Source organism: Pseudomonas sp. Irchel s3b2 (assembly GCF_900187445.1).
GTDB lineage: Bacteria > Pseudomonadota > Gammaproteobacteria > Pseudomonadales > Pseudomonadaceae > Aquipseudomonas.
The window spans coordinates 56,522-114,145 of the sequence record NZ_FYEB01000017.1 but is presented as its reverse complement, the minus strand read 5'-3'; the positions used below and the strand labels follow the sequence as shown (position 1 = coordinate 114,145).

General features: G+C 59.3%; 49 protein-coding genes (1 of these 49 running past the window's edge). 15 read left to right on the top strand and 34 right to left on the bottom strand.

Going from position 1 to position 57,624, the window contains the following annotated elements:
• Window positions 1–175 precede the first annotated feature (175 nt).
• From rpsA to mtnA, 8 genes are all read right to left on the bottom strand, one after another.
• Window positions 176–1,867 carry a 30S ribosomal protein S1 gene (gene rpsA, locus CKW20_RS25595; RefSeq protein ID WP_030128738.1) on the bottom strand — a complete coding sequence of 564 codons (1,692 nt, stop codon included), beginning with the start codon at window positions 1,865–1,867 and terminating at the stop codon, window positions 176–178.
• 120 nt (window positions 1,868–1,987) lie between these two features.
• Complete coding sequence (gene cmk, locus CKW20_RS25590; RefSeq protein WP_095055367.1) at window positions 1,988–2,677, bottom strand: (d)CMP kinase; 690 nt, start codon at window positions 2,675–2,677, stop codon at window positions 1,988–1,990.
• Entirely contained in the window at window positions 2,674–4,881 is a 2,208-nt protein-coding gene (locus tag CKW20_RS25585) for a bifunctional prephenate dehydrogenase/3-phosphoshikimate 1-carboxyvinyltransferase (RefSeq protein WP_256585136.1), read from the bottom strand. The genes cmk and CKW20_RS25585 overlap by 4 nt, the downstream gene beginning before the upstream one ends.
• A 28-nt stretch (window positions 4,882–4,909) precedes the next feature.
• A complete protein-coding gene (hisC, locus tag CKW20_RS25580; protein ID WP_095055365.1) occupies window positions 4,910–6,022 on the bottom strand; it encodes a histidinol-phosphate transaminase in 1,113 nt (370 codons plus the stop codon).
• A 12-nt stretch (window positions 6,023–6,034) separates the two neighbouring features.
• Window positions 6,035–7,129: a prephenate dehydratase gene (pheA, locus tag CKW20_RS25575; protein WP_030128742.1), complete on the bottom strand. Its 1,095-nt coding sequence runs from the start codon at window positions 7,127–7,129 to the stop codon at window positions 6,035–6,037.
• Window positions 7,129–8,214, bottom strand: a complete 1,086-nt coding sequence (gene serC / locus CKW20_RS25570; RefSeq protein WP_095055364.1) for a 3-phosphoserine/phosphohydroxythreonine transaminase — start codon at window positions 8,212–8,214, stop codon at window positions 7,129–7,131. The genes pheA and serC overlap by 1 nt, the downstream gene beginning before the upstream one ends.
• A 227-nt stretch (window positions 8,215–8,441) precedes the next feature.
• Complete coding sequence (gene gyrA / locus CKW20_RS25565) at window positions 8,442–11,111, bottom strand: DNA gyrase subunit A (protein ID WP_095055363.1); 2,670 nt, start codon at window positions 11,109–11,111, stop codon at window positions 8,442–8,444.
• A 436-nt stretch (window positions 11,112–11,547) separates the two neighbouring features.
• Window positions 11,548–12,624, bottom strand: a complete 1,077-nt coding sequence (gene mtnA / locus CKW20_RS25560; RefSeq protein ID WP_095055362.1) for an S-methyl-5-thioribose-1-phosphate isomerase — start codon at window positions 12,622–12,624, stop codon at window positions 11,548–11,550.
• 107 nt (window positions 12,625–12,731) lie between these two features.
• Between mtnA and CKW20_RS25555 the strand changes: the two genes are divergently transcribed.
• The 5 genes from CKW20_RS25555 to CKW20_RS25535 all read left to right on the top strand — a co-directional run bounded on the left by CKW20_RS25555 (window position 12,732) and on the right by CKW20_RS25535 (window position 17,710).
• Window positions 12,732–14,066 carry a TRZ/ATZ family hydrolase gene (locus CKW20_RS25555; RefSeq protein ID WP_095055361.1) on the top strand — a complete coding sequence of 445 codons (1,335 nt, stop codon included), beginning with the start codon at window positions 12,732–12,734 and terminating at the stop codon, window positions 14,064–14,066.
• Between the two features lie 71 nt (window positions 14,067–14,137).
• Window positions 14,138–14,836: a bifunctional 2-polyprenyl-6-hydroxyphenol methylase/3-demethylubiquinol 3-O-methyltransferase UbiG gene (gene ubiG, locus CKW20_RS25550; RefSeq protein ID WP_046042598.1), complete on the top strand. Its 699-nt coding sequence runs from the start codon at window positions 14,138–14,140 to the stop codon at window positions 14,834–14,836.
• 4 nt (window positions 14,837–14,840) lie between these two features.
• Entirely contained in the window at window positions 14,841–15,512 is a 672-nt protein-coding gene (gene mupP / locus CKW20_RS25545) for an N-acetylmuramic acid 6-phosphate phosphatase MupP (RefSeq protein ID WP_095055360.1), read from the top strand.
• Window positions 15,513–15,668: 156 nt separating this feature from the next.
• Window positions 15,669–16,409 (top strand): YciK family oxidoreductase, encoded by a 741-nt coding sequence (locus CKW20_RS25540; RefSeq protein ID WP_030128748.1) that lies wholly within the window; start codon window positions 15,669–15,671, stop codon window positions 16,407–16,409.
• 374 nt (window positions 16,410–16,783) lie between these two features.
• Window positions 16,784–17,710 carry a GGDEF domain-containing protein gene (locus CKW20_RS25535; protein ID WP_095055359.1) on the top strand — a complete coding sequence of 309 codons (927 nt, stop codon included), beginning with the start codon at window positions 16,784–16,786 and terminating at the stop codon, window positions 17,708–17,710.
• Between the two features lie 137 nt (window positions 17,711–17,847).
• Here the strand turns inward: CKW20_RS25535 and CKW20_RS25530 are convergent, their stop codons facing one another.
• The 7 genes from CKW20_RS25530 to CKW20_RS25500 all read right to left on the bottom strand — a co-directional run bounded on the left by CKW20_RS25530 (window position 17,848) and on the right by CKW20_RS25500 (window position 25,755).
• The gene (locus CKW20_RS25530) at window positions 17,848–18,609 is read right to left on the bottom strand and encodes a TenA family transcriptional regulator (RefSeq protein WP_371857453.1); all 762 of its coding nucleotides are present in this window, start codon (window positions 18,607–18,609) and stop codon (window positions 17,848–17,850) included.
• A 76-nt stretch (window positions 18,610–18,685) separates the two neighbouring features.
• Window positions 18,686–21,145, bottom strand: coding sequence for an EAL domain-containing protein (locus CKW20_RS25525; protein WP_095055357.1), 2,460 nt, complete (start codon window positions 21,143–21,145; stop codon window positions 18,686–18,688).
• A 199-nt stretch (window positions 21,146–21,344) separates the two neighbouring features.
• The gene (locus CKW20_RS25520) at window positions 21,345–23,162 is read right to left on the bottom strand and encodes an ABC transporter ATP-binding protein (RefSeq protein ID WP_095055356.1); all 1,818 of its coding nucleotides are present in this window, start codon (window positions 23,160–23,162) and stop codon (window positions 21,345–21,347) included.
• Entirely contained in the window at window positions 23,155–23,757 is a 603-nt protein-coding gene (locus tag CKW20_RS25515) for a DsbA family protein (RefSeq protein ID WP_176466960.1), read from the bottom strand. The genes CKW20_RS25520 and CKW20_RS25515 overlap by 8 nt, the downstream gene beginning before the upstream one ends.
• Before the next feature lie 39 nt (window positions 23,758–23,796).
• On the bottom strand, window positions 23,797–24,738 hold the full coding sequence (locus CKW20_RS25510; RefSeq protein ID WP_095055354.1) for a rhodanese-related sulfurtransferase: 942 nt from the start codon (window positions 24,736–24,738) through the stop codon (window positions 23,797–23,799).
• 180 nt (window positions 24,739–24,918) lie between these two features.
• On the bottom strand, window positions 24,919–25,218 hold the full coding sequence (locus tag CKW20_RS25505) for a BolA family transcriptional regulator (RefSeq protein ID WP_095055353.1): 300 nt from the start codon (window positions 25,216–25,218) through the stop codon (window positions 24,919–24,921).
• Window positions 25,219–25,230: 12 nt separating this feature from the next.
• On the bottom strand, window positions 25,231–25,755 hold the full coding sequence (locus tag CKW20_RS25500) for a DUF2059 domain-containing protein (RefSeq protein WP_095055352.1): 525 nt from the start codon (window positions 25,753–25,755) through the stop codon (window positions 25,231–25,233).
• A 192-nt stretch (window positions 25,756–25,947) separates the two neighbouring features.
• Here CKW20_RS25500 and CKW20_RS25495 point away from each other — a divergent pair, with 192 nt between their 5' ends.
• Window positions 25,948–27,342: a class II fumarate hydratase gene (locus tag CKW20_RS25495; protein ID WP_095055351.1), complete on the top strand. Its 1,395-nt coding sequence runs from the start codon at window positions 25,948–25,950 to the stop codon at window positions 27,340–27,342.
• Between the two features lie 125 nt (window positions 27,343–27,467).
• Here CKW20_RS25495 and CKW20_RS25490 read toward each other — a convergent pair whose 3' ends face one another.
• The gene (locus CKW20_RS25490; protein ID WP_095055371.1) at window positions 27,468–28,427 is read right to left on the bottom strand and encodes a DMT family transporter; all 960 of its coding nucleotides are present in this window, start codon (window positions 28,425–28,427) and stop codon (window positions 27,468–27,470) included.
• A gap of 200 nt (window positions 28,428–28,627) precedes the next feature.
• Between CKW20_RS25490 and CKW20_RS25485 the strand changes: the two genes are divergently transcribed.
• Window positions 28,628–28,822: a DUF6316 family protein gene (locus tag CKW20_RS25485; protein WP_095055350.1), complete on the top strand. Its 195-nt coding sequence runs from the start codon at window positions 28,628–28,630 to the stop codon at window positions 28,820–28,822.
• 136 nt (window positions 28,823–28,958) lie between these two features.
• Here CKW20_RS25485 and CKW20_RS25480 read toward each other — a convergent pair whose 3' ends face one another.
• Together CKW20_RS25480 and pap are read right to left on the bottom strand one after the other, a co-directional pair.
• The gene (locus CKW20_RS25480) at window positions 28,959–30,143 is read right to left on the bottom strand and encodes a thiolase family protein (protein ID WP_095055349.1); all 1,185 of its coding nucleotides are present in this window, start codon (window positions 30,141–30,143) and stop codon (window positions 28,959–28,961) included.
• A gap of 105 nt (window positions 30,144–30,248) precedes the next feature.
• Window positions 30,249–31,772 (bottom strand): polyphosphate:AMP phosphotransferase, encoded by a 1,524-nt coding sequence (gene pap, locus CKW20_RS25475; RefSeq protein WP_095055348.1) that lies wholly within the window; start codon window positions 31,770–31,772, stop codon window positions 30,249–30,251.
• A 256-nt stretch (window positions 31,773–32,028) separates the two neighbouring features.
• Between pap and mnmC the strand changes: the two genes are divergently transcribed.
• The 5 genes from mnmC to CKW20_RS25450 all read left to right on the top strand — a co-directional run bounded on the left by mnmC (window position 32,029) and on the right by CKW20_RS25450 (window position 39,430).
• Window positions 32,029–34,011 carry a bifunctional tRNA (5-methylaminomethyl-2-thiouridine)(34)-methyltransferase MnmD/FAD-dependent 5-carboxymethylaminomethyl-2-thiouridine(34) oxidoreductase MnmC gene (gene mnmC, locus CKW20_RS25470; RefSeq protein WP_095055347.1) on the top strand — a complete coding sequence of 661 codons (1,983 nt, stop codon included), beginning with the start codon at window positions 32,029–32,031 and terminating at the stop codon, window positions 34,009–34,011.
• Between the two features lie 122 nt (window positions 34,012–34,133).
• Window positions 34,134–35,906, top strand: coding sequence for an N-acetylglutaminylglutamine amidotransferase (locus tag CKW20_RS25465; RefSeq protein ID WP_095055346.1), 1,773 nt, complete (start codon window positions 34,134–34,136; stop codon window positions 35,904–35,906).
• 3 nt (window positions 35,907–35,909) lie between these two features.
• Complete coding sequence (gene ngg / locus CKW20_RS25460) at window positions 35,910–37,655, top strand: N-acetylglutaminylglutamine synthetase (RefSeq protein ID WP_095055345.1); 1,746 nt, start codon at window positions 35,910–35,912, stop codon at window positions 37,653–37,655.
• Between the two features lie 139 nt (window positions 37,656–37,794).
• A complete protein-coding gene (locus CKW20_RS25455) occupies window positions 37,795–38,985 on the top strand; it encodes an osmoprotectant NAGGN system M42 family peptidase (protein ID WP_095055344.1) in 1,191 nt (396 codons plus the stop codon).
• A 217-nt stretch (window positions 38,986–39,202) separates the two neighbouring features.
• Window positions 39,203–39,430: a YheU family protein gene (locus tag CKW20_RS25450; protein ID WP_003199186.1), complete on the top strand. Its 228-nt coding sequence runs from the start codon at window positions 39,203–39,205 to the stop codon at window positions 39,428–39,430.
• A 5-nt stretch (window positions 39,431–39,435) separates the two neighbouring features.
• Here the strand turns inward: CKW20_RS25450 and csrA are convergent, their stop codons facing one another.
• The 3 genes from csrA to CKW20_RS25435 form a co-directional block, all read right to left on the bottom strand.
• Window positions 39,436–39,621: a carbon storage regulator CsrA gene (gene csrA / locus CKW20_RS25445; RefSeq protein WP_095055343.1), complete on the bottom strand. Its 186-nt coding sequence runs from the start codon at window positions 39,619–39,621 to the stop codon at window positions 39,436–39,438.
• Between the two features lie 153 nt (window positions 39,622–39,774).
• Window positions 39,775–40,107, bottom strand: a complete 333-nt coding sequence (locus CKW20_RS25440; protein ID WP_063341152.1) for a YnfA family protein — start codon at window positions 40,105–40,107, stop codon at window positions 39,775–39,777.
• A 64-nt stretch (window positions 40,108–40,171) separates the two neighbouring features.
• Entirely contained in the window at window positions 40,172–40,987 is an 816-nt protein-coding gene (locus CKW20_RS25435; RefSeq protein WP_095055342.1) for an SDR family oxidoreductase, read from the bottom strand.
• 299 nt (window positions 40,988–41,286) lie between these two features.
• Here CKW20_RS25435 and CKW20_RS25430 point away from each other — a divergent pair, with 299 nt between their 5' ends.
• On the top strand, window positions 41,287–41,439 hold the full coding sequence (locus CKW20_RS25430; RefSeq protein ID WP_008012020.1) for a DUF3309 family protein: 153 nt from the start codon (window positions 41,287–41,289) through the stop codon (window positions 41,437–41,439).
• Between the two features lie 60 nt (window positions 41,440–41,499).
• Here CKW20_RS25430 and CKW20_RS25425 read toward each other — a convergent pair whose 3' ends face one another.
• From CKW20_RS25425 to CKW20_RS25380, 10 genes are all read right to left on the bottom strand, one after another.
• Complete coding sequence (locus CKW20_RS25425; RefSeq protein ID WP_095055341.1) at window positions 41,500–43,593, bottom strand: LTA synthase family protein; 2,094 nt, start codon at window positions 43,591–43,593, stop codon at window positions 41,500–41,502.
• A 448-nt stretch (window positions 43,594–44,041) separates the two neighbouring features.
• Window positions 44,042–44,644 (bottom strand): START domain-containing protein, encoded by a 603-nt coding sequence (locus CKW20_RS25420; RefSeq protein WP_095055340.1) that lies wholly within the window; start codon window positions 44,642–44,644, stop codon window positions 44,042–44,044.
• 41 nt (window positions 44,645–44,685) lie between these two features.
• Window positions 44,686–44,940, bottom strand: a complete 255-nt coding sequence (locus tag CKW20_RS25415) for a YkgJ family cysteine cluster protein (protein WP_095055339.1) — start codon at window positions 44,938–44,940, stop codon at window positions 44,686–44,688.
• A gap of 157 nt (window positions 44,941–45,097) precedes the next feature.
• Window positions 45,098–45,565, bottom strand: a complete 468-nt coding sequence (locus CKW20_RS25410) for a translation initiation factor 2 (protein ID WP_095055338.1) — start codon at window positions 45,563–45,565, stop codon at window positions 45,098–45,100.
• Window positions 45,566–45,652: 87 nt separating this feature from the next.
• A complete protein-coding gene (locus tag CKW20_RS25405) occupies window positions 45,653–47,092 on the bottom strand; it encodes a PLP-dependent aminotransferase family protein (RefSeq protein ID WP_095055337.1) in 1,440 nt (479 codons plus the stop codon).
• A gap of 330 nt (window positions 47,093–47,422) precedes the next feature.
• Window positions 47,423–48,235, bottom strand: a complete 813-nt coding sequence (locus CKW20_RS25400) for an OmpA family protein (RefSeq protein WP_095055336.1) — start codon at window positions 48,233–48,235, stop codon at window positions 47,423–47,425.
• Entirely contained in the window at window positions 48,232–48,588 is a 357-nt protein-coding gene (locus CKW20_RS25395) for a DUF4398 domain-containing protein (RefSeq protein WP_008073146.1), read from the bottom strand. The genes CKW20_RS25400 and CKW20_RS25395 overlap by 4 nt, the downstream gene beginning before the upstream one ends.
• Window positions 48,589–48,597: 9 nt before the next feature.
• Window positions 48,598–49,434, bottom strand: a complete 837-nt coding sequence (locus CKW20_RS25390; protein WP_095055335.1) for an ABC transporter substrate-binding protein — start codon at window positions 49,432–49,434, stop codon at window positions 48,598–48,600.
• A gap of 85 nt (window positions 49,435–49,519) precedes the next feature.
• Window positions 49,520–50,449, bottom strand: a complete 930-nt coding sequence (locus CKW20_RS25385) for an electron transfer flavoprotein subunit alpha/FixB family protein (protein WP_095055334.1) — start codon at window positions 50,447–50,449, stop codon at window positions 49,520–49,522.
• A 2-nt stretch (window positions 50,450–50,451) separates the two neighbouring features.
• Window positions 50,452–51,201, bottom strand: a complete 750-nt coding sequence (locus CKW20_RS25380) for an electron transfer flavoprotein subunit beta/FixA family protein (RefSeq protein ID WP_007903904.1) — start codon at window positions 51,199–51,201, stop codon at window positions 50,452–50,454.
• A 546-nt stretch (window positions 51,202–51,747) separates the two neighbouring features.
• Here CKW20_RS25380 and CKW20_RS25375 point away from each other — a divergent pair.
• Window positions 51,748–53,412 carry an electron transfer flavoprotein-ubiquinone oxidoreductase gene (locus tag CKW20_RS25375; RefSeq protein ID WP_095055333.1) on the top strand — a complete coding sequence of 555 codons (1,665 nt, stop codon included), beginning with the start codon at window positions 51,748–51,750 and terminating at the stop codon, window positions 53,410–53,412.
• Between the two features lie 199 nt (window positions 53,413–53,611).
• On the opposite strand, the gene CKW20_RS25370 is transcribed toward CKW20_RS25375, so the two are convergent.
• Complete coding sequence (locus CKW20_RS25370; RefSeq protein ID WP_095055332.1) at window positions 53,612–54,502, bottom strand: AraC family transcriptional regulator; 891 nt, start codon at window positions 54,500–54,502, stop codon at window positions 53,612–53,614.
• Window positions 54,503–54,693: 191 nt separating this feature from the next.
• Here CKW20_RS25370 and CKW20_RS25365 point away from each other — a divergent pair, with 191 nt between their 5' ends.
• On the top strand, window positions 54,694–55,746 hold the full coding sequence (locus CKW20_RS25365) for an NAD(P)-dependent alcohol dehydrogenase (RefSeq protein WP_095055331.1): 1,053 nt from the start codon (window positions 54,694–54,696) through the stop codon (window positions 55,744–55,746).
• Here the strand turns inward: CKW20_RS25365 and CKW20_RS25360 are convergent, their stop codons facing one another.
• Window positions 55,747–56,550: an IclR family transcriptional regulator gene (locus tag CKW20_RS25360; RefSeq protein WP_095055330.1), complete on the bottom strand. Its 804-nt coding sequence runs from the start codon at window positions 56,548–56,550 to the stop codon at window positions 55,747–55,749.
• Between the two features lie 60 nt (window positions 56,551–56,610).
• Window positions 56,611–57,624, bottom strand: partial view of an MFS transporter gene (locus CKW20_RS25355; protein ID WP_095055329.1) — the 3' portion only. Its footprint extends 297 nt past the window's final position; 1,014 of the gene's 1,311 nt are visible here — the last part of the coding sequence; its start codon lies off the right edge, out of view; the stop codon is at window positions 56,611–56,613.

Sequence of the window (57,624 nt, the reverse complement as noted above, 5' to 3'; positions counted from 1 at the left end):
CACCCTTGCCTCTGGCTAACACTTCCCCTTGCCGGGTGTGTAGAGGACTTGCACCTCCAAGTCACCCGCTTGGCCACCACAGCCAAGCGGGTTGCGCTTGCGCGCAACGCGCCATGCCTGGCGCACCACAAAAAAGGGCGACCGAAGTCGCCCTTTTTCTATGGTCTGACAGAACTTAGTTCTGCTTTTCCATTTGTGCACGCAACAGGTCGCCCAGAGTGGTAGGACCAGCAGCGATGCTATCCGAAGGCTTGTCTTTCAAGCTCTGGATGGCTTCTTTCTCGTCTTCAACGTCTTTCGACTTGATCGAGAGCTGGATTACACGGCTCTTGCGGTCAACGCTGATGATCTTGGCTTCTACTTCTTCGCCTTCTTTCAGAACGTTGCGCGCGTCTTCAACGCGGTCACGGCTGATTTCGGAGGCTTTCAGAGTCGCTTCGATATCGTCGGCCAGAGTGATGATGGCGCCTTTAGCGTCAACTTCTTTCACGATGCCTTTAACGATGGCGCCTTTGTCGTTCTCTTGAACGTACTCGGAGAACGGATCGCTTTCCAGTTGCTTGATGCCCAGGGAGATGCGCTCGCGCTCTGGGTCAACCGACAGGATAACGGTGTCCAGCTCGTCGCCCTTCTTGAAGCGGCGAACGGCTTCTTCGCCCACTTCGTTCCAGGAGATGTCGGACAGGTGAACCAGGCCGTCGATGCCGCCGTCCAGACCAATGAAGATACCGAAATCGGTGATCGACTTGATGGTGCCGGAGATTTTATCGCCCTTGTTGAACTGGCCAGAGAAGTCTTCCCATGGGTTGGACTTGCACTGCTTGATGCCGAGGGAGATACGACGACGCTCTTCGTCGATGTCCAGAACCATGACTTCCACTTCGTCGCCGACTTGTACGACTTTCGAAGGGTGGATGTTCTTGTTGGTCCAGTCCATTTCGGAAACGTGTACCAGACCTTCAACGCCTTCTTCCAGCTCAGCGAAGCAGCCGTAGTCGGTCAGGTTGGTTACACGAGCGGTAACGCGAGTGCTTTCTGGGTAACGGGCTTTGATAGCAACCCATGGATCTTCGCCCAGTTGCTTCAGGCCCAGGGAAACACGATTGCGTTCGCGATCGTACTTCAGAACCTTGACATCGATCTCGTCGCCAACGTTGACGATTTCGGAAGGATGCTTGATACGCTTCCAAGCCATGTCGGTAATGTGCAGCAGGCCATCGACGCCACCCAGATCGACGAATGCGCCGTAATCGGTGAGGTTCTTGACGATACCTTTGACTTGTTGGCCTTCCTGCAGGGATTCCAGCAGAGCTTCACGCTCGGCGGAGTTCTCGGCTTCGAGGACGCTGCGACGGGAAACGACAACGTTGTTGCGCTTCTGGTCCAGCTTGATGACCTTGAATTCCAGCTCTTTGCCTTCCAGGTGCGTGGTGTCGCGCACTGGACGGACGTCAACCAGAGAACCTGGCAGGAACGCACGGATGCCGTTAACGTCGACAGTGAAGCCGCCTTTAACCTTACCGTTGATAACGCCCTTGACCACTTCTTCGGCTGCGAAGGCTGCTTCCAGAACAATCCAGCATTCAGCGCGCTTGGCTTTTTCACGGGACAGCTTGGTTTCACCAAAGCCGTCTTCAACCGAGTCCAGCGCAACGTGAACTTCGTCACCGACGTTGATGTTCAGTTCGCCAGCGTCGTTGTAGAACTGCTCAAGCGGGATGAGTGCTTCAGACTTCAGGCCAGCGTGAACGGTTACCCAGCGAGCCTGGTAATCGATATCAACGATAACACCGGTGATGATGGAGCCTGCCTGAAGGTTCAGGGTTTTTAGGCTTTCTTCAAAGAGTTCCGCAAAGCTTTCGCTCATTTTAATTCCTGTTGATGAGGGCGAAGAATACGCCCATCTCCACACCCCAGACGGTGTGGGTTAGTTTTATTTAAAAGAAGCCACCACAGGACTATGACTGGTCCCCTGCGGCCTTCTTGGTCACCCGGCGATATCGCGAATGGCGATCTCGCTCATGATGCGTTCCAGCACCTGATCGATGGATAATTCCGTGGAATCCAGCTGTATGGCGTCAGCCGCCGGTTTAAGCGGGGCTACCGCTCGCTGGGTGTCACGCTCATCGCGTGCACGTATCTCATCTAGCAGACTCGACAGACTAACACCATCGACTTTGCCCTTCAACTGCAAGTATCGACGGCGCGCACGCTCCTCGGCACTGGCAGTGAGGAAAATCTTCAACGGCGCGTCGGGAAATACCACCGTGCCCATGTCGCGACCATCGGCCACCAGACCCGGCGGTTCCTGAAAGGCCCGCTGGCGCTGGAGCAGCGCATCGCGCACGGCGGGCAACGCAGCGACTTGCGAGGCGCCCGAGCCGATACTTTCGGTCCGAATGACATCGCTGACTTCGTCACCTTCCAGAATAATGCGCTGCAGCTGACCTTCGGTCGCGGCGATGAATTGCACATCCAGATGAGCGGCGAGCTTTTTGAGCAGTTCCTCATTCGTCAGGTCGACGCCATGGTTATGCGCCGCGAACGCCAGCAATCGATAAAGCGCACCGGAATCCAGCAGGTTCCAGCCCAGACGCTTGGCCAGCATGCCGGCGACAGTCCCTTTGCCAGAGCCGCTTGGCCCATCAATGGTGATGACCGGTGCGATGTTGTTCACGACTGAGCCTCTTGTGCAACACGGATACCGACCTGCGCGCACAGCGCAAGGAAGTTCGGGAACGAGGTCGCGACGTTGGCGCAATCATGGATGCGGATCGGTGCAGTGGCGCGCAAAGAAGCCACGCTGAAGGCCATGGCAATCCGGTGATCGCCGTGACCGTGCACTTCGCCGCCGCCGATCTGGCCGCCATCGATAATGAGGCCGTCCGGGGTTGGCTCACACTTGACGCCCAGCGCCAGCAGACCGTCCGCCATGACCTGGATCCGATCCGACTCTTTCACGCGCAGCTCTTCGGCACCGCGCAGCACGGTGCGCCCTTCGGCACATGCAGCAGCCACGAACAGCACCGGGAACTCGTCGATCGCCAGTGGAACCAGCGCCTCAGGGATCTCGATACCTTTGAGTTTAGCCGCCCTTACGCGCAGATCCGCTACCGGCTCGCCGCCAACTTCACGCTGGTTTTCCAGGGTGATGTCAGCGCCCATCAGGCGCAGAATGTCGATCACGCCGGTACGGGTCGGGTTGATGCCGACGTGCTCAAGCACCAGCTCCGAACCTTCGGCAATCGACGCTGCCACCAGGAAGAACGCCGACGACGAGATATCGCCCGGCACTTCAATGTGGGTCGCGGTCAACTTGTGGCCGGATTCCACCGATGCGGTCGCGCCGTTGACGGTCACCGGGTAGCCGAAGCCGCGCAGCATGCGCTCGGTGTGGTCGCGAGTCGGTGCCGGCTCAGTGACAGTGGTCTTGCCTTCGGCATACAGACCCGCCAGCAACAGGCAGGATTTAACCTGCGCGCTGGCCATTGGCATGGTGTAAGTCAGGCCCTTGAGCTTGTTGCCGCCACGAATGGTCATCGGTGGACGACCTTCAGCAGCGGTCTCGATCACGGCGCCCATTTCGCGCAGCGGATTGGCCACGCGATTCATCGGACGCTTGGACAGCGAAGCATCGCCGGTCAGCGTGCTGTCGAAGTTCTGCGCAGCCAACAGGCCAGACAGCAGACGCATCGAAGTACCGGAGTTGCCCAGATAGATCGGGCCCGGCGCAGGCTTCAGGCCATGCAGGCCGACACCGTGGATGGTCACACGACCGTGGTGCGGACCCTCGATGACGACACCCATGTCGCGGAAAGCTTGCAGGGTCGCCAGGGCGTCTTCGCCCTCGAGGAAACCTTCCACTTCGGTGACGCCTTCGGCCAGGGAACCGAGCATGATCGAACGGTGGGAAATCGATTTGTCGCCCGGTACACGAATCCGCCCAGTCAGGCGGCCACCAGGTTGTGCCAGGAAAATCAGATCGTTGGAATTCATAGCGTCCACATAGGCCCGGCGGGCCAGGATTTTACTGAAATGCTCGCGGGCAACCCGGGCGCGCGTGAACACGCCCAACAATTGGTGCCCATCCCCTGCATCGACCGCGTCGCGCAAGGCGTCGAGATCGCTGCGAAATGTATCGAGTGTGCGCAGGACAGCTTCGCGGTTGGCGAGGAAGATGTCGTGCCACATGACCGGGTCGCTACCGGCGATTCTTGTGAAATCGCGGAAACCGCCCGCAGCGTAACGGAAGATCTCAAGATTTTCATTGCGTTTGGCCAACGAATCGACCAAACCGAACGCCAGCAAGTGCGGCAGATGGCTGGTCGCCGCCAACACTTCGTCGTGACGCTCGACCTGCATGTGCTCGACATCGGCGCCCAATTCGCGCCACAACCGGTCGACCACTGCAAGAGCCTCCGGATCAGTCTGATCCAGCGGCGTCAGAATCACTTTATGGCGACGGAACAGCTCGGCATTAGAGGCTTCCACCCCGCTCTGCTCGGAACCGGCAATCGGATGCCCCGGCACGAAACGCGCCGGCATGCCGCCAAACGCCTCGGTCGCCGCGCGCACCACATTGCCCTTGGCGCTGCCGACGTCGGTCAGAATCGCCTGCCCCAGGTCCATGCCCGCCAACAGCGCGAGCAATTTCTCCATGGCCAGGATCGGCACCGCCAACTGAATCACGTCAGCACCCTGGCAAGCCTTGGCCAGGTTTTCTTCACAGCGGTCCACCACGCCCAACTCAACCGCCAGCTTGCGCGACTGCGGGTCGAGATCGACCCCGACCACTTCGCGGCACAGACCACTTTCACGCAAGCCTTTGGCAAATGAACCGCCGATCAAGCCCAGGCCGACCACCACCAGGCGACCGATCATAGGTTGCGCAGATTGCAGTGCAGTGACATCAACCACGAGCCATAACCTTGGTCAGCGCCTCGAGGAAGCGGCTGTTTTCAGCCGGCAAACCGATGGTGATACGCAGGTGGTTCGGCATGCCGTAGTTGGCCACCGGACGCACGATCACACCCTCGCGCAGCAACCCCTCGAACACTGGAGCCGCAACGCGCCCCAGATCGACACAGATGAAGTTGCCTTTGGATGGGATCCAGCTCAACCCCAACTCACGGAAACCCGCTTGCAGCTGCTGCATGCCGGACTCGTTCAGACGACGGCTTTCGGCCAGGTATTCGACATCTTGCAGCGCTGCACAAGCGGCGGCCAGTGCGAGGCTGTTGACGTTGAACGGCTGACGCACACGATTCAGCACATCGGCGACGATGGCCGAGGACAAACCATAGCCGACCCGCAGCGACGCCAGACCATAGGCCTTGGAGAAGGTGCGCGAGACCAGCAGGTTCGGGTAGGCCGCCAGATAGTCCAGGCCATCGGGCAAGTCGCTGCCTTCGGCGTATTCGATGTAGGCCTCATCCAGCACCACCAGCACATGAGCCGGTACGTCCTGCAGGAAGTCATCCAGCGCTTGGGCGTCGAACCAGGTCCCGGTCGGGTTGTTCGGGTTGGCAATGAACACCACGCGGGTATCGGCATCGATCGCGGCCAGCATGGCCGACAGATCATGACCCCAGTCTTTGGCCGGGATCACTTTTGCCTGGGCACCAACGGCCTGGGTCACGATCGGATAGACCGCAAACGCATGCGCGCTGAACACCGCGTTCAGGCCCGGCGCCAGATAGGCACGCGCCACCAGCTCCAGAATGTCATTGGAGCCGTTACCCAGTGTCACCTGGTTCAGCTCGACGCGGCACTGATCGGCCAGCAGGGTCTTGAGCGCAAAACCGTTGCCGTCCGGATAGCGGGTCAGCTCGGCCAGCGCTTCGCGAATCGCTGCCAGCGCCTTCGGACTGGCGCCCAACGGGTTTTCGTTGCTCGCCAGCTTGACGATATTGGCCGGATCGAGATTCAGCTCACGGGCCAGTTCGTCCACGGGCTTGCCCGGAACGTAAGGCGAAAGTTGTTGCACGCCCGGCTGTGCCAGAGCGAGGAAGTTGCCACTCATTTGCTACCGCCCTTAGAGAACTGCTTTCGGGTAGGAACCCAGCACTTTGAGTGCCACTGCTTCCTGACTGATCTTTTCCAGCACACCCTTGATCAGCGGATCGCGATGGTGGCCGACGAAGTCGATGAAGAACACGTAGGTCCATTTACCGCTGCGCGACGGACGGGTCTCGATACGCGTCAGGTCGATGCCATTGTCGTGGAACGGCACCAGCAGTTCGTGGAGCGCACCGGGTTTGTTGCTCATGGAGACAATGATCGAGGTCTTGTCGTCGCCGGTCGGCGGTACTTCCTGGCTGCCGATCATCAGGAATCGCGTGGAGTTGTCCGGGCGATCCTCGATTTTCTCGGCCAGACGGGTCAACCCGTACAGGCCTGCCGCCATGTCGCCGGCAATCGCCGCCGAGTTCCACTCACCCTTGACCCGCTTGGCCGCTTCGGCGTTGCTCGAAACCGCCACGCGCTCGACATTAGGGTAATGGGCGTCCAGCCACTTGCGACACTGAGCCAGGGACTGGGCATGGGAATAGATGCGGCTGATGCTGTCGGTCTTGGTGTTTTCACCGACCAACAGATGATGGTGAATCCGCAGTTCGACTTCGCCGCAGATCACCATGTCGTGTTCGAGGAAGCTGTCGAGGGTGTGGTTGACCGCGCCCTCGGTGGAGTTTTCCACCGGGACCACGCCAAAGTTCACCGCACCGGCAGCCACTTCGCGGAACACTTCATCGATCGCCGCCATCGGCTTGCTGATCACTGCGTGACCGAAATGCTTCATGGCGGCGGCCTGGGTGAAAGTGCCTTCAGGGCCGAGGTAAGCCACTTTCAGCGGCTGCTCGAGGGCCAGGCACGAGGACATGATTTCGCGGAACAGCCGCGCCATCTCTTCGTTGCCCAGCGGCCCCTGGTTACGCTCCATCACACGCTTGAGCACCTGAGCTTCACGCTCAGGACGATAGAACACCGGCACTTCGCCTTCGGCCAGCGAGGCCATCTTTACTCGCGCAACTTCCTGGGCGCAGCGTGCGCGCTCACTGATCAGCTCCAGGACTTTTTCGTCCAGAGCATCAATGCGCAGGCGCAGTGCCTTGAGTTCTTGCTCAGACATTAGCCGTGTTCCTTCTCGAACTCTGCCATGTACGAAACCAGTGCGTTGACCGCAACGATATCGACGGCGTTATAGATGGAGGCACGCATGCCGCCCACGGAACGGTGGCCTTTGAGGTTCAGCAGGCCGCGTTCGTCGGCACCCGCCAGGAACGGCTTGTCGAGACGATCGTCGGCCAGACGGAACGGCACGTTCATCCACGAGCGGTCCGACTTGTTGATCGGGTTGCTGTACATGCCGCTGGCGTCGATGAAGTCGTACAGCGTGCGCTGCTTCACTTCATTGAGCTTGCCGATGGCTTCGACACCGCCCTGCTCTTTCAGCCACTCGAACACCAGGCCGGACAAGTACCAGGCCAGGGTTGGCGGGGTGTTGTACATCGAGCCGTTATCAGCCGCGACCTTATAGTTGAGCATGGTCGGGCAAATGGAACGGGCATGACCCAGCAGGTCTTCGCGAACGATGTTGACGACGACGCCACTCGGGCCGATGTTCTTCTGGGCACCGGCGTAGATCATGCCGAAGCGCGAAACGTCCACCGGACGCGACAGGATGTCCGAGGACATGTCGGCGACCAGCGGCACATCACCGGTTTCCGGGATCCATTGGAATTCCAGGCCGCCAATGGTTTCGTTCGGTGCGTAGTGAACGTAGGCCGCATCTTTCGACAGGCTCCATTCGTTCTGACCGGGAATCGCGAAATAGTCGTAAGGCTTGGCGGTCGCGGCAACGTTGACGTGGCCGTAACGCGAAGCTTCTTCGATGGCTTTCTGCGACCAGATACCGGTGTCGATATAGTCGGCGGTGCCGCTTTCCGGCAACAGGTTCAGAGGAATCTGAGCAAATTGCTGGCTCGCGCCACCTTGCAGAAACAGCACTTTATAGTTCGAGGGGATATTCAGCAGATCACGCAGATCCTGCTCGGCCTTGGTGGCAATGGACACGAACTCATCGCTGCGATGGCTCATTTCCATGACCGACAGGCCCTTGCCGTGCCAATCAAGGAGTTCACCCTGGGCGCGCTTCAGGACAGCTTCGGGAAGCGCCGCAGGACCGGCACAGAAGTTATAGGCTCTCTTGCTCACATCCAATCTCGCTCTGATCTGGTGGTCACTTAATCTTTCGGTCTGCGGATGATCGTTCCCACGCTCTGCGTGGGAATGCATCCAATGACGCTCTGCGTCATGGGACGCGGAGCGTCCCGAGCGGCATTCCCACGCAGAGCGTGGGAACGATCCTGTGCAGTGTCGCAAATTTTCAAACAGAACAAACAACAAGGGGGCGAATCTTCATCCGCCCCCTGCTTGCCCACTTACTCTTGCGGCTCTTCGTCAGCGGCGGCGTCGAGTTGCTGGTCTTCGGCAACGTCGTCAATCACGACTTCACCGTCGAACACTGCACCCTCTTCACCGTCGAGCCCTTCGCCCTCCAGCTCCTCGCCTTCGACTTCCGACGGCTCTTGAACCCGCTCCAGGCCCACCAGCGTTTCATCGTTGGCCAACTTGATCAGGGTCACGCCCTGGGTGTTACGACCCAGGCTGGAGACTTCGTCGACACGGGTACGAACCAAAGTACCCTGATCGGAAATCAGCATGATTTCCTCGCCGTCGAGCACCTGGACTGCGCCGACCAGACGGCCGTTACGCTCGTTGCTGACCATGGCGATAACGCCCTGACCGCCACGCTTGTACTCAGGGAACTCGGTGATCGCAGTGCGCTTGCCAAAACCACGCGCCGAAGCGGTGAGGATCTGGCTGCCTTCTTCCGGGATCAGCATGGAAATCAGCTTCTGGCCTTCCGGCAGACGCATACCGCGGACACCGCGAGCGGTACGGCCCATGGCGCGAACGTCGGTTTCCTTGAAACGAGTGACCTTGCCACCGTCGGAGAACAGCATGACTTCACGCTCGCCATCGGTAATGGCGGCAGAGATCAGCACGTCGCCTTCGTCCAGCTCCAGCGCGATCAGGCCGACGCTGCGTTGACGGCTGAAGGATTCCAGCGGGGTCTTCTTCACGGTGCCTTTAGCAGTGGCCATGAAGATGAAGTGACCTTCGGTGTATTCCTCGACCGGCAGCATGGTGGTGATGTATTCATCACTGTCCAGCGGCAGCAGGTTGACCAGCGGACGACCACGGGCCGCGCGGGACGCCTCAGGGATTTCGTAGGTTTTCAGCCAGTACACTTTGCCCTTGCTGGAGAACAGCAGTAGCGTGGTGTGGCTGTTGGCGACCAGCAGGTGAGCGATGTAGTCCTCATCTTTGACGCCAGTGGCCGATTTGCCTTTACCGCCACGACGCTGAGCCTGGTACGCAGCCAATGGCTGGGTCTTGGCGTAGCCACCATGGGAAATGGTCACGACGCGCTCTTCTTCCGGGATCATGTCGCCCAGGGTCAGGTCGAGACGGGCATCGAGAATCTCGGTGCGGCGCACGTCACCGTATTCGGCGCGGATCACTTCCAGCTCTTCGCGGATCACTTCCATCAGACGCACGGCGCTGTTGAGGATGCGGATCAGCTCGCCGATCTGGTTGAGGATCTCTTGATACTCGGCCAGCAGCTTTTCGTGTTCCAGACCGGTCAGACGATGCAGACGCAGTTCCAGAATGGCTTGCGCCTGCTCTGGCGACAGGAAGTACTTGCCATCGCGCAGACCGTATTGCGGATCGAGGTTTTCCGGGCGGCACGAATCGGCGCCGGCACGTTCGACCATCGCAACCACGGCAGTGGATTCCCAAGGCGTGCTGATCAGCGCTTCCTTGGCTTCCGACGGCGTTGGCGAGGCTTTGATCAGGGCGATGACCGGGTCGATGTTCGACAGGGCAACGGCTTGACCTTCCAGAATATGGCCACGCTCACGCGCTTTACGCAGTTCGAACACGGTACGACGGGTCACCACTTCGCGACGGTGACGCACGAAGGCTTCCAGCAGATCCTTGAGGTTGAGGATCCGCGGACGGCCGTCGATCAGCGCGACGATGTTGATACCGAATACCGCTTGCAGCTGGGTCTGGGCGTAGAGGTTGTTGAGGATCACCTCTGGCACTTCACCGCGACGCAACTCGATCACGACGCGCATACCGTCCTTGTCGGACTCGTCGCGCAGCTCGGTGATGCCTTCGAGCTTCTTCTCTTTGACCAGCTCGGCGATCTTCTCGATCAGACGGGCCTTGTTCAGCTGGTAAGGCAATTCGGTGATGACGATCTGCTGACGACCACCGACCTTGTCGATGTCTTCGATCATCGAGCGGGCACGCATGTAAATGCGTCCGCGACCGGTGCGGTAGGCTTCGATGATGCCGGCGCGACCGTTGATGATCGCGGCGGTCGGGAAGTCCGGACCGGGGATGTATTGCATCAGCTCGTCGACAGTCAGCTCAGGGTTGTCGATGAGCGCCAGGCAACCGTCGATGACTTCACCGAGGTTGTGTGGCGGAATGTTGGTCGCCATGCCCACGGCGATACCGCTGGAGCCGTTGACCAACAGGTTGGGGATACGGGTCGGCATAACCGCCGGGATCATTTCGGTGCCGTCGTAGTTCGGCACCCAGTCCACGGTTTCTTTGTGCAGGTCAGCCAGCAGCTCGTGCGCCAGCTTGGTCATGCGCACTTCGGTGTATCGCATGGCCGCGGCGTTGTCGCCGTCCACCGAACCGAAGTTGCCCTGACCGTCTACCAGCAGGTAACGCAGCGAGAATGGCTGCGCCATCCGAACGATGGTGTCGTACACCGCGGTGTCACCGTGCGGGTGATACTTACCGATCACGTCACCGACAACACGGGCAGATTTCTTGTACGGCTTGTTGAAGTCGTTGCCCAGCTCGCTCATCGCGAACAGCACACGCCGGTGCACGGGCTTCAAGCCATCGCGCGCATCCGGCAGTGCCCGCCCGACAATCACGCTCATCGCGTAGTCGAGGTAGGACTGCTTCAGCTCGTCTTCGATATTGACCGGGAGGATTTCTTTGGCCAGTTCGCCCATGAGAAGCCTGATTCCTTTTTCTGGTGAAACTTCGTCACATCCATATGGGACGAACGAAGCTCGCCGATGCAGACTGAGTGCCATGCACCGACTTACGACAAATCAACGAGTTATGCCATGGATCTGCGCAGTAAAGGCAGCCACATCAGGCTACCCTGGAAACCGCCGGATGTTATCACAAGAGCCGCCACGCACCTATCCCCCAGATGCGCATGGAGCATAGTTAGTTGACCGGTGACAGGCTTGAAAGGGACGAGAGGGGCTTAGAGGGATTATCAAGCCCGATCCGCATGCCAAATGCGGCCATCAGGAAAGACAGATCGCGTCATCGTTCTTCGCGGGCAAGCCTCGCTCCTACATTGATCTGTGCCGTTCACAAATCTACTGTAGGAGCGAGGCTTGCCCGCGAAGGCGACTTCTCAGGCGCCAGATACTTTTAATGCAGACGCTTACGGCACATCAACTGGGCCATTTTCGCCGTATCCGGCCGTTCGACGATGCCTTTTTCGGTAACGATCACATCGATCAAATCCGCAGGCGTCACGTCGAACACCGGGTTGAACGCATCGACATCCGCCCCGACTCGCTTGCCGCCGACTTCCAGCAACTCGCGGCCGTCGCGCTCTTCAATGGGAATCTCATCACCACTGGCCAGATTCATGTCGATGGTCGAACTCGGCGCCACCACCATGAAGCGCACGCCGTGGTGCATGGCGTTGACCGCCAGTTGGTAGGTGCCGATCTTGTTCGCCACGTCGCCATTGGCGGTGATGCGGTCGGCGCCGACGATTACCCAGGTCACACCCTTGGTTTTCATGATGTGCGCGGCGGCGGAGTCAGCATTGAGGGTCACGGGAATGCCCTCATTGGCCAATTCCCATGCGGTCAATCGCGAACCTTGCAGCCATGGCCGGGTTTCATCGGCATAGACGCGTTCGACCATACCTTCGATGAAAGCCCCGCGAATCACCCCCAGCGCCGTGCCGAAGCCGCCGGTGGCCAATGCGCCGGTATTGCAGTGCGTGAGGATCGCCTGGGCGTTGCCCTGATGCTTGCGGATCAGGTCGACACCCAGCTGGGCCATGGTCAGGTTGGCTTCGCGATCACTTTCATGGATGGCGATGGCTTCGGCTTCCAGCGCCGCCAGAGGGTCTGCATCTTCCTTGAGACGATCCAGGCGGTCACGCATGCGACTCAAGGCCCAGAACAGATTCACCGCCGTTGGACGGGAATCAGCCAGCAACGCGAAATCCTCTTCCCACGCTGCCTGCCAGTCACCGCCCTCGGCAATTCGGGTGCGGGCTGCCAGCACCATGGCATAAGCGGCACTGATACCGATGGCCGGGGCGCCGCGCACCACCATCGAGCGAATGGCCTCAGCCACACCCGCAGCGCTGGTGTAGGCGATCCAGGTTTCCTCGAACGGCAAAATACGCTGATCCAGCAGGTACAGTGCGCCATCACGCCAATCGATGGCCTTCACCTTCTCCGCAGCCAACAGTCGATCGCGCATCCACTTACCCCGCACTCATGAACAAAAGCCGCCGATTATAGCGATCCCCCCGCGAAGACGCTCGGGTATACTTCGCCATCCTTTACAAAAGCCGGAACCGATTCTCGATGCCGACCCCCACCGCTACGCTCGACCTATTATTGCTGCCGACCTGGCTGGTACCCGTCGAACCGGCTGGCGTGGTCCTTAAAGAGCATGCCCTGGGCATCCGCGACGGTCGTATCGTCTTTATCGGCCCGCGCGCAGCAGCCTTGAAGCTTAACGCAACCGAAGTCCGCGAACTGCCGGACATGTTGCTCAGCCCCGGCCTGATCAATGCCCACGGGCATGCCGCAATGACGCTGTTTCGCGGTCTGGCCGATGATCTGCCGCTGATGACCTGGCTGGAAAACCACATATGGCCTGCTGAAGCTAAATGGGTAGACGAAGCTTTCGTACGCGACGGCACTGACCTGGCCATCGCCGAGCAGATCAAGGGCGGCATCACCTGTTTCTCTGACCTGTATTTCTTCCCGAAGATCGCCAGCGAATGCGTACATAACAGCGGCATTCGCGCCCAGATCGCCATTCCGATCCTCGATTTCCCGATTCCAGGCGCCGGCACGGCGGATGAAGCCATTCGTCAGGGCGTGGAATTATTCGGCGATCTCAAGCATCACGAGCGGATCACAGTCACCTTCGGCCCCCATGCACCCTACACCGTGGGCGACGAAACCCTGGAAAAAATCCGGGTCATCGCCGAAGAACTGGACGCTTCGATTCACATGCACGTCCATGAAACCGCCTTCGAAGTGCAGCAGTCGGTCGAGCAGCGCGGCGAACGCCCGTTGGCCCGCCTCGGCCGCCTGGGCCTGCTCGGGCCGCGCCTCCAGGCCGTTCACATGACCCAGATCAGCGATGAAGACCTGGTGCTGCTGGTAGAAAGTAACACCCATGTGATTCATTGCCCGGAGTCGAACCTGAAACTGGCCAGCGGTTTCTGCCCAGTGGAGCGCTTGTGGCAGGCCGGAGTCAATGTGGCGGTCGGCACCGATGGCGCGGCCAGCAACAATGACCTCGACCTGCTCGGCGAAACCCGCACTGCTGCGTTGCTGGCCAAGGCTGTTGCCGGCTCCGCCACCGCACTGGACGCCCATCGCGCCCTGCGCATGGCCACGCTCAACGGCGCCCGCGCGCTGGGAATCGAAGCTGAGACGGGCTCACTGGAAGTCGGTAAAGCGGCGGACATCGTTGCGTTCGACCTGTCGGGCCTGGCACAGCAACCGGTCTACGACCCGGTTTCGCAACTGATCTACGCCACTGGCCGCGACTGCGTGAAACACCTTTGGGTCGCCGGCAAGCAACTGCTCGACGACCGCCGCCTGACCCGCCTGGATGAAGCGCAACTGTGCGCCACCGCCAAGGCCTGGGGCCAGCGCATCAGCGGCCATACCGAATCGTAAGCACCGAATTGTAAGCACCCTGGACCGAAACCGGGGCAACAGGATTTTTCAAGTTTTAGAGGACTGACACCATGAGCAACGTCGACTACGCCGAAATCGCCAAATTCGAAGCCTTGGCCCATCGCTGGTGGGACCGCGAAAGCGAGTTCAAACCGCTGCACGACATCAACCCGTTGCGGGTCAACTGGATCGATGAGCGCGTCAATCTGGCTGGCAAGAAAGTCCTCGACGTCGGTTGCGGCGGCGGCATCCTCAGCGAAGCCATGGCTCAACGCGGCGCGACCGTGATGGGCATCGACATGGGCGAAGCGCCGCTGGCGGTTGCTCAGTTGCATCAGCTGGAATCCGGCGTGAGCGTCGAGTACCGGCAGATCACCGCCGAAGCGCTGGCTGAAGAAATGCCTGAACAGTTCGACGTGGTCACCTGCCTGGAAATGCTTGAACACGTGCCCGATCCGTCGTCGGTGATCCGCGCCTGTTTCCGCATGGTCAAACCGGGCGGTCAAGTGTTCTTCTCCACCATCAACCGCAACCCGAAGGCCTATCTGTTCGCCATCGTCGGTGCCGAATACATCATGAAGTTGCTGCCGCGCGGCACCCACGACTTCAAGAAATTCATTCGCCCTTCGGAGCTTGGCGCCTGGAGCCGCATGGCTGGCTTGACCGTCAAGGACATCATCGGCCTGACCTACAATCCGCTGACCAAGCATTACAAACTGGCGGCCGATGTCGATGTCAATTACATGATCCAGACCCTGCGCGAGGAGTAAGCCGATGCGTATCAGAGCAGTCCTTTTCGACATGGATGGCACCCTGCTCGACACCGCGCCGGATTTCATCGCCATCTGCCAGGCGATGCGCGCTGACCGTGGTTTGCCACCGATCAACACTCAACACATTCGCGATGAAATTTCCGGCGGCGCCAAAGCGATGGTCGCCGCAAACTTTTCCATGGACCCGGAATCGCCGGGGTTCGAGGAACTGCGTCAGGAATTTCTCGACCGCTACCTCAAGGGTTGCGCGGTCCACAGCCATCTGTTCGACGGCATGGCCGAGGTGCTGGAAAAAATCGAAAAGGCCAACCTGATCTGGGGCGTGGTCACCAACAAACCGGTGCGTTTCGCCGAGCCGATCATGCAGCAACTGGACCTGGCCGAACGTTCGAAAGTGCTGATTTGCCCCGATCATGTGAAGAACAGCAAACCGGATCCGGAGCCGTTGATCCTGGCGTGCAAGATGCTCGACCTGGACCCGGCCAGTGTGCTGTTTGTGGGTGACGACCTGCGGGACATCGAGTCCGGCCGTGATGCTGGCACCAAAACTTGCGCAGTGACCTACGGCTATATTCACCCGGACGACAACCCGAAGCACTGGGGCGCGGACGTGGTGATCGATCATCCGCTGGCGCTGCTCGAGGTGTTGGATAACGCGTTGTGCAGCTGCTGAGCTGAGAACGCTTTTGTAGGAGCCAGGCTTGCCGGCGAAGGCGCTTTCAAGGACGCCTTCGCCGGCAAGTCGGATCGCCGCACCGCTGGCTCCTACGAAAAGCGGTTCACTCGCTGGCGCCTACAGGGTCCGCTTTAAATTGTGTTGAGGTTTTTCATGTTTGATTATTCCGCCCATCCCGAATTGCTCAAGGACCGGGTCATCCTGGTCACCGGCGCTGGCCGTGGTATCGGTGCTGCCGCCGCAAAAACCTACGCGGCCCACGGCGCCACCGTGCTGTTGCTGGGCAAGACCGAAGCCAACCTGACTCAGGTCTACGATGAAATCGAAGCGGCCGGGCATCCAATGCCGGTGGTGATCCCGTTCAACCTGGAAACAGCCCTGCCCCATCAATACGATGAACTGGCAGCCATGATCGAGACCGAGTTCGGCCACCTCGACGGCTTGCTGCACAACGCATCCATCATCGGTCCCCGGACCCCGATCGAGCAGTTGTCCGGCGAGAACTTCATGCGCGTCATGCACGTCAACGTCAACGCCATGTTCATGCTCACCAGCACCCTGTTGCCGCTGCTCAAGCTGTCTCAGGACGCCTCGGTGGTGTTCACCTCCAGCAGCGTCGGTCGCAAGGGTCGTGCGTACTGGGGCGCTTACGGCGTTTCCAAGTTTGCTACCGAAGGCCTGATGCAAACCCTGGCCGACGAAGTGGACACAGTGGCACCGGTACGCTCCAACAGCATCAACCCCGGCGCCACCCGCACCAGCATGCGCGCTCAGGCCTACCCCGGTGAAAACCCGCTGAACAACCCGACACCCGAGGAAATCATGCCGGTCTACCTTTACCTGATGGGGCCGGACAGTACCGGCATCAATGGTCAGGCATTCAACGCCCAATAACGCCCGTGCGTCGCTTTTGTGCCGCGACGGATTCCCGCCGCGGCATTCAAAGTCGTGGTAACCATCTCTATTTCAAGTCAAATAAATGTCAGCGCTCCCACTGACATCCCTCGTAAAAACCTCCATCTTTTTGATTTAGAACACTTTTTTATACGACTGAACCGAATGGCATGACTTTCGCTCTAATTTTGTTCAGACACGCCGTGTGAAAGCAGACGAGGCGGAGCTTGAGCCGGGAGGTTACTAATCTTCGGCAAAGCGGACTAAACTCGTGCCAAATGTCCTACGGGACTGATGGACCAGTATGACGCGCAGCCCAAAGCCGCTCTCACCCAGCCTGTAAGACAGCCTTACTGCTTAGGGGCTCACGCCATATGAAATCACCTTCCCAGACCAACGCAATTGACTTCGACAATGCCAAATTGCAACGCCTGGGCTTTGGTCAGCAGCCTCCCCTCCTGGAGCGGCCCGTCAGTCTTGCGCAGTTGCGTCAGGAGCTGGGCCTGCAACTGCAAACCAGTCTTGAGCCGCAACGCATTCTCGGGCTTTTCTTCCGCGAAATTCAGCGCCTTGTGCCGCTGGATGCCTTGAGTTATGAGCATCAGCCCAGTGACTTGCGCCTGCTATTCGGCGCGCGGGGTCATCATTCAATCAGCTACAGCCTCAGCCATGAAGGTGAGCAATTGGGTGAGCTGGTGTTCCGGCGCAATCAACGCTTCAGCGATGAAGAGCAAGGCCATCTGGAGTCGCTGCTGTCAGCGCTTCTCTTTCCAATGCGCAATGCTTTGCTCTACCGTGCCGCCACCCAAAGCGCCCTGCGCGACCCGCTGACCGACACGGGCAACCGCATCGCTATGGATCAGACGCTGCATCGGGAAATCGAGATGTCGCAGCGACACTCGCAGCCTCTTTCACTGCTGATGCTGGACATCGATCACTTCAAACAGATCAACGACACCTACGGGCACAGTGCCGGTGATGACGTACTGAAGGCCGTCGCAGCTTCGATCAAAAACCAGTTGCGCAACGTCGACATGGTTTTTCGGTTTGGTGGCGAAGAATTTTTGATCCTGCTTTCCAACACCAGCCGCGAGGCCGCGGCCATGGTCGGTGAAAGGCTGAGGTTTGCGGCGCAAGCTCAGGACTATGTGGCCGAGGGCAAGATGATCGAGCTGACGGTCAGTATCGGTTGCTCGACGCTGTTGCCCGGCGAATCTGCCGAGAGTCTGCTGCGACGGGCCGACAGTGCCCTGTATGTGGCCAAGCGCGAGGGGCGTAATCGCCTGGCGATGGCGGGCTGATATTTCAGCAACGCCGCATAACCAATGTAGGAGCGAGCTTGCTCGCGAAAGCGGTTTGACATTCACCCTCTCAGTTGAATGTTAAGCAGCCTTCGCGAGCAAGCTCGCTCCTACAGTTGTCTTGCGTAACCTTCAGATCAGCTTTCGGCCAATGCCATCCGCTCACGGGCTACCGGGGCTTTCCCTGCCAGTTCCAACTGCATGCAACGTTCCAGGAACAGATACATGTAGTCGTAACTCTTGCAGACAGCCTGGCGCAATTCCACTTGCAGCGCTTTGCTCGGGTTCATGCCTGCCAGGGTGCAGATGATTTCCAGCGCTTCCCATGGGTGGGCATCGTCATACTGGGCGTGCATCTTCAACCACTTCATGGCCCGCTTGCGGTCCTCCTCGGGGAATGAAGCCGCGTAGACACCATTGGAGCAAACCACGGCCGACCACTCTCCGGTCGCCCCTTCGATCGCGTAGTTGGTGGCGGCGATGGCCACGATCAGCGAATCCGACGAACTGGTGTGCCAGCACCAGTGGCTCAAGGCGTGAAGTTCAGGGGCCACCCGTTGGGCTTGCAGATCTTCCAGGCTGATACCGTGAGCACGGCTCCAATGCACCCAGTAATCGGCATGGTTCAATTCGACGCGAATGTTGCGCATCAGCCAGCGACGCGCCATGTCTTCGCCAGGGTGACGCGCAAAACGGGTCTTTGTCAGGTTCTGTGCCATGTATAACGCGAACTGTTCGACCACCGGCCAGCCACCAATAAGGTACTGACGCATGGTTTTTGCGCTGAGTTTGTTATCTCGCATACGTTGATACAGTTCGTGTCCGACTACCCGGCGCTTACTCTCGCTGCAATCCTGGATCAGTTGCTGAGCCCAGGCGGGATAACTTGCAGCTTCCATGAGTGGTCCGGTTCTGTTGAATATGTCGATCACTGTCGCGCTCCTTTTGATTGTGATTTTTAGATCGGCAAGAGTTTCAACGGAACGTGCCTGGCGCCTTGAACAATAAAGGTCTGGGCCGGGCAGGACGACTTTGCAGACTATCCAGGGTAAACAGATGCGGGCGTTCAATCACATACCCTTGAGCGTAATCCACCCCGATCTCCAGCAATGCCTGCTCGATCTGAGGTGTTTCAACGAACTCGGCAATCGTGCGCTTACCCATCACATGACCGATGTGATTGATCACTTCGACCATAGCGCGGTTAATCGGGTCGTCCAGCATATCCCTTACGAAACTCCCGTCGATCTTCAGGAAGTCTACAGGTAAATGTTTCAAGTAAGCGAATGAGGACATACCGGCGCAAAAGTCATCTAGTGAAAAATGACAACCTAAGCCTTTGAGTTCATTGATAAATCTAATTGCACTAGGCAAATTTGAAATGGCGCTGGTTTCTGTGATTTCAAAACAAATCATTTCAGGCGGAATTGAGTATGCAACAAACTGTTCACGAAGGAAGTCCAGAAACGCCTCATCTCCGATAGTAATACCTGACAGATTTATCGCACACATGGCCAACGGCTCTTCGCGCTCTTGCGCGATGCATTGGGCAATTACCTTGAAAACGTTCTCCACCACCCAACGGTCAATCGACGTCATCAAACCGTAACGCTCGGCGGCCGGAATGAAACTGTCCGGCAAGATCATGCGTCCCGCTTCGTCATGCAGGCGCAGCAGGATTTCGATATGCCCGCGGCCCTGCTCGCCAGCGCCAAGGGGCGCGATTTCCTGAGCGTACAGGCAGAAGCGGTCTTCTTCCAACGCCACGTGCAGGCGCTGCACCCAGGCCATCTCGCCAAAGCGCAGGGACAGCTCCGAATCGTCGGCGTGATAGACCTGAACCCGGTTGCGGCCCTTTTCCTTGGCCATATAGCAGGCCATGTCAGCGGCACGCAGCGAAGCTTCAAGGGTGGCCGGACTCTGGGCCACATGCATTAGACCGATACTCACGGTGGTCACGAACGGCCGGCCTTTCCAGACAAAGTGCAGGTTCTGCACGGTCTGGCGCAGGCCTTCGGCGATTTTCTCGGCCGCTTCCGGCGCACAGTTTTCCAACAGAATGCCGAACTCGTCGCCACCCAATCGCGCCAAGGTGTCACCTTCGCGCAAACCTGATTGCAACAACGCACAGATATGCCGCAACAGTTCGTCGCCCGCCGCATGACCGCAGGTGTCGTTGACCAGTTTGAATTGATCCAGGTCGAGAAACATCAAGGCGTGACGCCCCGCCTGGCGCGTCAGGTTATGCAGGGCCTGTTCGAGGCGATATTCGAACTCGCGGCGGTTGGCCAGTCCGGTCAGGGCGTCATGAGTCGCCTGCCAAGACAGCGTGGCGATGTATTGCCGCTCCTGGGTCATGTCATGCAGCACCAGCACGGTGCCACTGACTTTGCCGGCGTTGCGGATCGGCGCGCCGACCAGAGTGACCGAAACCGTGCTGCCATCCAGGCGCTGGATCAGCTTGGAATGCTCGCTGCCACCGCTGAGCTGACCATTCAAAATGTGCTCGATCAAGGTAAAACCGTCAGCCTGGGCGTTCTCGTCCAGCAGATTGAACAGCGCTGCCAACGGCAACCCCACCGCCTGTTCGGCCTTCCAGTGAGTCAAGGCCTCGGCAGCCGGATTCATGTAGGCGATCGCGCCCTCAACGTCCGTGGTGATCACCCCGTCACCAATCGATTGCAGAGTGATCTGCGCCCGGTCTTTCTCCAACTGCAAGGCATCGGCGAAGGCATGACGCTGCTTGAGCAGTTTGTGGGTACGCAACAGGGCCAACACAATCAAACCCAGCGCGGTGGCGAGGTTCGTCACCAACAGCAGCCGGAGAATCATCCGCGAGCCTTCACCCAAGGCATCGCTGAACGCTTTGGCGGCAGGCGTCACGCCATCGTTGATGGCAAAAATCTGGTCCCTCCAGCGTTTGACATCGGCATCGGTGACCTGGCTATCGGCAATGCGCTGATGCATCTCGCGCGCGACATCATCGAGTCGCACCAGGTACGCATCACCGACTGCCCAGAGTTCGATGGCTTTTTCAAGGTAACTGAAGTGCCGGAAATTGAGGTACAGCCAAATCAGGCTGGAAACGTCGTCTGGGTGATTGCCGCCCTTGAGGATCGCGATTCGCGCCGCCTCGATATCAGGGGGGTGTTGATCCAGCGCCAGACGCAACTCATGGCCGCCCTGAGGCACGGCAATCGCATTCTGATATTTGAGAAAAATCGTTTCGTCGCGACTGTCGGCGTAGAGATTGAGGTAATAGATGGCGTCTTTCTGGCCCTTGGACCACAGGCTTTCACCGCCGACGTAGCCGCGAACCGCCGAAAGAACGTAAAGGCTGACGCCTCCTAACAGTGCCTGGAACAACACGACGGCGATAAAAGGCCAGACGATGCCCAACAACCGAGGGGTTCCGAGAGTCCTTTTTTGCTTCATGAGGTCCCTTGTCTTGACACTGCTCGATCGTCGTCCGGACGAAAACGCTACCGCTAGACTAGGATGGGTTCTCACTCTAGGCAAGCCGGGGAAGCTCCTGCTCAAACAGCAGCATAGTCCCAGCACTTCAGGACCGGGCTTCGTCCTCATGGGTTAATCCTTGCCGGGAAAAGCGCCCTGAGCTTGCTGTGGCACTCATCTAGTGTTGCTGCAAATGCCCATAAAGCTTGGCGTACAATCCACCATCGGCAATCAATTGCTGATGGTCGCCATCCTCGGCAACTTGCCCACCATCGAATACCAGCACTCGGTCGGCCTGTTTCACAGCCGACAACCGGTGCGCAATGATCAGCGTGGTGCGGTTGCTCAAGAACCGCGCCAGTGCCTGGTGCAGGTTGTATTCGGTGGCTGCGTCCAGGGCGGACGTGGCCTCGTCGAGGATGACCACTTTGGGTTCGGCCAACACCATTCGCGCAATCGCCAGACGCTGACGCTGCCCGCCGGATAAACGCACACCGGAGCGCCCGACAATACTGTCCAGGCCGTTGGGCAATTCACGCACCGTGTTATGCAGTTGAGCAATTTCCAATGCCTGCCAGCAGGCTTCGTCGCTGCGTTCGCGACCCATGGTCAGGTTGGCCCGCACGGTGTCGTTGAACAGCGCCGGATGTTGCAAGACCACGGCGACATTTTCGCGCACGGTTTCCAGGCCGATCTCTTGCTGAGTCGAACCGCCGAAACGGATGGTGCCGGCCAGCGGCGTGTACAAGCCCAGCAGCAACTGCACCAAGGTGCTTTTGCCACCACCACTGGCGCCGACTATCGCGACTTTTTCACCGGGGGCAATCGACAGGTTCATCTGGTTCAGCACCAACTCGTCACCGTAGCCGAAACTCAGCCCCTGCACTTCGATGCCCACCGTGTCGCGCCCCTGGAACGGGTCGACACTGCTGGTGTATTGCGGCTCATCGGCGCGGGCCAGCAGCTCGTTGATTCGCGACAGCGCACCGCCGGCGGCGTAAAAGGCGTACTGCAGGTTGAGCAGTTGCTCCACCGGACCGATCATGAACCACAGGTAGCTGAACACCGCCAGCATCTGGCCGATGGACAGGTCGGAAAACAGCACGGTGAGCATGGCCGCGGCGCGGAAAATATCGATGCCGAACTGGAACAGCAAACCGCTGGCACGGTTCGATGCATCGGTTTTCCATTGTGAGCTCACTGCGTAATCGCGTACTTCACGCGCTCGCTGGCCCAGCCGTCCGAGGAAAAAGCCCTGACGGTTACCGGCGCGCACTTCCTGGATCGCATCCAGGGTTTCGGTCAAGGCCTGGGTAAAGCGCGAGGTGCTGTCGTTCTCGAGTTTCTTCAGGTGTTTGACCCGTTTGCCCAACTGCACCGTGGCATAGATCACCAGCGGATTGAACAGCAGGATCAGCAGCGCGAGTTTCCAGTGCATCCACATCAGAATGGAGGCGGTGCCCACCAGCGTCAGCATGGCCACGAGGAAACGACTGAGAGTTTCACCGACGAATTTGTCCAGCGTGTCGAGGTCGGTGACCAGGTGCGTGGTCACCGTGCCGCTGCCCAGGCTTTCGTATTCGCCCAGCGAGATACATTTGAGCCGCTCGATCAGCCGCACCCGAATCCGATACACGATGTCCTTGGCCAGCGCCGCAAATAATTTCGCCTGCACCACGTTGAACAACAGCGCGGCGCAACGCAGCGCCAGGGTCACCAGCAGCATCAGACCAATGTAACCCGCGGCTTTCTGCCAGACATCGGGCAGCGCGTGGTTCATGATTTTCAGCGCGGCGTCGCCGTGGCCCAGCAGTACTTCGTCGACCAGCAACGGCAACAGCAAGGGGATCGGCACACTGCACAGCGTCGCCAACACGGCGACGCCGTTGGCGATCCACAGGGATTTTTTATGGTGAAGGGCCAAGCGACGGATTTCCGCCCAGCTCAGACGGTCGACAGGTGCAGGGGCTGGAACGTCGTCGGGCAGGTCATGCACAGGCAGCGCGCTCCAGCCAGCGGCCGAGCAACGGTGACAACACACTAAGAGGTTGATACCCATTGGTCAGCAACGCCAATTGACCATCACGCTCTGCCAGCAAGGTCGGGAAACCGGCAATGCCCAGGTCCTGGACCCAGGTGAAATCGGCAGCGGTCGCGGCGTGCATATCGGCACGGTCGAACGCGGCGGCGAATTCGATGCGCGGCAAACCGGCTTGCTCCGCCAGTTCCACCAATACGCTGGCGTGGGTGACGTCGCGACCTTCAGCGTAGAACGCATGCTGGATCAACCCGAGCAGTGTCCACGCGCAATCCGGCGCCAAGCTGCGCGCCGTCACCAGCGCCCGACACGCAGGCTCGGTGTCGTAGACAAACCCGTCAGGCAACGCGCCTTCGAACTTGAACGGTTGGCCGGTGGCCTCGGTGACCGCCTGCCAATGCTCAAGGATGTAGCGCCGAGTGGTCGGCTCCAGCGCTGAGCCGCTGCCGGTGCGCAAACCGCCGACGACCAGATGCACGTCCACCCCCGCTGCCTGCGCCTGCTCGACCAGCGCGTTGGCCACTGGGGCAAAACCCCAGCACCAGGAACACATCGGATCCATCACATAGAGCAGGCGACGTGCAGACATGGTTCAAGCCTCGGAAGGGGTTTGCTTGTAGTTGTAACCGATCGGGTGCGGCATGTTGCGCGCCTTGGCCAGTTCGATCTGCTTCTGCCGGTCGATGGCACTGCGACGGGTTTTCTCGCTCAGCTTATCCCAGCAATGCGGGCAACTGATGCCGGCCACATAATGCTCGGATGCACGGTCTTCCACGCTGACAGGCGTACGACAGGCATGACATTGATCGTAGTCACCTTCGCTGAGGTCGTGGCGCACGGTCACGCGGTTATCGAACACGAAGCAGTCACCCTGCCATTTGGTTTCTTCCTGCGGCACCTCTTCGAGGTACTTCAGAATGCCGCCCTTGAGGTGATAGACCTCATCGAAACCCTGGCTGAGCATGTAGCTCGAGGCCTTCTCGCAGCGAATGCCGCCGGTGCAGAACATCGCGACTTTCTTGTGCACGGCCGGGTCGAAATTGGCTTTGATGTAGTCGGGGAATTCGCGAAAACTGGTGGTCTTCGGATCGATGGCGCCTTCGAAGGTGCCGATCGAGACTTCATAGTCGTTGCGGGTGTCGATCAACAGCACTTCAGGATCGCTGATCAGCGCATTCCAGTTCTCTGGATCGACATAGGTGCCGACCTTTTTGTTCGGGTCTACACCGTCGACGCCGAGGGTGACGATTTCTTTCTTGAGTTTGACTTTGGTGCGGTAGAACGGCTGCTCGTCGCAGTACGACTCTTTGTGATCGATGTCGTCCATGCGTGGGTCGTTCTTGAGCCAGGCCATCAGCCCGTCAATGCCTTCGCGGCTGCCGGACACGGTGCCATTGATGCCTTCTTCGGCGATCAGCAGCGTGCCTTTGATGCCGTTATCGACCATTGCTTGCAGCAGCGGCTCGCGCAGGGCGATGTAATCTTCCAGGGTGACGAACTTATACAGTGCCGCCACGACAATCTGTTGTGTCATGGGTAATTCTCCAGGTGGCTACCCTCGTAAGGGGTGAACCGGATGCGAAAAAAAACGCGCCGGGTGAGCGGCGCGTTGCGTAGTCTAACAAAAACAATGCTCTTTGTAGGAGCTGGCTTGCCAGCGAAGGCGTCCTTGTGATTGCTTTCGCTGGCAAGCCAGCTCCTACGGGGAGGCGTGTTAGTGCTTGCTGCCGCCAGCACAGGTCGGCGAGGCAGGAGCCGCGTCGATCCGTGCCCATTCTTGCGGCGTGTAGGTATGCAGCGCCAACGCATGGAACTCGCCCATCAGCTCGCCCAAAGTGCCATACACCTTCTGGTGACGCTTGACGCGATTGAGGCCTTCGAACTGCTCGCTGACCACTATCGCCTTGAAGTGGGTCTGTAACCCACGGCTGTGCATGTGGCTTTCATCCAGCACTTGCAGATGCTCGGGCTGTAGCAGCCCCAGCGTCGATTCGATGCGTTGTTGCATGGTCATCCCGAACTCCGCTTATGGCTTTTTCTTGGCTGGAGCGGCCGCGTCTTTCGGCGTCAGCTCGGCCGTCATGTCAGCCAGCAGTTTGTTGACCACAGGTACCGCGCTTTCCAGCTTGGCCTGGGTCATCTGGGCCGATTGCTGAGTCAGCTGCGGCATTTTTTCCAGGACTTTCTTGCCCAGTGGCGACTTGTAGAAAGCAACCAGATCCTTGAGCTCGGATTCACTGAAATTGGTGGTGTAGAGCTTGACCATGTCCGGCTTCAGCTTGTTCCAGCCAATGGCTGCGTCCAGAGCGGCGTTGGCCTTGGCCTGGTAGGTTTCCAGCAGGGCTTTTTTCGATTCAGGGGCTTTGGTCTGTTCAAAGCGCTGAGCGAACATTTGCTGCACTTGCATGTACACCGGAGTGCCCAGTTTGTCAGCGTGCGCCAGGGTCAGGAAAGCTTCGGCACTGGCGTTGTGGCTGGCGGTATCGGCAAAAACCTGGCCGCTGGCGCAAACCAGTGCAACCGCGGTACAGATGGCACGAAGACGAGTCATCGAGTTTCCTTTTCTAGCAGGCGAGGCAAAACCTCAAGGGCGTCCATTCTGCACCTAAAAAAGTGTGTCACTCAACCCCAAGCCTTGTCGCACCTGATTTAGAGGGGTTGAACGGTCAAATTCCAGACTGATGGAACCACGACCGGCGATCACGGCCTAAACTGCGCTATCAGACCTACAGGAGTGTGCATGATGAGCCGTATCGAAACCGACAGCCTGGGCCAGGTGGAAGTCCCGGATGACGCTTACTGGGGCGCTCAGACGCAACGCTCGCTGATCAACTTCGCCATCGGCAACGAGCGCATGCCGCTGGCGGTTCTGCACGCCCTGGCCCTGATCAAGAAAGCCGCGGCGCGCGTCAACAATCGCAATGGCGACCTGCCCGCCGACATCGCCCGGCTTATTGAACAGGCCGCCGACGAAGTGCTCGACGGCGACCATGACGATCAGTTCCCGCTGGTGGTCTGGCAGACCGGCAGCGGTACCCAGAGCAACATGAACGTCAACGAAGTGATCGCCGGTCGCGCCAACGAACTGGCCGGCAACCCGCGCGGCGGCAAGACGCCGGTGCATCCCAACGATCACGTCAACCGTTCCCAGAGTTCCAACGATTGCTTTCCCACGGCCATGCACATAGCAACGGTTCAGGCGGTGCAGCGGCATTTGCTGCCGGCGATCAGCGAGTTGTCTGGCGGGTTGGCGGAGTTGTCCGCGCGGCACATGAAACTGGTCAAGACCGGTCGTACCCACTTGATGGACGCCACGCCGATGACCTTCGGCCAGGAACTTTCGGCGTTCATCGCGCAACTGGATTACGCCGAACGGGCGATCCGCAGCGCGCTGCCGGCCGTCTGTGAGCTGGCTCAGGGCGGCACCGCGGTCGGCACCGGATTGAACTCGCCCCACGGTTTTGGCGAAGCGATTGCCGCTGAACTGGCCGCCCTCTCCGGCCTGCCGTTCGTCACCGCGCCGAACAAGTTCGCCGCCCTGGCCGGCCATGAACCGCTAACCACGCTGTCGGGGGCGCTGAAAACCCTCGCCGTGACCCTGATGAAAATCGCCAACGACTTGCGCCTGCTGGGCTCGGGACCACGAGCAGGTTTCGCCGAGGTGAAACTGCCGGCCAATGAGCCGGGCAGCTCGATCATGCCCGGCAAGGTCAACCCGACTCAGTGCGAAGCGCTATCGATGCTGGCCTGTCAGGTATTGGGCAACGACGTCGCCATCGGTTTTGCCGCCAGTCAGGGCCACCTGCAATTGAATGTGTTCAAACCGGTGATCATCCACAACCTGCTGCAATCAATCCGCTTGCTGGGCGATGGCTGCAGCAACTTCCAGCAGCATTGCATCGCCGGCCTGGAACCGGATGCCGAAAAGATGGCCGAGCACCTGGAGCGTGGCTTGATGCTGGTGACAGCGCTGAATCCGCATATCGGCTACGACAAGTCGGCGGAGATTGCCAAGAAGGCTTATAGCGAAGGACTGACCTTGCGTGAGGCGGCGTTGCAGTTGGGGTATCTGACGGATGAACAGTTTGATGCGTGGGTGAGGCCGGAGGATATGCTGGAGGCTGGCAAGCAGGGGTGAATCTGAAAGTGATTTAGCGCCTGACAGTCTGTCTTCGCGGGCAAGCCTCGCTCCTACAGGATTTGTGTCGATTCGGCACATGACCTGTAGGAGCGAGGCTTGCCCGCGAACAACGATAACGCGGTCTAACTGGCCGCCATCCGCACCCGCCGCGCCTTGAGCCCGGCCATCAACGATGGCCCCAACGCCACCAGCGCCGACCCCAACACCACCAACACCGCCCCGCCATACCCCAGGCCATTGATCTGCTCGGCCTGCACATACTCCGGCCATAACCACGCGGCTATGGCCACGGCGGCAAAGGTCACCAGCGGCGTGATCGCCAGCGTCGCACTGACCCGCGAGGCTTCCCAATGGGCCAGGGCTTCGGCAAAGGCGCCATAAGCGATCAGGGTGTTCAAACAGCACGCCAGCAGCAGCCAGCCTTGCAACGGACTCAATTGCAGCGCCTCCAGCGGATGCACCCATGGCGTCAGCAACAGCGCGCAGAACAGGTAAATCACCATCATCACCTGCAGCGAATTCCACACCGTGAGCAGCTGCTTCTGGCCCAAGGCATAGAAGGTCCAGACCGTGGATGCCAATAGCACCATCAGCACACCAGCGGTGTAATCGGTCAGGGAGGTGAGCAGTTCACTCAAGCGCTGATTGAAAAACAGGGCAAAGCCGATCAGCAGCACCAACAGGCCAATCCCCTGCCCCACGCTGAACCGTTCCTTGAACACGAACAGACTGGCGATCAGCAACATGATCGGCCCCATTTGCACCACCAGCTGTGCGGTGCCGGGGCTGAGCAGGTTCAGGCCCATCAGGTACAGCACGTAGTTGCCGACCAGTCCGAGTACCGCCATCAACACCAGCCAGCCACCGCGCGGGCCGAGGACTTTGCGACTCGGCAGGCGTTTGGTCGCTGCCAGATAAATGAACAGGCAACCGCCGGACACTAGCAGGCGAAACCAGGTCACCGTCACCGGGTCCATCACCAGCAGCACTTGCTTGAGCTTGATCGGCAGGATTCCCCACAGCAACGCGGTCAGTAAGGCCAGGCACAGACCATAAACCCAGCGACCCGATGAAATATGCATGCTGACCCCGAAGCCGATTGGCAAAACGGTCATTCTAGGCTTAGACCAAGGCGCGACACAGGGACAGTTGCCAACGGGCCGCGAATGAAACTGTGCAGGTCGTACCATAACGTTGACGATATGCCGTCGATCAGCTGGCCAGGCATGGCAAGTGGTTCATGCATAAGCTCATGGAAACCGTCATCCGCAGGAGATCGCCCATGTATGGCATGCGCGCCCAGGACAATGCCCCCGCCATGCACTTCCGCTGTGAGCGGTTGTGTCGTGTCAATGGTGAGCTGTATTTCACCACCCGGGAACTGACCCTGGAGGGGCCGTTTGAAAACCGGGAGGCAGCGAAGCGTGAGATTCAGGCGTATATCGAGCGGATGCAGGTTTTGTGTACGAGCCGGTAAACCGCGTCGCCTGAATCGCGGGCAAGCCCGCTCCCACAGTTTGTGGCGTTCGCAGTATTTGTGATCGCCGCTAATTACTGTGGGAGCGGGCTTGCCCGCGATGGCAATGCAACAGTCGCTACATAAACCAGGGTACTTACCGCACCGCCTCAAACAACCCCGTTGCCCCCATCCCACCCCCCACGCACATGGTGACAATGCCGTAACGCAAATTGCGTCGCTGCAGTTCACGCACGATGTGCCCGACCTGACGCGAACCGGTCATGCCGAACGGATGGCCGATGGAAATCGAGCCGCCGTTGACGTTGTATTTGTCGTTGTCGATTTCCAGCCGATTGCGGCTGTACAGGCATTGCGAGGCGAACGCCTCGTTGAGCTCCCACAGATCGATGTCGCTAATCTGCAAACCCTTGGCCTTGAGTAACTTCGGCACCGAGAACACCGGGCCGATGCCCATCTCGTCCGGCTGGCACCCGGCCACGGCAAAACCGCGGAAGAAGGCTTTGGGCTTGAGCCCCAGTGCCAGGGCTTTTTCCAGACTCATCACCAGGGTCATCGAAGCGCCGTCGGACAGTTGCGACGAGTTGCCGGCGGTCACCGAGCCGTCTTCGGCAAACACCGGTTTCAACCCGGCCAGGCTTTGCAGGGTGGTGTCCGGGCGGTTGCAGTCGTCGTGATCGACGATGCCGTCAAGGATCTGCACTTGGCCGGTGGCTTTGTCTTCAACGCGATATTTCACCGCCATCGGTACGATTTCATCGTTGAACAACCCGGCAGCTTGCGCCTGGGCGGTACGTTGCTGGCTTTGCAGGGCGTACAAGTCCTGCTCTTCGCGACTGACGCTGTAACGTCGCGCGACGATCTCGGCGGTCTGGCCCATGGGGAAATAGATGCCCGGCACCTGCTCTTTCAGCAGCGGGTTGATCAGGTTGTCGGTGTTGACGCTTTTCAGGGTCAGGCTGATCGACTCGACGCCACCGGCGACGACGATGTCGCTGCACCCCGAAGCGATCTGATTGGCGGCAATGGCGATGGCCTGCAAGCCCGACGAACAGAAGCGGTTAAGGGTCATGCCACCCGTGCCGATGCCCAAGTGCGACAGCACCGCGACGTTGCGACCGATGTTGAAGCCCTGGGCGCCTTCGTTGGAGCCGGCGCCGACGATGCAATCCTCGACGCTGGCCGGGTCGACGTCATTGCGCGTGAGCAGCGCATTGACACAGTGGGCCGCCATGTCGTCCGGACGGGTCATGTTGAACTTGCCGCGAAAGGATTTGGCCAGGCCGGTCCGTACGCTGTCGACGATCACCACTTCACGCATGGCATACACCTCATTGTTGTTGTCAGTCAGGAGTTGGACCGAGCATAAGTCCACCCTATGACTGACCGCGACAATCATTCACCCCGCGTATGCGTAGCCATCGGTTCAGCGCTTGCGTTTTTGCAGTTTCTGCTCGCGTTTGTCGGATTTTTCGAAGGCCTCTTCCAGCGCCTGATTAATGGTGCGCAGGACTTTGACCCGCGCCCAGCGCTTGTCATTGGCTTCCACCAGCGTCCACGGCGATATCTCGGTACTGGTGCGATCGACCATATCGCCGACTGCGACGCGGTAGTCGTCCCACTTGTCGCGATTGCGCCAGTCATCTTCAGTGATTTTGAAGCGCTTGAAAGGGATCTGCTCGCGTTCCTTGAAACGCTCTATCTGCGTCTGTTTGTCGATGGCCAGCCAGAACTTGACCACGATCACTCTGGCATCGGCGATCTGCTCTTCGAAGTCGTTGATCTCGCCATAGGCGCGCATCCAGTCCGCCTTGCTGCAAAAGCCTTCGATGCGCTCCACCAGCACCCGGCCATACCAGGAACGGTCGAACACGGTGAATTTTCCTCGCGCCGGAATATGCCGCCAGAACCGCCAGAGATATGGCTGCGCCCGTTCTTCCTCGGTAGGCGCGGCGATCGGCACGATGTTGTATTGGCGTGGGTCGAGCGCCGCGGCCACTCGACGAATTGCCCCGCCCTTGCCTGCCGCGTCGTTGCCTTCGAACACCGCGATCAACGCGTGGCGACGCATGCGCTTGTCGCGCATCAACCCGGAAAACCGTGCCTGCTCGGTAATCAGTTGCTCTTCGTAGTCGTCCTTGTCCAGGTGCAGGGTCAAGTCCAGGCTGTCGATCAGGTTGAACTGATCGACACTGGGGAACAAGGGCGCGGCGCTGACTTTGTCCGGGTGAATCCTGGGCCTCTTCAGCGCGTTCTGCAGGCCCTCGAGCAGGATCTTGCCGACCGCCAGGCTGCGATAGCGCGCGTCCACGCCGGCGATCACATGCCACGGCGCATAGTCGCGGCTGGTGCGGCGCAGCACCCGTTCACCGTACTTCACGAACTTGTCATAGGTCGCGGATTGTTGCCAGTCCAGCGGGCTGATGCGCCAGCTGTGCAGCGGGTCGTCGGCCAGCGACTTGAGCCGTGTTTTCATCTGTTTTTTGGAGAGGTGAAACCAGAACTTGAAGATCAGCGCGCCTTCGTCGCACAACATCTTTTCCAGTCGCTCGGCTCCGTTGATGCTTTGATCGAGTCGCGGATCCTTGAACAAACCATGAACCCTCCCTTGCAGCATCTGGCTGTACCAGTTGCCGAAGAAAATCCCCATGCGGCCCTTGGCCGGGAACATTCGCCAGTAGCGCCACGCCGGCGGTCGCGCCAGTTCTTCGTCGGTCTGTTGATCGAAGGTGCGGACCTCGATCGAGCGCGGGTCCATCCATTCGTTGAGCAACTTGACCGTCTCGCCCTTGCCGGCGCCTTCGATGCCGTTGATCAGAATGATGACCGGAAAGCGCTGTTGCTGGCGAAGTTCGAACTGCGCTTCGAGCAAGGCTTCACGCAACGCTGGCACTTCGGCTTCATAGGTTTCTTTGTCGATGACATGACCGATTTCAGCAGATTCGAACATGGAGCGGCTCCTTCCAGGATTGAGCAAGACTAGCGGATTGGGCAGGTGGTCATCAGAGAAATTCCCTGAGAAGCTTTTGTGGCGAGGGGGCTTGCCCCAAAACCTGTAGGAGCGAGGCTTGCCCGCGAAGAATGCACCGTGGTTTTCAGGTAATACGCGTCATCGTTCTTCGCGGGCAAGCCTCGCTCCTGCAGTTGGATCAAGCACCGCTGCGGCGATCGGCTAGAATGGCCTCCTTGCCGTTGCCGAGCCTGCCATGAAACCTGTATTGCCCCACGCCCAGCTCGACTGGGACGACCAAGGTCGCCCACGCTCGCGGGTGTTCGATGATGTGTATTTTTCCGACCTGTCGGGCCTTGAAGAAACCCGCTACGTGTTTCTGGAGCAAAACGATTTGCGCGACCGCTTCGCCGCATTGTCGGCGGATGGTCGACTGGTGATTGGCGAAACCGGTTTCGGTACCGGGCTGAATTTCCTCTGTGCCTGGCAGTTGTTCGAACAGCATGCGGTGGCCGGTGCGCGGCTGCATTTTGTCAGTGTCGAAAAATACCCGCTGAGCGCGCCCGATCTGCAACGAGCCCTGGCGTTGTGGCCAGAACTCAAGCCATTCGCCGATCAATTGCTGGCGCAATACGTGGCGATCCATCAAGGCTTTCAGCGCCTGGTGCTGGGCAATGGCCGCGTCACCCTGACCCTGCTGATCGGCGATGCGCTGGAGCAGTTGCCGCAACTGGATGCGCAGATCGATGCTTGGTTTCTCGACGGTTTCGCCCCGGCGAAAAACCCCGACATGTGGACCGCCGAATTGTTTGCCGAACTGGCTCGTCTCGCGGCCCCCGGCTCGACCATCAGCACCTTCACCAGCACCGGCTGGGTACGGCGCCTGTTGAACGCGGCGGGCTTCAAGATGAAGCGCACGCCAGGCATCGGCCATAAATGGGAAATTCTGCGGGGCACGTTCCTCGGTTGGCCTGAAGACGTAACCCTGCCTGCCGCGACAAAACCCTGGTTTGCTCGCCCACAGCCGCTGACCGGCGAACGCCGCGCCCTGGTGATCGGTGCCGGGCTGGCCGGTTGCGCCAGTGCCGCCAGCCTCGCCGCGCGGGGGTGGCAAGTGAGCCTGCTGGACCGTCACGCGGCACTGGCGCAGGAAGCCTCGGGCAATCCTCAGGGCGTGCTGTACCTCAAGCTTTCGGCCCATGGCACGGCATTGTCGCAATTGATCGTCAGCGGTTTTGGCTACACCCGGCGTCTGCTGGAACAACTGCAGCGTGGTGTCGACTGGGACGATTGCGGAGTCTTGCAACTGGCCTTCAATGCCAAGGAAGCCGAGCGTCAGGCGCAATTGGCCGCGGCCTTTTCACCGAGCCTGGTGCACCTGCTCGATCAACCCCAGGCCCAGGCCCGGGCCGGCATCGAATTGGAACACGGCGGCCTGTTCTACCCTGAAGGCGGCTGGGTTCATCCGCCCGCATTGTGCCAGTGGCAGGCGTCCTCAACGAACATCCAGTGGCTGCCCCATCGCGAGGTGCTGGAACTGCGCAAGGTCGATGATCAATGGCAGGCCTGGGACGGTAATGCACTGCTGGCCAGCGCGCCCGTGGTGATTCTGGCCGGCGCCGCCGAGATCAAGCGTTTTCCACACAGCGCCGACCTGCCCCTCAAACGCATTCGCGGGCAGATCACCCGACTGGCGCAAACCTCCGAAAGCCAGAGCCTGGCGACCGTCGTCTGCGCCGAAGGCTATGTGGCACCCGCTCGCCTGGGCGAACACACCCTCGGCGCCAGCTTCGATTTCAAAAGCGATGAGCTGACCCCGACCGTCGCCGAACACCTCGGCAACCTGGCGTTGCTCGAAGAAATCTCCACTGACCTGGTCGCGCGTCTGCATGTTCCAGACCTGGACCCGCAGCAGCTTGAAGGACGCGCGGCGTTCCGTTGCACCAGCCCGGATTATCTGCCGATCGTCGGACCGTTGGCCGAACCAATCGCCTTCGCCGAGGCCTATGCCGCGCTGAGCAAAGATGCCCGGCAAGTGCCCGATATTCCCTGCCCATGGCTTGAGGGGTTTTACGTCAACAGCGGTCATGGCTCTCGCGGTTTGATCACCGCGCCGTTGGCTGGCGAGCTATTGGCGGCATGGCTTGAAAACGAACCGTTGCCGCTGCCAAAAACAGTGGCCGAGGCCTGCCATCCCAACCGTTTTGCCCTCCGCCAATTGATCCGCGGAAAAGCCTGACACGCAGCCTTATAACTTATCGGTCTAAAACTCCAGGGATTCACATGGGTCAGTTTCCGAGTACCCGCCGTTTTTGGCGCGTATCGATTGACCCTCCCCAACGGAAAAACCGGTAAGGACTTATGTGCGGATTAGCTGGAGAATTACGTTTCGACCATCAACCTGCGGACCTCGCAGCCATTGAACGAATCACCCATCACTTGGCCCCTCGCGGCCCTGATGCATGGGGCTTCCACAGTCAGGGGCCGATTGCCCTGGGCCATCGGCGCCTGAAAATCATGGACCTGTCGGACGGCTCGGCACAGCCGATGATCGACAACCAACTGGGCTTGTCCCTGGCCTTCAACGGCGCGATCTACAACTTCCCGGAACTGCGCACCGAGCTGGAAGGCCTCGGTTATGCCTTCTATTCCGGCGGCGACACCGAAGTGCTGCTCAAGGGTTATCACGCCTGGGGCGAAGCCTTGTTGCCCAAACTCAACGGCATGTTCGCCTTCGCTATTTGGGAGCGCGACGCCAAGCGTTTGTTCATTGCCCGCGACCGTCTCGGCGTAAAGCCGTTGTACCTGTCGCGCACCGGTCAACGCCTGCGCTTTGCCTCGGCCCTGCCGGCATTGCTCAAGGGCGGCGACATCAACCCGATCCTCGACCCGGTGGCGCTCAATCATTATCTGAACTTCCATGCGGTAGTCCCGGCGCCGCGCACCTTGCTGGCGGGCATCGAGAAACTGCCTCCGGCAAGCTGGATGCGCATCGAAGCGGACGGCACCACCGAGCAGAAAACCTGGTGGACCCTGCCCTACGGTCCACACGCCGACGAGCAGAATCTGACCTTCGATGACTGGCGCGACCGCGTGCTCGACAGCACTCGTGAAGCGGTGGCGATCCGTCAGCGGGCGGCGGTGGATGTCGGCGTGCTGCTTTCCGGTGGCGTCGATTCGAGTTTGCTGGTGGGCCTGTTGCGCGAAGTCGGGGTCGAAAACCTGTCGACCTTTTCCATTGGTTTTCAGGATGCCGGCGGCGAGCGTGGTGACGAGTTTCAATATTCGGACCTGATCGCCAAACACTACGGCACGCAGCACCATCAACTGCGCATCGATGAAAAAGAGATCATCGAGCAATTGCCCGCGGCATTCCGCGCCATGAGCGAGCCGATGGTCAGTCATGACTGTATCGCGTTCTATCTGCTGTCTCGCGAAGTGGCCAGGCACTGCAAGGTGGTGCAAAGCGGCCAGGGCGCGGACGAGCTGTTCGCCGGGTATCACTGGTATCCGCAGGTGGACGGTGCGAGCGATCCGTACGCGGCGTATCGCGCGGCGTTTTTCGACTGCAGCTACGTCGACTACGCCGCCACGGTGCAGCCGAAATGGCTAACGACCAACGACGCGGCCGGCGACTTCGTGAAGGAACATTTCGCCCAGCCCGGTGCCGATGCAGCTGTGGACAAAGCCCTGCGCCTGGACAGCACCGTGATGCTGGTGGACGACCCGGTCAAACGGGTCGACAACATGACCATGGCCTGGGGACTGGAAGCGCGCACGCCGTTTCTCGACTATCGCCTGGTGGAGTTGTCAGCGCGAGTACCGGGTAAATTCAAATTGCCGGATGGCGGCAAGCACGTCTTGAAAGAAGCGGCGCGCCTGGTCATTCCGAGTGAAGTGATCGACCGCAAAAAAGGCTACTTCCCGGTCCCCGGCCTCAAACATTTGCAGGGCGATACGCTGAACTGGGTGCGTGAACTGCTACTCGATCCGAGTCAGGATCGTGGCCTGTTCAACCCCGCCATGCTCGACCGCCTGCTGACCGATCCGCAAGGCCAGTTGACCCCGTTGCGCGGCTCCAGGCTGTGGCAATTGGCGGCCCTGAACCTGTGGCTCAGTGAACAAGGAATCTGATCGATGAAACCTCACGCCACGGCTTATAGCCAACGCTTGTTGCGCGGTCAGGCGCCCTCCTACGAACGCTTGCAGGCGCGCCTGGCCGAAGACGGCAGTGAATTGGGCGCCGCGCCAATCGCGGTGCATTGCGGTTGGGGCCGGTTGCTGATCGGCCATACCTTTCCCGATGCAGCGAGCCTTGCCCAAGAACTGCTCAATGAGCAGCCCGGTGAGCGCGACATCGCTTTGTACGTTGCCGCGCCGCAGCAAGTGCTGGGGCTGGAGCCGGCTCAGCTGTTTCTCGACCCGTCCGACACCTTGCGCTTGTGGTTCAGCGATTACCGTCAGGCCACCCGGGTTTTTCGCGGCTTCCGCATCCGTCGGGCGCAAAGTGAAGCGGACTGGCAGGCCGTCAATCAGCTGTATCAGGCGCGCGGCATGCTGCCGATTGATGCGAGTTTGCTGACGCCTCATCACCAGGGCGGCCCGGTTTATTGGCTGGCCGAAGATGAGGATAGCGGCGCGATCATCGGCAGCGTCATGGGCCTGAATCATCACAAGGCCTTCAACGACCCGGAAAACGGCAGCAGCCTGTGGTGCCTGGCGGTCGATCCGCAATGTTCCCGCCCAGGCGTCGGTGAAGTGCTGGTGCGGCACTTGATCGAACACTTCATGAGCCGTGGCCTGAGTTACCTTGACCTGTCGGTGCTGCACAACAACCGTCAGGCGAAAAGTCTTTACGCCAAGTTGGGTTTTCGCAACTTGTCGACCTTCGCCATCAAGCGCAAGAACGGCATCAATCAGCCGCTGTTTCTCGGCCCCGGCCCGGAAGCCGAGTTCAATCCGTATGCGCGAATCATCGTCGAGGAGGCTCACCGGCGCGGTATTGAAGTGCAGGTGGATGACGCCCAGGCTGGCCTGTTTACCCTGATTCACGGCAGCCGTCGGGTACGTTGTCGCGAATCACTGAGCGATCTGACGAGCGCCATCAGCATGACGTTGTGTCAGGACAAAAGTCTAACCCACAAGGTACTGAAAAACGCCGGTCTTAAACTGCCCGCCCAGCAACTGGCGGGGAGCGCGGACGACAATCTGGCGTTTCTCGATGAGCACCAACGGGTGGTGGTCAAACCGCTGGACGGTGAACAGGGCCAAGGGGTGGCGGTGGATTTGCGCACCTTCGAAGAGGTCCGGCAAGCCATTGAAAATGCCCGCACATTCGACAGTCGAGTGCTGTTGGAAAGCTTCCATGAAGGCCTCGACTTACGGATTCTGGTGATCGGTTTCGAAGTGGTCGCGGCCGCCATTCGCCGGCCGGCGGAAGTGGTGGGCGATGGTCAACATACCATCGGCGCGCTGATTGAGGCGCAGAGCCGTCGCCGTCAGGCGGCGACCAGCGGTGAAAGCAAGATTCCGCTGGACCATGAGACCCAGCGTACGTTGCAGGCGGCGGGTTATGACTACAGCAGCATTCTGCCGGCCGGTGAGCACCTGTTCGTACGACGCACGGCGAATCTTCATACCGGCGGCATGCTTGAAGACGTCACCGCGATTTTGCATCCGACCTTGGTGGATGCAGCAGTGCGCGCGGCGCGGGCACTGGATATTCCGATGGTCGGGCTCGACCTGATGGTGCCGGCCGCTGACCAGCCGGAGTATGTGTTTATCGAAGCCAATGAACGCGCCGGGCTGGCCAACCATGAACCGCAGCCGACGGCCGAGCGGTTTGTGGATTTGTTGTTTGCGCATAGTCAGCCGGTGGTCTAGCCCCCTCATGATCGTTCCCACGCTCCCGCTGGGAATGACTCCTCGGACGCGCAGCAATCGCTTGGGACGCAGAGCGTCCCTGGCTGCATTCCCACGCAGAGCGTGGGAACGATCAGCTCTCACTTCATCAGGAGTTTCCATGACCCGCAAAATGCCCGAACCGGACCTCAATTACCTGCAAAAAGTCCTGCTGGAAATGCTCGCCATTCCCAGCCCTACCGGGTTCACCGACACCATCGTGCGTTACGTCGCCGAGCGCCTCGAAGAGCTGGGCATTCCCTTTGAAATGACCCGTCGCGGCACCCTGCGCGCCACCCTCAAGGGCAAGAAAAACAGCCCGGACCGCGCCGTCTCCGCGCACCTGGACACCATTGGCGCGGCGGTTCGCGCGATCAAGGACAACGGTCGCTTGACCCTGGCGCCGGTCGGTTGCTGGTCCAGTCGTTTTGCCGAGGGCAGCCGCGTCAGTCTGTTCACCGACAACGGCGTGATCCGCGGCAGCGTATTGCCGCTGATGGCTTCCGGGCACGCGTTCAATACTGCCGTGGATGAAATGCCGATCAGCTGGGATCACATCGAATTGCGTCTGGACGCTTACTGCGCCACCCGCGCCGATTGCGATTCGCTGGGGATCAGCGTCGGTGATTTCATTGCCTTCGACCCGTTGCCGGAGTTCACCGAAAGCGGCCACATCAGCGCCCGTCACCTCGATGACAAGGCCGGCGTTGCCGCCCTGCTGGCGGCGCTGAAAGCCATCGTCGACAGCGGCGAAGAACTGATGATCGACTGCCATCCGCTGTTCACCATCACCGAAGAAACCGGCAGCGGTGCGGCGGCGGCCTTGCCTTGGGATGTCAGCGAATTCGTCGGCATCGACATCGCGCCGGTCGCGCCCGGCCAGCATTCCAGCGAACACGCGGTGAGCGTGGCAATGCAGGATTCCGGCGGGCCTTATGACTATCACCTGTCGCGCCACCTGCTGCGCTTGGCCAGCGACAACGAACTGCCGGCGCGCCGTGACCTGTTCCGCTATTACTTCAGCGATGCTCACTCGGCGGTCACTGCCGGCCACGACATTCGTACCGCCCTGCTGGCCTTCGGTTGCGACGCCACCCACGGCTACGAACGCACCCACATCGACAGCCTCGCCGCCCTCAGCCGCCTGCTTGGCGCCTACATCCTCAGCCCGCCGGTATTCGACAGCGATGCACAACCGGCCAAGGGATCGCTGGACCGGTTCAGTCACCAGATCGAACACGAGACGCAGATGGAAAGTGATACCCGGGTACCGTCGGTGGATAGTTTGGTGGGTCAGCGTTCGGAGGGCTGATTCTTTGGTTGAGGTATTGGGTGTCTGGTCTATCGCCTTCGCGGGCAAGCCTCGCTCCTACAGAGTAATATCCCGCGCGCCACGTACCTGTAGGAGCGAGCGGTGCGGCGATCCGACTTGCCCGCGAAGGCGATAGATCAGGCACCACATGAGCCCCAGGCTAGCCGCAAACGCCCATTCGCCGTAGCATCGCGCCATTGTTTAGCCGAGGTGCCTTATGCTGATTCCCCATGACCAACTTGAAGTCGACACGCTGACCCGCCTGATCGAGGATTTCGTGACCCGTGACGGCACGGACAACGGCGATGACACACCGCTTGAAACCCGCGTCTTGCGTGTTCGTCAGGCATTGACCAAAGGCCAGGCGTTGATTGTCTTCGATCCGGAAAGCGAGCAATGCCAGTTGATGCTCAAGCACGATGTGCCCAAGCATCTGTTCGACTGAGGCCCTTAACGAGCTTTCGCTCTGGCCTGCTGGACCTGGATGCGCTCATAGACTTCGGCGCGATGTACGTTGACCTGCTGTGGCGCTTCAACACCGAAACGCACGCTGCTTCCGTTCACGGCGAGAACCCGCACGGTGATGTTGTCACCAATGGAAATCAACTCGCCCACAACGCGACTAAGTACAAGCATGGCATTCATCCTTCAGGGTTACCGGCCCTTGAAGATGCCCGGTACACGACGGGCCTTCAATGCAACGGCAGCAAAACAGTCTTGCCCTACGGCACAGAATGCATCGCCCTGACGGACGCATCTGACAAACCGGTTAAATGAAGGACCGATCCTTCAGGAAGCAGAGAAGCGCGGGCCAAACAGAATGACACTCGCCCCGATCACACACAGCGCCACACCAATCCAGTCCGAGCCCAGTGGACGAATCCGCTCGACCACCGCCAGCCAGCCGATCGACGCAATGATGTAGATGCCACCGTAGGCGGCATAGGCGCGGCCGGCGTAGCTCGCTTCGACCCGCGTCAGCAGCACCGCGAACAAGATCAGGCTGAGCAACGCCGGGATAATCCACCACGCGCTTTTACCTTGGCGCAGCCACATCCAGAAGGCGAAGCAGCCAGCGATTTCGAACAGCGCGGCGAGGAAAAACCACAGGTAATTGAGCATGCAGATGTCTCGTTGGGATGGCCGATGGCGGCCACCCTAACGACGGTATTGCGCACGGGCAAGTTCAGCTTGCGGATTGTTTGGCCTTGGCGCGCATTTTGTCGGCCATCACGGTCATTTCGTTGTAGAGCAATTGCGGGTCTTTTTGTTTGATCGCCCAGGCCATGCGGCCCTGTTCGTGAGGCAAGATCAAGAATTCGCCGACGGCGACCTGCTGATAGATGTAGTCGGCAATATCGGCAGCGGTAATTGGCGAGCTTTCCAGCAATTTACCGACTTGGGCTTTCATGGCCGGGGTCGGGCCGCGGAAGGAGTCCAGCAAGTTGGTCTGAAAGAACGACGGACAGACCACATGCACGCTGACTTCCTCGTGGGCCAGTTCGATCAACAGACTTTCGGACAAAGCCACCACCCCCGCCTTGGCCACGTTGTAGTTGCTCATGGCCGGGCCTTGCATCAGTGCCGCCATCGAGGCGATGTTGATGATCTTGCCTCGGCTTTTTTCCAGCAGAGGCAGGAACGCCTTGCAGCCCTTGACCACGCCCATCAAGTTGATCGCGATCTGCCAGTCCCAGTCTTCCAGCGACAGTTCACTGAAGAACCCGCCCGAGGCCACACCGGCGTTGTTGACGATGACATCGATGCCGCCGAACTTCTCTTCACAGGCTTGGGCGAACGCCGTCAGCTGGCTGTAGTCACGCACATCGCAACGCTGGATGAACCCGTCGCCACCGGCTTCGCGAACCAGTTTCAGAGTTTCTTGCAGGCCGGGTTCACTGACGTCCGACAAGGCCAGCTGCCAGCCTTCACGCGCCCAGCGCAGCGCGATTTCGCGACCCAGGCCTGAGCCCGCGCCAGTGATCATCATGCGATTTTGCATAGCAAACAGCCTTGTTGTTCCGGGGAAGATGCACCAAGTGTAGCGAAGGATACTGCGCCACCCACGCTCCATCAGATTGCTGAATGGCCAGTAATGAACCACGGCGCGGTCCGGTTGTTTCAACTTTGATACGCAATAAAAGAAATAAACATGCTTTCCAAAAACATTAAGAAAACCTGGAATTTTTCTTCATATCCATGAGTCGGATTTTGTAAGCAGCTAGGATTAATACAAGTCCAGCTGATGGCTAAAAGCTAAAACGCTAGGTCAACCACAACGCTTCCAACAAGGAAACAGACATGGGCACAATTCTTATCGTTATTCTTATCCTGTTGTTGATAGGTGGCTTGCCGGTCTTCCCGCACTCCAGAAGTTGGGGTTACGGCCCGTCAGGTATCATCGGCGTGGTGTTGGTGGTGCTATTGATCCTGCTGCTACTCGGCAAGATATAAAGGTTTTGCCGGCAAAAAAAAGAGGCCCTGCGAAGGGCCTCTTTTCTATTGCGCCAAAACTTAGTCCGGCTTGCCGTCAACCACACCGGCGGTGTTATCGATCAGGCTTTTGGTGGCCGTCTGGATGAACGACTCAAGTTTCTGCTTGAGCACCGCTTCGTCCGCCGATGCCGGGATCACTTCACCTTTCGGGTGGGCGCCCAGTTCGTATTGATACAACTTCGGCGGCATCTCTTTGGGCAGTACCAGCACGCGATCCGCAGTGAGCAATGCAACCGTCTGATCACTGCCCGACGGTTTGATCACGCCAAAGCCCTTATCGCCTTCCGGCAGGTTCAGCAAGTCGCGCCCCCAGCATTGATGAACCACGTCGCCACCGATCCGGCCCATGATGGTCGGCACGACGTCGATCTGGGTGCCCACGGTGTGGTCAAGTTGACCAAATTTTTCTTGGACGCCCGGCCCGATCATCAGCATCGGTACGTTGAAGCGGCCCAGGTCCATTTCGGTAATTTGCTGTTCATTGCCAAAACCATGGTCGCCGACAACCACGAACAGGGTTTCCTTGAAATACGGCTCCTTGCGGGCCTGTTCAAAGAACTGACCCAACGCCCAATCGGAGTAGCGCATGGCGGTCAAGTGTTCGTTCAGGCTGCCACGATCGGTCACGCGCTCCACCGGCAATGGCGTCGGCAAGGCGTACGGCGTGTGGTTGGACAGGGTCTGCAGCAAGGCATAGAACGGCTTTTTATCCTTGCCATCGCGGGCCTTCAATTCTTCCAGACCACGGTTGAACATGTCTTGGTCGGACACGCCCCAGGTCGGATCGGAGAACACCGGGTTGACGAAGTCATTGCGCCCGATGAAATTGGTCATCCCCTGGTTGCTGAAGAAGCCCGACTGGTTGTCCCAGGCGAAGTCGCCGTTGTAGACGTACACATCATCGTAGTCGCGGGCGCTGAGCAACTGCGGCAGGCCGGACAGTTTGTGGCTGCCTTCAGGCGTCTGCATCAGGTATTCGAAACCCGGCAGGTTCGGGAAGCAGGCCATGGTGGCGAACATGCCCTGGTGGGTATGGGTGCCGTTGGAGAAGAAACGGTCGAACAACAGGCCTTCTTTCGACAGTTTGTCGAAGTACGGTGTGATTTCACCCGGACGACCCAGAGCGCCCACCGAGTGACCGGCGAAGCTTTCCATCAGAATCACCACGACGTTCTTGATCGGCAGTGTCTTGTTGGTGTCGGGGCTGTAGTTGCGACGCATCGCTGCGGTCTCGGGATCGACCAGCTTGTCGCTCGGAGTCAGCAACGAATCGCGCACGGTCTGCTGGGCCAGAGGCTGTGGCAGCGTGGCTTTCCAGACATTATCGCGATGTGCGGATATCCGGCTTTTCGCCGCTGCGATCAGCGACAACGTGCCGTTAAGGCCCAACTGGTTGGCGAAGTTCGAGTCGGTGGTGTAAACGTCACCCCAACGCATTGGCGGACCCTGACGCAAGGTGCCACGAGCGGCGACCACGCAGACCAGCAGGCAGACCACGAACACCACGCCACGCGCATACCACGGAGCGACCTGCCGCGTGCCAATGCTGCCACCGCTGAACGGCCCGCGAGGACGCGTGGCGCGGTCGGCGCCCTTGAACGCGAGGGTCAGAATCAACGTGCCCACGGCCCAGGCCAACAAGTAGCGAACCACCGGAAAACCGTACCAGAGCATGCTCATCACGGTTTTCGGGTCTTCGTTCACGTACTGGAAGACCAGGCCATTGAGGCGTTGGTGGAATTCGCGGTAAAAGTCCATCTCCATCAGGCCAAGGAACAGCGCGATGCTCGAGGCGACGGTCAGCCACAGCCGGAAGAACCCACGGGCAGCCATGGCCCGGGCGCTGAACAATGCCAGCACCAGCGGAATGCTGAGGTAAACCACCAGACGCAAGTCGAAACGCAGGCCGTTGGCGAACGCTTCCAGAAAGGTCGAAGCCGGTGTATCGAGGATCATCGAGCTGTTGTAGACCAGCAGCGCCACGCGCAGCAGGCTGAACATGACCATCATGACCAGGGCACACAACAGTGTGTAGGCCAGATGCGATTTGACGGTCGGTTGCAGCAGGCGACTAGAAGCTCGCTGCTGACTCAGGGCGTCCGGGTTTGCCATGTCGTTTTAGGACCCATTGGAAGTTGAAGTTTCAAAAATACAGCGGCGCCTTGCCCTCTGTTGACCATCCTCGGCCCCGGGGCTTGCGCGGTGCGCAAATGTTGCACGATCACCCGCGGCATTACCATTGAATTACTGACCCGCAGGCCCGACTGTCGCTTGCAGCGTTCTGGACAAGAGACGTGTCGCAAAGTTGCGGAGGCTGACGGGTTGGGGCGTGGGTGAATTGTCTTGGAGGCTTTGTGAAAATTTCGTTCAACGCATATCCAGAAACAAAATAAAGCCCCGATACTGAACCTGTGGCGAGGGAGCTTGCTCCCGCTGGGCCGCGAAGTGGTCCCATTCTCTACCTAAAAAAGAAGGGGACTGCTTCGCAGTCCAACGGGAGCAAGCTCCCTCGCCACAGGTTATTCATCGGGGCGTTTGTCGAACAGGCTATATCGGGGGGTTACTTCTCGGCGCGTTCTTTCAGGGCTTTGAGGGTATTGAACGGCGCATCGACCACAAACTTGTTGGCCAACCACGACGGCACGCTGCCGCCGGGTTCGGTATGGGCCTGATAAGTCACTTCGACTTGATCGCCTTTAGGCACGAGCTTCCAGAAACCTTTGACCTGGGCGACCCGTACAAAACCTTTTTCTTCTGGAAGGTACTTGGGCTGCCCTTCCAATTCTCGGGTCAGGCTTCCATCGGCGCTTTCAACGGTGGTGACATGCAACACGGAGTCGCGAGGAGTGACCGGCCAAGGTGTATTGAACTGGGTGTAGGTCCAGCTCTGGTTACCTTCATGTTTGAGCAACTTCTGAGTCTTGCACTCGTGAATCCATGCACAGGCACCCGGCACGTCTTCCTGCAATGCACGCAGTTTGGCCATGGTGGTCTTCATGACGGTCACGCCACGGTAAGCCTTGTATTGGGAACCGGCCACTTCACTCAAGGACACTTTGATGCCCTCTTCTTCCTTGGCCGTTTTCCATTCTTCGGCCTGGGCCGTGGAGGCCAGCAAAACCGTCAAACCACACAGCACAGCCATACGATGCAGCGAACCCATAGTCTTATTCCTTATTGTTGAAGTTCTGTTCGATGAACACATCACGCGGCCGTCATTTGCTCCCACCAGCCCAGCAATTTGATCGCTTCGTCGCTGCTGTTTCCGCAGACCTCGATATCGGCTTCAAATGCCGAACACACCGCAGGACGTTCCGGCTTGCCAAAAATGCTGCACAGGTTATCGGCAGACAGCTGCACACAACGCTCTCCGGCAGCTTTGCCATTGGGCATTCCGGGAATCGGCGAACTGATGGAAGGGGCAATACAACAGGCGCCACAGCCTTCACGGCATCTCATGACGACAAGCTCCTCGCGACGGGTAAAGGGACGGGGCACAGAGTAACGACTAAAACGACTGTTTAAAATTACCTGAGCCCGGGTTTTTTCGCTCAAACGAACGTGACTGACCAGTCTCCGACAAAGCGTCTGGTCCACGGGTCACGAATGGGTGGATTTACTGCTTGAACTCAAATTCCAGCGCCGCGCCTTCAACTTCCCGACGCTCTTCATTGCGCAGTTGCAACTGCATTTCGTTGCTGAGCAGGCGACCGTTGAGCTGGAACGGGCTGCTCTTGTCACCGAACATTTGCGGCAACAGTGCATCGTGTCGGGGCAATGATACCGTGCCGACCGGCTTCAGTTCTTCGACCATGTCCTTGGGCAAGCTCAAGTCGAGATTTGCGGAAGGGAGTTTGGCTTGCACGACTTCACTGGCCGGTTTCGACTTGGAAGCAATGGGGGAACGTTTTTTGACCGCAGTAGCCTTCTTTTTGGTCGGCGCGGCCTTTTTGACCGGTGCCGCTTTTTCCGCGGTTGTGCTGGCTGTCGGTTTTTCCTCAACGGAAGCCGCCATGACGCCTTCCGCGTGACAGGTCATCAACAGGCAGATCAACAACCAGGCGGCAGGAAAAATCGGCTTCATGGACCCAACGGCGCGAACGGCAGAAGGTTATATGCTCGCCTGTTGGAGACAACAAGACAAGCGGGCAGTTCAGAACTGCCCGGCCGATCAAAAACCGATCGTCGTCTCCTGACAAAGTTGCGTCGCCAGCAACCCCAACGTCATCAATGCACGCTCGGCTTCACGGTTCCAGGGGGTGCCACAGTTCAGACGAATGCAGTGATTGAACTGCTCGGTGTTACTGAAGATCAGCCCCGGCGCAATACTGATGCCCTGCTGCAACGCACGCACATGCAGTTCCTGCGTGTTGACCCGTCCCGGCAGGCTGACCCACAGAATGAAACCACCGGTGGGCCGGCTCATCTGCGTGCCTTCCGGAAAGTACTGCTGCACCGCCAGTTGAAAAGCACTGAGGTTCTTGCGGTATTCCTGACGGATGTAGCGCAAATGCCGGTCGTAACCACCGTTCTCCAGATAGGCTGCGATGCCCATTTGCGTGACGCTGCAAGCCGAATGGGTGCTGAAGGTTTGCAAGCGCTGGATTTCCTGCTGGTACTTGCCGGCAATCATCCAGCCGATGCGCACACCGGGCGACAGGGTTTTGGAGAAACTGGAGCAATAGATCACTCGATCCAGCCGGTCATAGGCCTTGAGCGATTTGGTGCGGCCCTGCTCGAACATCAGTTCGCCGTAAATATCGTCTTCGACGACCTGAATATCGAAATCCGAGGCCAGACGCAGCAGTTGTTTCTGCCGCTCTTCAGGCATGGTGCCGCCCAAGGGATTGCTCAGACGGGTGGTCAGCACCAGCGCCTTGATCGACCACTGGTTGGCTGCCAATTGCAGGGCTTCGAGGCTCATGCCGGTAGCCGGATCGCTGGGGATCTCGATGACTTTCAGCCCCAGCAGATCAGCCAGTTGCAGCAAACCATAATAGGTTGGCGACTCGGCCGCGATCAGATCGCCCGGCCGGGTCAACACGCGCAGAGACATCTGCAATGCATCGACGCAACCGTGGGTAATGACCACTTCCGACGGATCGACCACCACGCCGGCATCACGCATGCGGATCGCCACTTGCCGACGTAACGGCTCGAAGCCGGGGCTGAACATGTAGCTGAACGCCCGAGGGCTATGGAAACGGGTGACTTTGGCCAGTTGCTGATGCAGCGCCCGCACCGGCAGATAGTCGACGCTCGGTACGGCCGCGCCCAACGGGAAGACGCCTTCGCGGCGGGATTCGACCAGTACTTGCTGGATGATGCTGCTGCGGGTGACCAGGCCAGGGCGCTCGACCCGGGCAATATCCGGGGTTGGCGCCGTGAGCGCCGGCGTCTGGTGCACGTAGTAACCGGATTGCGGCCGGGCACGAATCAGCCCCTGATCCTCAAGGTTGGCGTAGGCCTGCAACACCGTTGCATGGCTGACGTTGAGCTGCGAGCTCATCTTGCGCACCGAAGGCACGCGCTCCCCCGGTTGATAGACACCGCGGCGGATGTCTTCAGCCAGTTGCTGAGCAATTCGTTGATAGAGCAAGAGATTGGTCATGACGCAGCACTCGATTTCACGGGCATTTTATTCTTGTGTGAAACAATACCGGAACAGTTTAGAAGTGTACTGGGACAGTTGCCACAATAGTCGACCGTACAGTCCATTGTCAGCAAAAACTGTACTGTGGACCGATGGGCAGGCGCAAAAAAACCCGGCGCTGACTGACAGGCCGGGTTGTAGGAGCTGTGTAGGAGCTGTCGAGTGAAGCGAGGCTGCGATCTTTCCAGATTCACTTGAGTCCCAAGCGAAAGATCAAAAGATCGCAGCCTCGCTTCACTCGACAGCTCCTACAGGATTTCGGACGTCACCTGCCTTTTCCGATAACCCTTAGCGAGTGGCGCCGAGCTGGCCTTTTTCGTCGGAGAACACAATTTCCACCCGACGGTTCTGCGCACGACCGCGCTCGGAAGCGTTCACGTCCACCGGGTATTCATCGCCGTAGCCTTCGACTTTGATACGTTTGTCGTCGATGCCCAGGTCCATCAGCACATCTGCCACCGATTGCGCACGGTCACGGGACAGCTTGAGGTTTTCCTGTTTACCGCCGGTGCTGTCGGTATAGCCCTCGATCCGCACCACGCGCTTGGGGTTGAGCTGCAAGAACTGGACGATCTTCAGCACCACACGGTTTGCCGAGCTTTTCAGCTCTGCTTCACCGGTATCGAACAGCACATCACCCAAGGTCATCACCAGACCACGGTCGGTTTGGGTAGTCGCCAATGCCACAATCTGCTCTTCGAGCCACTTGCCCTGCTGCTGCACGCTGAGCAACTTGGACTCACGCAGGGCCAACTGCAGGCGCTGACGCTCGAGTTCGAGCTTCGTCGCGCGTTCCTCGTTGAGCACTTGATTGGTGTGTTCCCGGGCAATTTCACTGTAGCGCCGGCTCAGGTAGGCGTAATGCACCACGTCCGAACCGCTGCCCCAGTAGCTGGACAGACGATCGGCGCGGGCCAGGGACTCGCCGGCACGGATCACGTCTTTGGGCGCAATGCGCAGCACGTTGGAGTCTTCCTTGACCTTCTGGAAGTCGGTGCCTGCCTGCTGGATTGCGGCTTCGCTGTGTTGGCCAGCGCAGCCATAAAGGCTTGCGCAGCCGGCCAGGATCAAGCCGCCGAGTGCTTTGGTCTTCAGGCTCATTGGGCATCTCCCAGTTGCTTGCGCAGGCGAGTGATGCGGGTATTGAGCACGTTCAACTGCTCCTCGCTCTTGAGGGTCAGAACCCGGGCTTCGGCCAGACGCGCGTCCAGCTCGGCCTGCTCGGCCCGCATGCGCGCATTCTTGAAGGACTGGTCGGCCATGTTGCCCTTGGCACGCTTGAACTTGTCTTCGGCCAGTTTCAGCTCCGGCACTTCGTCGGCGGTAGCACCCACGGCCTTGGCTTGTTCGAGGGCCTGTTCGGTCAGGCGTATTTGTTCATTCGGCGCCGGATCGGCTGCACAACCCGCCAGAGCCAGAACGGCCAGGGCAGCGAAAAGAGGTCGAATACTCACTAAAAATCCCTACTGTTTTGGGGTACTGACAGGTTGTGGCTGCGGTTGTGAGAGTTGCGCTTTCCAACGCTCGATATTGCGCAGCAGCGCAGCTTCTGTCAGTCCGGACGCGGGCAATTCTGTCATCTTTTTGGCCAGCTGTCCGCGCAACCAAGGATCGTTGCAGGCAGAGTTATGGGAAACCGCGAGATACAGGCCGGGTTTGTCGATGGGTTGTGGGTGGGCCATCAAGTCATCGGCCATCCCCAGCGTTTGCACCATGGCCATGCCCGAGTAGCGTCCGGCGAGGACAAATTCCACCTCGTTCAGCAGCAATTTCTGAAAGGCCTGGGTCAGATTGGGTGTGCGCACAAGGGTCAATTGCTGCTCGGCGAAAGTGCCGAATGCCGGAGTCACTCGAGCCTTTTCCGACAACGCGCCGGGATGATCGTGCAGGTCCTGCGCTTCGTTGTAGACCAGCAACGAGTCGTTGCGGGTCCAGACCAGGTAATTGTTTTCCAGCAGCGGTGGATGGATGTAATCCAGATTTTCCAGCTCACTGACCATCAACGGCGCATCGGCCAGCATGTCCATCCGCCCGCTGCGCACTTCGTCCAGGGCCTGGGAGCGTTTGCCGGCGTAAAGCAGCTCGACCTTGATCCCCAACTCCCCCGCCACGTGCTGCAACAGATCAGCGCTGGCGCCTATCAGGTACTTGGGATTTTGCGGGTCTTGCCACAGGTACGGCGGTGCGTCCGGGCTACCGGTCACCACCAGCCGCTCGCATTTACCCGCGGCGATGGACAGCGTCGGCAGCAACGTCAGCCCCAGCAGCAATGACCAGCCACACACGCGGCGTAAATCCATGGCGAAACACTCCACTCAAACCCTACAGAAGAACAAAAAAAAGCCCGACCAAAAGGCCGGGCTCTTTATAAGTCAAGCTGCCGGATTAGACCAGCTTCTCGAACTCAGGGATGGCTTCGAACAGGTCCGCCACCAGGCCGTAATCGGCCACCTGGAAGATCGGCGCTTCTTCGTCCTTGTTGATCGCAACGATCACTTTGGAGTCTTTCATGCCGGCCAGGTGCTGGATCGCGCCGGAAATACCGACGGCGATGTACAGCTGTGGCGCAACGATCTTGCCGGTCTGACCGACCTGCATGTCGTTGGGTACAAAACCTGCGTCGACCGCGGCGCGGGAAGCACCGACGGCAGCGCCCAGCTTGTCGGCCAGGGCGTACAGGTGTTTGAAGTTGTCGCCGTTCTGCATGCCGCGACCGCCGGAAACGACGATTTTGGCAGCGGTCAGTTCCGGACGATCGGACTTGGCCAGCTCTTCGCCAACGAAGCTGGAAGTGCCAGCGTCGTGGGCAGCGGCAACGGCTTCAACGGCAGCCGAACCACCTTCAGCGGCAACCGGGTCGAAACCGGTGGCACGCACGGTGATCACTTTGACCGCAGCGTTGGACTGTACGGTAGCAATGGCGTTACCGGCGTAGATCGGGCGCTTGAAGGTATCAGCGCTTTCGACCGAGATGATCTCGGATATCTGGTCAACGTCCAGGGACGCGGCAACGCGCGGCAGGATGTTTTTGCCGTTCGAAGTGGCGGCGGCCAGGATGTGGCTGTAAGCCTTACCCAGCTCTGCAACCAGCGGAGCAACGTTTTCCGGCAGCTGATGCGCGTAAGCAGCATTGTCAGCAGACAGGACTTTGCTCACGCCAGCGATTTTCGCAGCGGCTTCAGCCACGGCGCCAGCGCCCTGGCCTGCAACCAGAACGTGGATGTCGCCACCGATCTTGGCGGCAGCAGCAACGGTATTCAGCGTGGCCGGGGCCAGCACTTTGTTGTCGTGTTCAGCGATTACCAAGATAGTCATGATTAGATTACCTTCGCTTCGTTTTTCAGTTTCTCGACCAGTTCAGCCACCGACTTGACCTTGATACCTGCGCTGCGTGCAGCCGGCGCTTCGACTTTCAGGGTCTTGTTGGTGGAGGCGGTGGAAACGCCCAAAGCGTCCGGAGTCAGCACTTCGAGAGGCTTCTTCTTGGCTTTCATGATGTTTGGCAGAGACGCGTAGCGCGGCTCGTTCAAACGCAGGTCGGTGGTGACGATGGCCGGCAGTTTCAGGGAAACCGTCTGCGCGCCGCCGTCGATTTCGCGGGTCACGGCAACGGTATCGCCGCTGACTTCGACTTTCGAAGCGAACGTACCCTGACCGTAACCGCTCAATGCAGCGAGCATCTGGCCAGTCTGGTTGTTGTCGCTGTCGATGGCTTGTTTGCCGAGGATCACCAGCTGAGGCTGTTCCTTGTCGACAACAGCTTTCAACAACTTGGCAACGGCCAGGGAAGTCAGATCTTCAGCGGATTCGACGAGGATGGCGCGGTCGGCACCCAGAGCCAGCGCGGTGCGCAGTTGCTCTTGAGCGGTGGACGGGCCGATGGAGACGACGACGATTTCAGTCGCAACGCCTTTCTCTTTCAGACGTACGGCTTCTTCCACTGCGATTTCGCAGAACGGGTTCATCGACATCTTGACGTTAGCGAGGTCGACGCCGGAATTGTCCGCCTTGACACGAACCTTGACGTTGTAATCCACAACGCGTTTGACAGCTACAAGAACCTTCATGGATTCCTCGTTACTCTCCGGTGAAAAGAAAGTCGCCTAGGCGAACCTGGCGGTTGATGCTCATCGGCGCAAGGGCACCTCTAAAAACGCTGGCAGGTGTATCGGGTGAACATTGCTCACGAGGCTGATAACCGTTCGTCAGTGGTGACCCACGAGTCATTCATTATCACGGCGTGTAAACTGCACGCCTAACCTGCACTGCGCATCACCTTATATTGCCATCGCCCTGTCTTTAGAGGTGCTCTTGAAACCAACAGTCAGCCTACGGCGAGCGCAAAACCGCCCGTATCTTGACCGGAACGCCTATTCCGGTCAATACGGCAAAATAGCCGTTCATAAGCCGCGTGACTTTGATTTCTCTGGCTTTGAGCCAATTCAAACAAACGTTTGTATTGGACGCTAGGAGTGGTGTAGATATAATGCGCCACCTAGAGAGAAAGGTGGGTCATCCATTGTCCCTTTCGGCGTTTGCCGGAGGAAATAATGGATGCAACGCCAAACCTCCAATTAGAAAAAAACTGTTGAGCCTTGAGTAGGAGATAGCCTGTGGAACGCGAATACATGGAATTCGACGTGGTCATCGTCGGTGCCGGCCCCGCTGGCCTGTCCGCCGCCTGCCGTTTGAAGCAGAAGGCCGCCGAAGCCGGTAAGGAAATCAGCGTCTGCGTGGTCGAAAAAGGCTCCGAAGTCGGCGCTCACATCCTGTCCGGTGCCGTGTTCGAACCACGGGCCCTGAACGAATTGTTCCCGGACTGGAAAGAACTCGGCGCGCCGCTGAATACGCCAGTCACGCGCGATGACATCTTCGTGCTCAAGAACGCCGACAGCGCGCAGAAGATTCCTGACTTCTTTGTGCCCAAGACCATGCACAACGAAGGCAACTACATCATCTCCCTGGGCAACCTGTGCCGCTGGCTGGCCCAGCAGGCCGAGAACCTGGGCGTGGAAATCTACCCGGGCTTCGCCGCCCAGGAAGCGCTGTTCGACGAGAACGGCGTGGTTCGCGGAATCATCACCGGCGATCTGGGCGTTGATCGCGAAGGCAATCCGAAAGAAGGCCTGTACACCCCGGGCATGGAACTGCGTGCCAAGTACACGCTGTTCGCCGAAGGTTGCCGTGGCCATATTGGCAAGCAACTGATCAAGCGTTTCAACCTCGACAGCGAGGCTGACGCCCAGCATTACGGCATCGGTCTGAAAGAAATCTGGGAAATCGACCCGGCCAAGCACCAGCCAGGCCTGGTGGTCCACACCGCCGGTTGGCCGCTGGACATCATGGGCACCGAGAACACTGGCGGCTCGTTCCTCTATCACCTGGAAAACAACCAGGTGGTCGTCGGCCTGATCGTCGACCTTTCCTACAGCAACACCTTCCTGTCGCCGTTCGACGAGTTCCAGCGCCTCAAGCATCACCCGGTGCTCAAGCAATACCTTGAAGGCGGCAAGCGCATCAGCTACGGCGCGCGTGCTATCAGCAAAGGCGGCTTGAACTCGTTGCCGAAAATGGTCTTCAAGGGCGGCGCGCTGATCGGTTGCGACCTCGGCACGCTGAACTTCGCCAAGATCAAAGGCAGCCACACGGCGATGAAGTCCGGCATGCTCGCCGCTGACGCCGTGGCCGACGCGCTGTTTGCCGAGCAGGACGGCACGCAAGAGCTGACCACTTACGTCGACGCGTTCAAGAAGAGCTGGCTCTACGACGAACTGTTCGCCAGCCGCAACTTCGGCCCGGCGATGCACAAGTTCGGCCCGATCATCGGTGCCGGTTTCAACTGGCTCGACCAGAACATCTTCGGCGGCAAACTGCCGTTCACTCTGCACGACACCAAGCCGGATTACGCTTGCCTGAAACTGGCGGCAGACTGCAAGAAGATCGACTACCCGAAACCGGACGGCAAGATCAGCTTCGATAAACTCAGTTCGGTGTTCATCTCTGGGACCAACCACGAAGAAGAACAGCCTTGCCACTTGAAGCTGGCCGACGCGAGCATTCCGATCGCCAAGAACCTGCCGCTGTACGATGAACCTGCCCAGCGTTACTGCCCGGCCGGTGTTTACGAAGTGGTGACCCAGGAAGACGGCGAAAAGCGCTTCCAGATCAACGCCCAGAACTGCGTTCACTGCAAGACCTGCGACATCAAGGACCCTGCACAGAACATCACCTGGGTGGCGCCAGAAGGCTCTGGCGGCCCGACTTACCCGAACATGTAAGTCGAATCGCTGAACAACAAAGGCTCCCGAAATGGGGGCCTTTTTGTTGCCCGATGAAAGTTACAGCGGGCGTAATCTTCAAGGACGCCTTCGCGGGCAAGCCTCGCTCCTACGGTGATGTGTCATTCACAAAACCCTGTAGGAGCGAGCGGTGCGGCGATCCGACTTGCCCGCGAACACCGCGAAGCGGTGCCAGACATCAAGCAGCCCGCTCATCCCCAGGATTGCGCTCAAAGTAGCGTTTGTACTCGCGGCTGAACTGCGACGTACTTTGATACCCCACCCGATGCGCCACCTGGGCCACGCCCAGTCCTTCGCCCAGCAACAACTGCTGAGCCCTGAGCAAACGCAAACGCTTCAAATACTGCACCGGCGACAACAAGGTGCTGCGTTTGAAATGCTCATGAAACGTCGACGCACTCATGTTCGCGCAACTGGCCAGGGTCTCGACGTTCAGCGGCTCGGTGTAATGGGCATGCAGATGGCTCAGGGACGCCGCGATCCGGGCGAACTGCCCCTGTTGTTCCACCAACGCGCGCAATACATCGGCTTGCGGCCCCCGCAACGCCACGAACAACAATTCACGCAAGCGCGCCGGGCCCATGATCTGGCATTCCAGTGGATCGTGCAGGCAGCGCAACAACCGTTCCACGCAACCGCGCATGGCATCGTCGAGCACCGCCGAGGTCATGGACTCGGGCGTCTGTGCGGGAACCGTGCGCCCCGGCGACAGCCCCATGGCCAATACCAATTCACCGAGCATTACCCGGTCAATGGCGATGGAGACGCCGAGCATCGGGCCATCCGGCGCCGAAAACGTCTCGCATTCGAAGGGTACCGGTAACGCCTGAATCAGGTAATGCCCGGCGCCGTATTCCAGCGTACGCGGGCCCAGATACGCCAACTTGCTGCCTTGGGCGATGATGACCAGGCTCGGCTCGTAGATTTGCGGACCACGGGCGACATCACAACTGGCGCGCAAAACCTGCACCCCCGGCAATGCGGTGGGCGCGAAACCATCGCGAATGGTCAGCGGCTGGATCAGCGAAACCAGAGTGGCGTTGGCATCGAGATGACGGGTCAACAACATGAGGAGCTCTTCACAAAAAAAGTCGCGAAAAAGGGATGAAAGCATCATCGCAGGTCTGAACGCCAATTCGACCAATCAACGGTGTAAGCCGGAGGATTAGGCATGACACCCGGAGGAATCGCCATGGCCGGTCACCCGTGCGGCGCCCAGAATGGCTCGCCTCACCTGTCACTGCTTTTGCGAGGTTCACCATGTACACCGCCATCGGATACGCCGCTCAGTCAGCCACCACTCCCCTCGCCCCGATGAAATTCGAACGCCGCAGCCCACGGGCCGACGACGTTGCGATCGAGATTCTCTACTGCGGCGTCTGCCATTCCGACATCCATCAGGCACGCAACGAGTGGGGCATTGCGGTTTACCCACTGATGCCCGGCCACGAGATCGTCGGAAAAGTCACCGCCGTCGGTGCGAATGTTACCCAACACAAAGTCGGCGATCTGGTCGGCGTCGGTTGCATGGTCGACTCGTGCCGCCACTGCGAAGCCTGCAAGGCGGATCTGGAGCAATACTGCCTCGAAGGTCCGACCATGACGTATGCCACCCCGGACCGGGTCGATGGCAGCAACACCATGGGCGGTTACTCCGACAGCATCGTGGTCAGCGAGCATTTTGTCGTGCGTATCCCGGAGAAACTCGATCCGGCCAGCGCCGCGCCGATTCTGTGCGCCGGCATCACCACCTACTCGCCGCTCAAGCACTACGGCGTTAAGGCGGGCGACAAGGTCGGGATTCTCGGCATGGGTGGCCTCGGTCACATGGGCATCAAGTTCGCCAAGGCAATGGGCGCTGAAGTGACGCTGTTCACCCGCTCGGCGAGCAAGGCTGAAGAAGGTCGTCGTCAAGGCGCGGACCACGTGATCGTGTCCACCGACGCAGAACAGATGAAAGCCGCCGCAGGACATTTCGACTTCCTGCTGGACACCATTCCGGTGCAGCACGACCTCAATCCCTACCTCGATACCCTGCGTTTCGATGGCGTACACATTCTGGTGGGCTTGGTCGAGCCGATCGATCCACCGGTTCACGCTGCCAAACTGATATTGGGTCGCCGGGTACTGGCAGGTTCCCTTATCGGCGGCATCGCCGAAACCCAGGAAGTGCTGGATTTCTGCGCCGAACACGGCATCACCTGCGACATCGAAATGCTCGACATCCGCCAGATCAACGAGGCTTACACTCGCATGATTGCCGGTGACGTGAAGTACCGCTTCGTGATCGATATGGCGACGCTGAAAGTCTGATCAGACTTTCGCGCCGAGTTCAGCAGAAAGCCGAGCTGTGACCCCTTTGATCAGGGGAATCAGCTCGGCCATTTTTTCCAGCGGCATGTACGGCACGGTGCTGGCGATGCTGATACCGGCGACGATGCGCTTGCTGGCGTCACGAATCGGCGCCGCCACACAGCGGATCGACGGTTCGTTGTCTTCCAGATCGAAGGCATAACCGCCGGCCACGTACTCAATCATGCGCTGCTGAAACTGCTCCCAGGATTGCTCCGGGTGTTGCGGCCAGAACTGATTTTTCCCACCCACCGGCAAGCTGATTTCGTACAGCCGTTGCCATTCTTCCTGCGTGTCATCGAGCATCAACGCCTTACCGATACCGGTACGCGCCAATGGCATGCGATGGCCGACTCGCGAGCGCATTTCCGGACCGTTGCGCCCCGGATTCTTGAGCAGGTACAACACCTCGTCGCCCTCACGAATCGCCAAGTGAATGGTGTCACCGGTCAACGCCGACAACTCATCCAGATACGGCCCCGCCAGTGTCACCAGCGGCAGCTCTTCACGTGCCTGGAAACCCAGCTCGATCAGTTTCGGCCCCAGCAGATAACCGACTTGCGGCACCACCCGCAGATAACGCTCGTCCACCAGGCAACTGGCCAGACGATGAGTGGTGCTGCGCGTCGTGCCGATCAGCCGGGCGATTTCCTTGAGATCGCGGGCGCCACTGGCCACGGCCTGAACCACACCCAAACCACGAAGCAGTGTCTGGGTGCCAGTCGGCGCGGCGTCCTTGGCGATTTTTGGGGCGTCTTCCTGCATATCCAGCCTTTACCGTTGAGCGAGTGAACGGGCGGCATTATGGTCGCCCGAAGGCTGCGACTACAACTTGATACGCTCGACCTTGCCCACCAGCAACACGTAGGAAAGCGCCCCCATCAACGCCAGAACCGAGATATAGGTAATCGCCGGGGCAAACGAATCACCGGAGGCGAGGAAACCGATGACGATGGGCGTGGTAATCGCCGCCAGGTTGCCGATGAAATTGAACACCCCACCGGTCAGTCCAAGCAAGCGCGCCGGGGCCAGGGTCGACACCAGCGACCAAGTGATCGAAGCCAGGCCATTGCCGAAAAAGGCCAACGCGAGGAACGCAATCACCAGCGGCGTCGACTCGACGAAGTTGGCGCCGATGATCGAGGTGGAAATCAGCAGGCCGCCAATGATCGGCAACTTGCGGGCGAAACCCACCGTGTAGCCGCGACGGATCAAAAAGTCCGAGAAGAACCCCGAACACAGCACGCCGACGAAGGCTGCTAGAAACGGTAGCGACGCCAGCAAGCCAGACTTGATGAAGTCCATGCCGCGATATTTCACCAGGTAGGTCGGGAACCACGTCAGAAAAAACCACAACGTCGAATTGAGGCAGAACTGACCGAGGTAAATGCCCCACAACTTGCGTTTGCTCAGGACAATCCCAAGGTCGACCCAGCTGAATTTCGCCTTGGCCTTCGCGGTTTCAGCCTGGATATCCACCAGCCCGCCGCCTTCGCGGATCAGCTCGATTTCAGCGTCATTGGCACCCTTGAAGTCCCGCGGTTCACGATAAACCGCATACCAGATCACCGCCCAGATAATGCCCACCGCGCCGGTGCTGACAAACACCATGTGCCAGCCATATTGGTGCTGCAACCAAGCGAGTACCGGCGTGAGAAACGCCAGGCCGACGAACTGCCCGGAGGTGTAGAAACCGATGGCCGTGGCGCGTTCGCGCTCGGGGAACCAGGTCGTCACCACGCGGCTGTTGATCGGATACGCCGGCGCTTCCAGGGCACCGACGGCCATGCGCAGCACGAACAGCGCGATGAAACTGGCGGCGAAGCCGAGCATCACCGT

Excerpts from the sequence above, each read along its gene's own strand:
- CKW20_RS25430 (WP_008012020.1), top strand. The coding sequence starts at position 41,287 with ATGGGCACAATTCTTATCGTTATTCTTATCCTGTTGTTGATAGGTGGC.
- CKW20_RS25435 (WP_095055342.1), bottom strand. The coding sequence starts at position 40,987 with ATGCAAAATCGCATGATGATCACTGGCGCGGGCTCAGGCCTGGGTCGC.
- CKW20_RS25360 (WP_095055330.1), bottom strand. The coding sequence starts at position 56,550 with ATGCAGGAAGACGCCCCAAAAATCGCCAAGGACGCCGCGCCGACTGGC.
- CKW20_RS25485 (WP_095055350.1), top strand. The coding sequence starts at position 28,628 with ATGTATGGCATGCGCGCCCAGGACAATGCCCCCGCCATGCACTTCCGC.
- CKW20_RS25510 (WP_095055354.1), bottom strand. The coding sequence starts at position 24,738 with ATGACACAACAGATTGTCGTGGCGGCACTGTATAAGTTCGTCACCCTG.
- CKW20_RS25480 (WP_095055349.1), bottom strand. The coding sequence starts at position 30,143 with ATGCGTGAAGTGGTGATCGTCGACAGCGTACGGACCGGCCTGGCCAAA.
- CKW20_RS25415 (WP_095055339.1), bottom strand. The coding sequence starts at position 44,940 with ATGAGATGCCGTGAAGGCTGTGGCGCCTGTTGTATTGCCCCTTCCATC.
- mnmC (WP_095055347.1), top strand. The coding sequence starts at position 32,029 with ATGAAACCTGTATTGCCCCACGCCCAGCTCGACTGGGACGACCAAGGT.
- mupP (WP_095055360.1), top strand. The coding sequence starts at position 14,841 with ATGCGTATCAGAGCAGTCCTTTTCGACATGGATGGCACCCTGCTCGAC.
- CKW20_RS25380 (WP_007903904.1), bottom strand. The coding sequence starts at position 51,201 with ATGAAGGTTCTTGTAGCTGTCAAACGCGTTGTGGATTACAACGTCAAG.
- CKW20_RS25370 (WP_095055332.1), bottom strand. The coding sequence starts at position 54,502 with ATGTTGTTGACCCGTCATCTCGATGCCAACGCCACTCTGGTTTCGCTG.
- CKW20_RS25495 (WP_095055351.1), top strand. The coding sequence starts at position 25,948 with ATGAGCCGTATCGAAACCGACAGCCTGGGCCAGGTGGAAGTCCCGGAT.
- CKW20_RS25555 (WP_095055361.1), top strand. The coding sequence starts at position 12,732 with ATGCCGACCCCCACCGCTACGCTCGACCTATTATTGCTGCCGACCTGG.
- CKW20_RS25540 (WP_030128748.1), top strand. The coding sequence starts at position 15,669 with ATGTTTGATTATTCCGCCCATCCCGAATTGCTCAAGGACCGGGTCATC.
- mtnA (WP_095055362.1), bottom strand. The coding sequence starts at position 12,624 with ATGCGCGATCGACTGTTGGCTGCGGAGAAGGTGAAGGCCATCGATTGG.
- CKW20_RS25535 (WP_095055359.1), top strand. The coding sequence starts at position 16,784 with ATGAAATCACCTTCCCAGACCAACGCAATTGACTTCGACAATGCCAAA.
- CKW20_RS25505 (WP_095055353.1), bottom strand. The coding sequence starts at position 25,218 with ATGACCATGCAACAACGCATCGAATCGACGCTGGGGCTGCTACAGCCC.
- pap (WP_095055348.1), bottom strand. The coding sequence starts at position 31,772 with ATGTTCGAATCTGCTGAAATCGGTCATGTCATCGACAAAGAAACCTAT.
- ubiG (WP_046042598.1), top strand. The coding sequence starts at position 14,138 with ATGAGCAACGTCGACTACGCCGAAATCGCCAAATTCGAAGCCTTGGCC.
- CKW20_RS25440 (WP_063341152.1), bottom strand. The coding sequence starts at position 40,107 with ATGCTCAATTACCTGTGGTTTTTCCTCGCCGCGCTGTTCGAAATCGCT.
- CKW20_RS25490 (WP_095055371.1), bottom strand. The coding sequence starts at position 28,427 with ATGCATATTTCATCGGGTCGCTGGGTTTATGGTCTGTGCCTGGCCTTA.
- CKW20_RS25420 (WP_095055340.1), bottom strand. The coding sequence starts at position 44,644 with ATGGGTTCGCTGCATCGTATGGCTGTGCTGTGTGGTTTGACGGTTTTG.
- ngg (WP_095055345.1), top strand. The coding sequence starts at position 35,910 with ATGAAACCTCACGCCACGGCTTATAGCCAACGCTTGTTGCGCGGTCAG.
- gyrA (WP_095055363.1), bottom strand. The coding sequence starts at position 11,111 with ATGGGCGAACTGGCCAAAGAAATCCTCCCGGTCAATATCGAAGACGAG.
- CKW20_RS25385 (WP_095055334.1), bottom strand. The coding sequence starts at position 50,449 with ATGACTATCTTGGTAATCGCTGAACACGACAACAAAGTGCTGGCCCCG.
- CKW20_RS25515 (WP_176466960.1), bottom strand. The coding sequence starts at position 23,757 with ATGTGTTCCTGGTGCTGGGGTTTTGCCCCAGTGGCCAACGCGCTGGTC.
- CKW20_RS25530 (WP_371857453.1), bottom strand. The coding sequence starts at position 18,609 with ATGGAAGCTGCAAGTTATCCCGCCTGGGCTCAGCAACTGATCCAGGAT.
- CKW20_RS25500 (WP_095055352.1), bottom strand. The coding sequence starts at position 25,755 with ATGACTCGTCTTCGTGCCATCTGTACCGCGGTTGCACTGGTTTGCGCC.
- CKW20_RS25525 (WP_095055357.1), bottom strand. The coding sequence starts at position 21,145 with ATGAAGCAAAAAAGGACTCTCGGAACCCCTCGGTTGTTGGGCATCGTC.
- hisC (WP_095055365.1), bottom strand. The coding sequence starts at position 6,022 with ATGAGTGGCAACTTCCTCGCTCTGGCACAGCCGGGCGTGCAACAACTT.
- CKW20_RS25455 (WP_095055344.1), top strand. The coding sequence starts at position 37,795 with ATGACCCGCAAAATGCCCGAACCGGACCTCAATTACCTGCAAAAAGTC.
- CKW20_RS25450 (WP_003199186.1), top strand. The coding sequence starts at position 39,203 with ATGCTGATTCCCCATGACCAACTTGAAGTCGACACGCTGACCCGCCTG.
- CKW20_RS25400 (WP_095055336.1), bottom strand. The coding sequence starts at position 48,235 with ATGAGCCTGAAGACCAAAGCACTCGGCGGCTTGATCCTGGCCGGCTGC.
- CKW20_RS25585 (WP_256585136.1), bottom strand. The coding sequence starts at position 4,881 with ATGATCGGTCGCCTGGTGGTGGTCGGCCTGGGCTTGATCGGCGGTTCA.
- CKW20_RS25465 (WP_095055346.1), top strand. The coding sequence starts at position 34,134 with ATGTGCGGATTAGCTGGAGAATTACGTTTCGACCATCAACCTGCGGAC.
- CKW20_RS25425 (WP_095055341.1), bottom strand. The coding sequence starts at position 43,593 with ATGGCAAACCCGGACGCCCTGAGTCAGCAGCGAGCTTCTAGTCGCCTG.
- csrA (WP_095055343.1), bottom strand. The coding sequence starts at position 39,621 with ATGCTTGTACTTAGTCGCGTTGTGGGCGAGTTGATTTCCATTGGTGAC.
- rpsA (WP_030128738.1), bottom strand. The coding sequence starts at position 1,867 with ATGAGCGAAAGCTTTGCGGAACTCTTTGAAGAAAGCCTAAAAACCCTG.
- CKW20_RS25405 (WP_095055337.1), bottom strand. The coding sequence starts at position 47,092 with ATGACCAATCTCTTGCTCTATCAACGAATTGCTCAGCAACTGGCTGAA.
- CKW20_RS25390 (WP_095055335.1), bottom strand. The coding sequence starts at position 49,434 with ATGGATTTACGCCGCGTGTGTGGCTGGTCATTGCTGCTGGGGCTGACG.
- pheA (WP_030128742.1), bottom strand. The coding sequence starts at position 7,129 with ATGTCTGAGCAAGAACTCAAGGCACTGCGCCTGCGCATTGATGCTCTG.
- CKW20_RS25365 (WP_095055331.1), top strand. The coding sequence starts at position 54,694 with ATGTACACCGCCATCGGATACGCCGCTCAGTCAGCCACCACTCCCCTC.
- CKW20_RS25410 (WP_095055338.1), bottom strand. The coding sequence starts at position 45,565 with ATGAAGCCGATTTTTCCTGCCGCCTGGTTGTTGATCTGCCTGTTGATG.